This window comes from Candidatus Marithrix sp. Canyon 246, assembly GCF_001723685.1.
Classification (GTDB): domain Bacteria; phylum Pseudomonadota; class Gammaproteobacteria; order Beggiatoales; family Beggiatoaceae; genus Marithrix.
Genome location: NZ_MCBX01000038.1, coordinates 56,720 through 114,390, shown reverse-complemented (window position 1 = coordinate 114,390; position 57,671 = coordinate 56,720). Strand labels below are relative to the sequence as shown.

Annotated in this window: 62 protein-coding genes and 3 pseudogenes (2 of these 65 running past the window's edge); 42 read left to right on the top strand and 23 right to left on the bottom strand. The window is 34.4% G+C overall.

The features are described from left to right. The 10 genes from BHU68_RS13235 to BHU68_RS13195 form a co-directional block, all read left to right on the top strand. Positions 1-1,327, top strand: partial view of a histidine kinase gene (locus BHU68_RS13235; RefSeq protein WP_069472512.1) — the 3' portion only. The gene continues 461 nt to the left of window position 1, outside the view; only the last 1,327 of its 1,788 coding nucleotides appear in the window; its start codon lies beyond the left edge, outside the window; it ends in the stop codon at positions 1,325-1,327. Beyond that, positions 1,320-1,949 carry a two-component system response regulator NarL gene (gene narL / locus BHU68_RS13230; RefSeq protein ID WP_069472511.1) on the top strand — a complete coding sequence of 210 codons (630 nt, stop codon included), beginning with the start codon at positions 1,320-1,322 and terminating at the stop codon, positions 1,947-1,949. Before BHU68_RS13235 ends, narL begins: the two co-directional genes overlap by 8 nt. A gap of 194 nt (positions 1,950-2,143) precedes the next feature. Further along, a complete protein-coding gene (locus BHU68_RS16780) occupies positions 2,144-3,097 on the top strand; it encodes a caspase family protein (protein ID WP_069472510.1) in 954 nt (317 codons plus the stop codon). Then, positions 3,084-3,254 (top strand): formylglycine-generating enzyme family protein, encoded by a 171-nt coding sequence (locus BHU68_RS17780; protein WP_253181008.1) that lies wholly within the window; start codon positions 3,084-3,086, stop codon positions 3,252-3,254. The genes BHU68_RS16780 and BHU68_RS17780 overlap by 14 nt, the downstream gene beginning before the upstream one ends. A gap of 63 nt (positions 3,255-3,317) precedes the next feature. Beyond that, on the top strand, positions 3,318-3,587 hold the full coding sequence (locus tag BHU68_RS13220; RefSeq protein WP_069472509.1) for a hypothetical protein: 270 nt from the start codon (positions 3,318-3,320) through the stop codon (positions 3,585-3,587). Beyond that, positions 3,584-3,997 (top strand): type II toxin-antitoxin system VapC family toxin, encoded by a 414-nt coding sequence (locus BHU68_RS13215; RefSeq protein ID WP_069472508.1) that lies wholly within the window; start codon positions 3,584-3,586, stop codon positions 3,995-3,997. Before BHU68_RS13220 ends, BHU68_RS13215 begins: the two co-directional genes overlap by 4 nt. 464 nt (positions 3,998-4,461) lie before the next feature. Continuing rightward, complete coding sequence (locus BHU68_RS13210) at positions 4,462-4,770, top strand: caspase family protein (protein ID WP_069472507.1); 309 nt, start codon at positions 4,462-4,464, stop codon at positions 4,768-4,770. Between the two features lie 178 nt (positions 4,771-4,948). Further along, on the top strand, positions 4,949-5,407 hold the full coding sequence (locus tag BHU68_RS13205) for a hypothetical protein (RefSeq protein ID WP_069472506.1): 459 nt from the start codon (positions 4,949-4,951) through the stop codon (positions 5,405-5,407). Positions 5,408-5,482: 75 nt separating this feature from the next. Continuing rightward, the gene (locus BHU68_RS13200; protein ID WP_069472505.1) at positions 5,483-5,755 is read left to right on the top strand and encodes a hypothetical protein; all 273 of its coding nucleotides are present in this window, start codon (positions 5,483-5,485) and stop codon (positions 5,753-5,755) included. After that, a complete protein-coding gene (locus BHU68_RS13195) occupies positions 5,748-6,089 on the top strand; it encodes a type II toxin-antitoxin system PemK/MazF family toxin (protein WP_069472504.1) in 342 nt (113 codons plus the stop codon). Before BHU68_RS13200 ends, BHU68_RS13195 begins: the two co-directional genes overlap by 8 nt. Positions 6,090-6,233: 144 nt before the next feature. Here the strand turns inward: BHU68_RS13195 and gshB are convergent, their stop codons facing one another. Next, positions 6,234-7,187, bottom strand: a complete 954-nt coding sequence (gene gshB / locus BHU68_RS13190; RefSeq protein WP_069472503.1) for a glutathione synthase — start codon at positions 7,185-7,187, stop codon at positions 6,234-6,236. Between the two features lie 98 nt (positions 7,188-7,285). Here gshB and BHU68_RS13185 point away from each other — a divergent pair, with 98 nt between their 5' ends. Further along, positions 7,286-8,215 (top strand): hypothetical protein, encoded by a 930-nt coding sequence (locus BHU68_RS13185; RefSeq protein WP_141698867.1) that lies wholly within the window; start codon positions 7,286-7,288, stop codon positions 8,213-8,215. 38 nt (positions 8,216-8,253) lie between these two features. On the opposite strand, the gene BHU68_RS13180 is transcribed toward BHU68_RS13185, so the two are convergent. Both BHU68_RS13180 and BHU68_RS13175 read right to left on the bottom strand, forming a co-directional pair. Continuing rightward, positions 8,254-9,594, bottom strand: a complete 1,341-nt coding sequence (locus BHU68_RS13180) for an alanine/glycine:cation symporter family protein (RefSeq protein WP_069472501.1) — start codon at positions 9,592-9,594, stop codon at positions 8,254-8,256. Positions 9,595-9,600: 6 nt separating this feature from the next. Continuing rightward, complete coding sequence (locus tag BHU68_RS13175) at positions 9,601-9,999, bottom strand: RDD family protein (RefSeq protein ID WP_069472500.1); 399 nt, start codon at positions 9,997-9,999, stop codon at positions 9,601-9,603. A 9-nt stretch (positions 10,000-10,008) separates the two neighbouring features. Between BHU68_RS13175 and clpS the strand changes: the two genes are divergently transcribed. Next, positions 10,009-10,317, top strand: a complete 309-nt coding sequence (gene clpS, locus BHU68_RS13170) for an ATP-dependent Clp protease adapter ClpS (protein WP_069472499.1) — start codon at positions 10,009-10,011, stop codon at positions 10,315-10,317. Positions 10,318-10,319: 2 nt separating this feature from the next. Next, positions 10,320-12,584: an ATP-dependent Clp protease ATP-binding subunit ClpA gene (clpA, locus tag BHU68_RS13165; RefSeq protein WP_069472498.1), complete on the top strand. Its 2,265-nt coding sequence runs from the start codon at positions 10,320-10,322 to the stop codon at positions 12,582-12,584. 201 nt (positions 12,585-12,785) lie between these two features. On the opposite strand, the gene BHU68_RS13160 is transcribed toward clpA, so the two are convergent. From BHU68_RS13160 to BHU68_RS13150, 3 genes are all read right to left on the bottom strand, one after another. Beyond that, positions 12,786-13,250 carry a type II toxin-antitoxin system VapC family toxin gene (locus tag BHU68_RS13160; protein ID WP_069472497.1) on the bottom strand — a complete coding sequence of 155 codons (465 nt, stop codon included), beginning with the start codon at positions 13,248-13,250 and terminating at the stop codon, positions 12,786-12,788. A 3-nt stretch (positions 13,251-13,253) separates the two neighbouring features. After that, positions 13,254-13,535, bottom strand: coding sequence for a hypothetical protein (locus BHU68_RS13155; protein WP_069472496.1), 282 nt, complete (start codon positions 13,533-13,535; stop codon positions 13,254-13,256). A 122-nt stretch (positions 13,536-13,657) separates the two neighbouring features. Then, positions 13,658-13,927: a type II toxin-antitoxin system MqsA family antitoxin gene (locus tag BHU68_RS13150; protein ID WP_069472495.1), complete on the bottom strand. Its 270-nt coding sequence runs from the start codon at positions 13,925-13,927 to the stop codon at positions 13,658-13,660. A 193-nt stretch (positions 13,928-14,120) separates the two neighbouring features. Between BHU68_RS13150 and BHU68_RS16640 the strand changes: the two are divergent. The 3 genes and pseudogenes from BHU68_RS16640 to BHU68_RS13135 all read left to right on the top strand — a co-directional run. Next, positions 14,121-14,803: pseudogene (locus BHU68_RS16640) on the top strand (AAA family ATPase); the annotation flags it as partial. Between the two features lie 266 nt (positions 14,804-15,069). Beyond that, on the top strand, positions 15,070-16,398 hold the full coding sequence (locus BHU68_RS13140) for a M16 family metallopeptidase (RefSeq protein WP_069472493.1): 1,329 nt from the start codon (positions 15,070-15,072) through the stop codon (positions 16,396-16,398). Beyond that, entirely contained in the window at positions 16,395-17,687 is a 1,293-nt protein-coding gene (locus BHU68_RS13135) for a M16 family metallopeptidase (RefSeq protein WP_069472492.1), read from the top strand. The genes BHU68_RS13140 and BHU68_RS13135 overlap by 4 nt, the downstream gene beginning before the upstream one ends. A gap of 43 nt (positions 17,688-17,730) precedes the next feature. Here BHU68_RS13135 and BHU68_RS13130 read toward each other — a convergent pair whose 3' ends face one another. The 4 genes from BHU68_RS13130 to mtnA form a co-directional block, all read right to left on the bottom strand. Beyond that, the gene (locus BHU68_RS13130) at positions 17,731-18,330 is read right to left on the bottom strand and encodes a hypothetical protein (RefSeq protein WP_141698795.1); all 600 of its coding nucleotides are present in this window, start codon (positions 18,328-18,330) and stop codon (positions 17,731-17,733) included. A gap of 82 nt (positions 18,331-18,412) precedes the next feature. Continuing rightward, a complete protein-coding gene (gene folE2 / locus BHU68_RS13125; RefSeq protein ID WP_069472490.1) occupies positions 18,413-19,201 on the bottom strand; it encodes a GTP cyclohydrolase FolE2 in 789 nt (262 codons plus the stop codon). Position 19,202: 1 nt separating this feature from the next. Further along, entirely contained in the window at positions 19,203-21,059 is a 1,857-nt protein-coding gene (gene dxs / locus BHU68_RS13120; RefSeq protein ID WP_069472489.1) for a 1-deoxy-D-xylulose-5-phosphate synthase, read from the bottom strand. After that, positions 21,031-22,035, bottom strand: coding sequence for an S-methyl-5-thioribose-1-phosphate isomerase (mtnA, locus tag BHU68_RS13115; RefSeq protein ID WP_069472488.1), 1,005 nt, complete (start codon positions 22,033-22,035; stop codon positions 21,031-21,033). Before mtnA ends, dxs begins: the two co-directional genes overlap by 29 nt. Before the next feature lie 237 nt (positions 22,036-22,272). Here mtnA and BHU68_RS13110 point away from each other — a divergent pair, with 237 nt between their 5' ends. Beyond that, positions 22,273-23,250, top strand: coding sequence for a porin (locus BHU68_RS13110; RefSeq protein WP_069472487.1), 978 nt, complete (start codon positions 22,273-22,275; stop codon positions 23,248-23,250). 30 nt (positions 23,251-23,280) lie between these two features. Here BHU68_RS13110 and rdgC read toward each other — a convergent pair whose 3' ends face one another. From rdgC to BHU68_RS13095, 3 genes are read right to left on the bottom strand one after another with little or no spacing between them, the layout of a single operon-like run. Then, entirely contained in the window at positions 23,281-24,210 is a 930-nt protein-coding gene (gene rdgC, locus BHU68_RS13105) for a recombination-associated protein RdgC (protein ID WP_069472486.1), read from the bottom strand. An 8-nt stretch (positions 24,211-24,218) separates the two neighbouring features. After that, positions 24,219-24,629, bottom strand: coding sequence for a secondary thiamine-phosphate synthase enzyme YjbQ (locus tag BHU68_RS13100; protein WP_069472485.1), 411 nt, complete (start codon positions 24,627-24,629; stop codon positions 24,219-24,221). Next, positions 24,626-26,479: an ATP-binding cassette domain-containing protein gene (locus BHU68_RS13095; protein ID WP_069472484.1), complete on the bottom strand. Its 1,854-nt coding sequence runs from the start codon at positions 26,477-26,479 to the stop codon at positions 24,626-24,628. The genes BHU68_RS13100 and BHU68_RS13095 overlap by 4 nt, the downstream gene beginning before the upstream one ends. A gap of 58 nt (positions 26,480-26,537) precedes the next feature. On the opposite strand from BHU68_RS13095, the gene ccmA reads away from it, so the two are divergent. The 4 genes and pseudogenes from ccmA to BHU68_RS13075 form a co-directional block, all read left to right on the top strand. Beyond that, positions 26,538-27,152 carry a cytochrome c biogenesis heme-transporting ATPase CcmA gene (gene ccmA, locus BHU68_RS13090; RefSeq protein WP_069472483.1) on the top strand — a complete coding sequence of 205 codons (615 nt, stop codon included), beginning with the start codon at positions 26,538-26,540 and terminating at the stop codon, positions 27,150-27,152. 157 nt (positions 27,153-27,309) lie between these two features. Continuing rightward, complete coding sequence (locus BHU68_RS13085) at positions 27,310-27,687, top strand: caspase family protein (RefSeq protein WP_069472482.1); 378 nt, start codon at positions 27,310-27,312, stop codon at positions 27,685-27,687. Beyond that, positions 27,659-27,988 (top strand): hypothetical protein, encoded by a 330-nt coding sequence (locus tag BHU68_RS13080; protein ID WP_069472481.1) that lies wholly within the window; start codon positions 27,659-27,661, stop codon positions 27,986-27,988. The genes BHU68_RS13085 and BHU68_RS13080 overlap by 29 nt, the downstream gene beginning before the upstream one ends. A 422-nt stretch (positions 27,989-28,410) precedes the next feature. Beyond that, a pseudogene (locus BHU68_RS13075) lies at positions 28,411-28,749 on the top strand (reverse transcriptase N-terminal domain-containing protein); the annotation flags it as partial. Between the two features lie 450 nt (positions 28,750-29,199). Here BHU68_RS13075 and BHU68_RS13070 read toward each other — a convergent pair. Genes BHU68_RS13070 through gatC form a run of 8 tightly spaced genes read right to left on the bottom strand, consistent with a single transcriptional unit; the run spans position 29,200 to position 37,079 of the window. Next, a complete protein-coding gene (locus tag BHU68_RS13070) occupies positions 29,200-30,351 on the bottom strand; it encodes an RNA-binding domain-containing protein (RefSeq protein WP_069472479.1) in 1,152 nt (383 codons plus the stop codon). A 10-nt stretch (positions 30,352-30,361) separates the two neighbouring features. Next, positions 30,362-32,209 carry an HAD family hydrolase gene (locus BHU68_RS13065; RefSeq protein ID WP_069472478.1) on the bottom strand — a complete coding sequence of 616 codons (1,848 nt, stop codon included), beginning with the start codon at positions 32,207-32,209 and terminating at the stop codon, positions 30,362-30,364. Between the two features lie 3 nt (positions 32,210-32,212). Further along, on the bottom strand, positions 32,213-32,551 hold the full coding sequence (locus BHU68_RS13060; RefSeq protein WP_069472477.1) for a DUF2304 domain-containing protein: 339 nt from the start codon (positions 32,549-32,551) through the stop codon (positions 32,213-32,215). Beyond that, positions 32,551-33,237, bottom strand: a complete 687-nt coding sequence (locus tag BHU68_RS13055) for a glycosyltransferase family 2 protein (RefSeq protein WP_253180916.1) — start codon at positions 33,235-33,237, stop codon at positions 32,551-32,553. Before BHU68_RS13055 ends, BHU68_RS13060 begins: the two co-directional genes overlap by 1 nt. Continuing rightward, positions 33,224-33,871 (bottom strand): DUF502 domain-containing protein, encoded by a 648-nt coding sequence (locus BHU68_RS13050; protein ID WP_069472476.1) that lies wholly within the window; start codon positions 33,869-33,871, stop codon positions 33,224-33,226. The genes BHU68_RS13055 and BHU68_RS13050 overlap by 14 nt, the downstream gene beginning before the upstream one ends. Positions 33,872-33,875: 4 nt before the next feature. After that, positions 33,876-35,306 (bottom strand): Asp-tRNA(Asn)/Glu-tRNA(Gln) amidotransferase subunit GatB, encoded by a 1,431-nt coding sequence (gene gatB, locus BHU68_RS13045; protein WP_069472475.1) that lies wholly within the window; start codon positions 35,304-35,306, stop codon positions 33,876-33,878. A gap of 1 nt (position 35,307) precedes the next feature. Next, a complete protein-coding gene (gene gatA, locus BHU68_RS13040; protein ID WP_069472474.1) occupies positions 35,308-36,771 on the bottom strand; it encodes an Asp-tRNA(Asn)/Glu-tRNA(Gln) amidotransferase subunit GatA in 1,464 nt (487 codons plus the stop codon). Positions 36,772-36,791: 20 nt separating this feature from the next. After that, on the bottom strand, positions 36,792-37,079 hold the full coding sequence (gatC, locus tag BHU68_RS13035; protein ID WP_069472473.1) for an Asp-tRNA(Asn)/Glu-tRNA(Gln) amidotransferase subunit GatC: 288 nt from the start codon (positions 37,077-37,079) through the stop codon (positions 36,792-36,794). Positions 37,080-37,193: 114 nt separating this feature from the next. Here gatC and BHU68_RS13030 point away from each other — a divergent pair, with 114 nt between their 5' ends. The 21 genes and pseudogenes from BHU68_RS13030 to BHU68_RS12930 all read left to right on the top strand — a co-directional run bounded on the left by BHU68_RS13030 (position 37,194) and on the right by BHU68_RS12930 (position 54,144). Then, positions 37,194-38,243 (top strand): rod shape-determining protein, encoded by a 1,050-nt coding sequence (locus BHU68_RS13030; RefSeq protein WP_069472472.1) that lies wholly within the window; start codon positions 37,194-37,196, stop codon positions 38,241-38,243. Between the two features lie 45 nt (positions 38,244-38,288). Next, positions 38,289-39,122: a rod shape-determining protein MreC gene (mreC, locus tag BHU68_RS13025; RefSeq protein ID WP_069472471.1), complete on the top strand. Its 834-nt coding sequence runs from the start codon at positions 38,289-38,291 to the stop codon at positions 39,120-39,122. Further along, positions 39,119-39,610: a rod shape-determining protein MreD gene (gene mreD / locus BHU68_RS13020; protein ID WP_069472470.1), complete on the top strand. Its 492-nt coding sequence runs from the start codon at positions 39,119-39,121 to the stop codon at positions 39,608-39,610. Before mreC ends, mreD begins: the two co-directional genes overlap by 4 nt. Beyond that, positions 39,600-41,435, top strand: a complete 1,836-nt coding sequence (mrdA, locus tag BHU68_RS13015; RefSeq protein ID WP_069472469.1) for a penicillin-binding protein 2 — start codon at positions 39,600-39,602, stop codon at positions 41,433-41,435. The genes mreD and mrdA overlap by 11 nt, the downstream gene beginning before the upstream one ends. After that, entirely contained in the window at positions 41,432-42,535 is a 1,104-nt protein-coding gene (rodA, locus tag BHU68_RS13010; RefSeq protein WP_069472468.1) for a rod shape-determining protein RodA, read from the top strand. The genes mrdA and rodA overlap by 4 nt, the downstream gene beginning before the upstream one ends. A 10-nt stretch (positions 42,536-42,545) precedes the next feature. Further along, positions 42,546-43,550 carry a lytic murein transglycosylase B gene (gene mltB, locus BHU68_RS13005; protein ID WP_069472467.1) on the top strand — a complete coding sequence of 335 codons (1,005 nt, stop codon included), beginning with the start codon at positions 42,546-42,548 and terminating at the stop codon, positions 43,548-43,550. Continuing rightward, positions 43,531-44,022, top strand: a complete 492-nt coding sequence (locus BHU68_RS13000; RefSeq protein WP_069472466.1) for a septal ring lytic transglycosylase RlpA family protein — start codon at positions 43,531-43,533, stop codon at positions 44,020-44,022. Before mltB ends, BHU68_RS13000 begins: the two co-directional genes overlap by 20 nt. A 5-nt stretch (positions 44,023-44,027) precedes the next feature. Continuing rightward, complete coding sequence (locus tag BHU68_RS12995) at positions 44,028-45,146, top strand: D-alanyl-D-alanine carboxypeptidase family protein (RefSeq protein ID WP_069472734.1); 1,119 nt, start codon at positions 44,028-44,030, stop codon at positions 45,144-45,146. A gap of 6 nt (positions 45,147-45,152) precedes the next feature. Continuing rightward, positions 45,153-45,959, top strand: coding sequence for a D-amino acid aminotransferase (locus tag BHU68_RS12990; RefSeq protein WP_069472464.1), 807 nt, complete (start codon positions 45,153-45,155; stop codon positions 45,957-45,959). Then, the gene (gene kdsA / locus BHU68_RS12985; protein ID WP_069472463.1) at positions 45,956-46,777 is read left to right on the top strand and encodes a 3-deoxy-8-phosphooctulonate synthase; all 822 of its coding nucleotides are present in this window, start codon (positions 45,956-45,958) and stop codon (positions 46,775-46,777) included. Before BHU68_RS12990 ends, kdsA begins: the two co-directional genes overlap by 4 nt. 1 nt (position 46,778) lies before the next feature. Then, the gene (eno, locus tag BHU68_RS12980) at positions 46,779-48,059 is read left to right on the top strand and encodes a phosphopyruvate hydratase (RefSeq protein ID WP_069472462.1); all 1,281 of its coding nucleotides are present in this window, start codon (positions 46,779-46,781) and stop codon (positions 48,057-48,059) included. After that, positions 48,059-48,484 carry a DUF29 domain-containing protein gene (locus tag BHU68_RS12975; RefSeq protein WP_069472461.1) on the top strand — a complete coding sequence of 142 codons (426 nt, stop codon included), beginning with the start codon at positions 48,059-48,061 and terminating at the stop codon, positions 48,482-48,484. The genes eno (BHU68_RS12980) and BHU68_RS12975 overlap by 1 nt, the downstream gene beginning before the upstream one ends. A 370-nt stretch (positions 48,485-48,854) precedes the next feature. After that, entirely contained in the window at positions 48,855-49,097 is a 243-nt protein-coding gene (locus tag BHU68_RS12965; protein ID WP_069472459.1) for a hypothetical protein, read from the top strand. Between the two features lie 137 nt (positions 49,098-49,234). Further along, positions 49,235-49,420, top strand: a pseudogene (gene eno, locus BHU68_RS18445) (phosphopyruvate hydratase); the annotation flags it as partial. Between the two features lie 266 nt (positions 49,421-49,686). After that, the gene (locus BHU68_RS12955; RefSeq protein ID WP_069472457.1) at positions 49,687-50,328 is read left to right on the top strand and encodes a lytic transglycosylase domain-containing protein; all 642 of its coding nucleotides are present in this window, start codon (positions 49,687-49,689) and stop codon (positions 50,326-50,328) included. 126 nt (positions 50,329-50,454) lie between these two features. Beyond that, the gene (gene ubiE / locus BHU68_RS12950) at positions 50,455-51,198 is read left to right on the top strand and encodes a bifunctional demethylmenaquinone methyltransferase/2-methoxy-6-polyprenyl-1,4-benzoquinol methylase UbiE (protein ID WP_069472456.1); all 744 of its coding nucleotides are present in this window, start codon (positions 50,455-50,457) and stop codon (positions 51,196-51,198) included. After that, the gene (locus tag BHU68_RS12945) at positions 51,195-51,692 is read left to right on the top strand and encodes an RDD family protein (protein ID WP_069472455.1); all 498 of its coding nucleotides are present in this window, start codon (positions 51,195-51,197) and stop codon (positions 51,690-51,692) included. The genes ubiE and BHU68_RS12945 overlap by 4 nt, the downstream gene beginning before the upstream one ends. Next, positions 51,689-52,159: a ubiquinone biosynthesis accessory factor UbiJ gene (locus BHU68_RS12940; RefSeq protein WP_069472454.1), complete on the top strand. Its 471-nt coding sequence runs from the start codon at positions 51,689-51,691 to the stop codon at positions 52,157-52,159. The genes BHU68_RS12945 and BHU68_RS12940 overlap by 4 nt, the downstream gene beginning before the upstream one ends. Beyond that, positions 52,156-53,718: a ubiquinone biosynthesis regulatory protein kinase UbiB gene (ubiB, locus tag BHU68_RS12935; RefSeq protein ID WP_069472453.1), complete on the top strand. Its 1,563-nt coding sequence runs from the start codon at positions 52,156-52,158 to the stop codon at positions 53,716-53,718. Before BHU68_RS12940 ends, ubiB begins: the two co-directional genes overlap by 4 nt. Then, entirely contained in the window at positions 53,715-53,849 is a 135-nt protein-coding gene (locus BHU68_RS18110) for a hypothetical protein (RefSeq protein WP_256359140.1), read from the top strand. The genes ubiB and BHU68_RS18110 overlap by 4 nt, the downstream gene beginning before the upstream one ends. Before the next feature lie 7 nt (positions 53,850-53,856). Continuing rightward, positions 53,857-54,144: a hypothetical protein gene (locus BHU68_RS12930; RefSeq protein ID WP_069472452.1), complete on the top strand. Its 288-nt coding sequence runs from the start codon at positions 53,857-53,859 to the stop codon at positions 54,142-54,144. A 49-nt stretch (positions 54,145-54,193) separates the two neighbouring features. On the opposite strand, the gene BHU68_RS12925 is transcribed toward BHU68_RS12930, so the two are convergent. Then, positions 54,194-56,065 (bottom strand): multicopper oxidase family protein, encoded by a 1,872-nt coding sequence (locus tag BHU68_RS12925; RefSeq protein WP_069472451.1) that lies wholly within the window; start codon positions 56,063-56,065, stop codon positions 54,194-54,196. Positions 56,066-56,110: 45 nt separating this feature from the next. Further along, a protein-coding gene (gene recC, locus BHU68_RS12920; protein ID WP_083234220.1) for an exodeoxyribonuclease V subunit gamma crosses the window boundary here: on the bottom strand, positions 56,111-57,671 show its final stretch. It continues 1,622 nt past the right edge of the window; 1,561 of the gene's 3,183 nt are visible here — the last part of the coding sequence; the start codon falls outside the window, past its right edge; it ends in the stop codon at positions 56,111-56,113.

The window sequence follows — 57,671 nt, the reverse complement described above, 5'->3', positions numbered from 1 at the left end:
AAGCATTCATTTGTTGGGGCTGATACAGATATTTATCCTTTTTTTGACTTTAATTATAGCTATTGTAACTTTGTATCTATTACATACTGATGTTTTACATCCATTACATGAGTTGCTTGATTCTGCTGAACGCGCTAGTCATGGAGATTTTACTGTACGAGTAGCTAATGTTGGTACAGATGAACTAGGGCGACTTGGTTTGGCTTTTAATCATATGGCTGGAGAAATATCCAAAATGTATGATGCTTTAGAGGAACGAGTTGCTAATAAAACTAAAGAATTAACTTTACGTAATAGTTCTTTAGAGCTTCTTTATACTGCTTCACAGTATTTAACTAAAGCTCCAGTATCAGAAAATTCTTATCATGAATTATTGTCTAAAATCAGTCAAATAATGCTTTGTTGTCAAGGAATAAGCTTGTGTCTTATAAATGATAATGACAAAGATACTATTTATAAACTGGCGCGAGTTGGTTCTATTCCTCCTATGTGCAATGAAGAAAAATGTGGAATGTGCTTAGGTGATAAGTTGGAAAGCAATACATTCTCAATTCCTGTAAGTGATCAGGAACAAAATTATGGGGTATTGTTAATTCAACGAGACAATAATATTAAGTTAGAAGATTGGCAAGTTCAGGTATTAGAAACATTAGGCAGACATATAGGTTTATCAATAGGAGTTTCTCGCCGAATTATTCAAAACCGCCGCTTGGCATTATTAGATGAACGCGCTGTTATTGCAAGAGAATTACATGATTCTTTGGCTCAATCACTATCCTATCTGAAAATTCAGGTTACTCGCTTGTTTTTGCTTAAAGATAATAATCAAGTTGATGAAATATTAACTGAATTAAAAGAGGGTTTAGATAGTGCTTATCGACAATTACGAGAACTTCTGACTACTTTTCGGATACAAATGGATGGATGCGGTTTAGCCTCAGCATTATCAGAAACTGTAGAAGAATTTAATAGTCGTTCTAAAGTAGAAATTACACTAGATAATCAAATAAAAAATTATCCTTTTAGCGTAAATGAAGAAATTCATATTCTACAGATAGTGCGCGAAGCATTAAGTAATGTATTGCATCATGCTGATGCAAACCATGCACAAGTCAGAATACAACAACAAGATGAGAATATCATAGTAATTATTGAAGATAATGGCATAGGTATTTCTCAAAAAGTTGAACGTACTCATCACTATGGCTTCACAATCATGCATGAACGAGCTAATTCTTTGAATGCTAACTTACAAATTGAAAATCGTGATAAGGGTGGTACTATGGTTATTCTCAAATTCAAGCAAAAGGTAAAAAGAAATGGCTGATATACAAAAAATTGTGGTTATTGATGATCATCCTTTATTACGTAAAGGTTTGCAGCAATTGATAGATATTTGTCCAGATTTGGAAATGGTCGGAGAAGCAAGTAATGGTTTAGATGGCTTAGAAATTATTGGTGAACTTAAACCAGATTTAATACTGTTAGATTTAAACATGCCTAACATGAATGGACTGGAAACATTGATAAAAATCAAGAAAATGGATCCAGATATACGAGTTATTATGCTGACTGTTTCTGATGAGGAACAAGATGTTGTAGATGCTTTACGTAATGGCGCGGATGGCTATTTATTAAAAGATATGGATCCTGAAGAACTTTTGCTTAAATTTCGTGAAGTCGCAAAAGGTAAACTGGTTTTGTCTTCCTGTATTATTGATTGTCTTGGGCGAGCATTACGCAAACAAGCTAATGTATCAGAATTAACTAATCGCGAACGAGAAATTCTGATACATATTCATGATGGTGAAAGTAATAAAGTAATTGCCCGCAAATTAGGTATCACAGAAGCTACTGTTAAAGTACATGTTAAGCACTTATTGAAAAAATTGAATTTAAAAACTCGTGTTGAAGCTGCGGTTTGGGTAGCTAATAATAACATCCATTAATTGACCTGCACAATGCGTTGGAAATTTTAGTGCTGATTTATCAAAAGAACTACAGAGATTGCATTTTAGCAAGGATAAAAATCCCTGTTTATATGCAAATCCATGTAGTTTTTTTGTGTATGTGGAGGTTTATTCGTTGTACTTCATATTATTATCTGTTAGTTTATAACTTCCAAATTAAAGGAGTTTCATGTATGAAAATACTTAGTCTGTTTTTAACGTTGTTACTTGTAAGCTGTAATAATTCAACTGTTAATACAATGTCATCTGATAAGGGTGGTGGTGCTGTTCATATTACTGATACTAATGGTGCTAATATTTTATCTTATAGTGGTAGTTATGCTTTGCTTATTGGGCAGAGTGATTATACTGCTGGTTGGCAGGATTTAAATAGTATTCCTAGTGAGTTGGATAAGGTGGAGACTGTTCTTGAAGATCAAGGTTTTGTTGTTAAAAGATATAGGAATCTTAATTCTAAAGCTTTAAAACGTACTTTTGAGAAGTTTATTAATAACTATGGATTAGATAAAGATAATCGTTTGTTATTTTTCTATTCTGGGCATGGCGAAAGTCGTAATGTTAATGGTAATATTAAGGATTATATTGTTCCTGTTGATGCACCTGATCCTAATGTTGATGATAAAGGCTTTGTAAAAAAGGCTGTTTCTATGAATCAAGTTGTTACTTGGGCGCGGGATATTGAGTCTAAACATGCTTTATTTTTGTTTGATAGTTGTTTTTCTGGTACGGTTTTTAAGAGTAAAAAAGCTCATAAAATTCCACGGCAAATTACTCAGGCAATGGCTAAGCCTGTACGTCAATTTATTACTGCTGGTAGTGCTAATGAAACTGTTCCAGCTAGAAGTACTTTTACTCCCGCTTTTGTTGACGCTATAGCTGAAGGTGATGGTGATCTTTATAAAGATGGTTATGTTACAGCTAAAGAGTTGGGGCTTTATCTGAAAAATGTTGTATTTAAAGTTGGTGGTGCTAAAAATACACGACAAACTGTTAGCAAAGTCTTTCAAGATCGTTTAAGAGGTGGCGGTTTTTCTGATGAAAAGCCAGATGATAGAAGCTGGGGGCGTGGTAATCGTCCAGTGATTAATGTTTCTTGGCATGATGCTACAGCTTATGCAAACTGGTAAAAATTATCGTCTTCCTACGGAGGCTGAATGGGAATATGCAGCTAGGGCTGGTACAGATACTAAGTATTGGTGGGGAAATGATAACTGGAATCTAAAAATAAATATAATAGTCTTGAAAAACAAATTATGTAATCTCTGTAGTTTTTTGATAAAATGATTAAAAACATCAATAATGCAGACTTATTGATAAATTTTATATGCACCTTAGTGGAGATTAAAAATGACAACTTATCAACAATTTTTTTTAGACGAAGAAGCAGAACAAGCATTACAAGCAATCATGCAAATGGCAAAATTAAGCCAATCTGATGCTTTAAAACAAGGTTTAATCCTTTTACAAAAACATTTAAATATCAATCAAACATCTGCAATTAAACCATTTGATATTTATAAAGAATTAGATTTAGGCGAAGGAGGTTATGCCATTGCACCCTCTTCACAAGCAAAAGAAGGAGTAAAAGCAGCTTTACAAAGGAAATTACAAAGATGATTTTAGTGGATACTGGACCTTTAGTGGCACTTTTTGATCCAAAAGACAATCAGCATCAGCACTGTAAAACTTTATTACAAACGTTTAATGAACCGCTTATAAGTACAACACCAGTTTTGACCGAGGCATTTCATTTATTGACACCTAACAGTAAAGGTGCAGATGCCTTAAGAAATTTTATAGCAAAAGGTGGTTTAAACTTATGGTTTTTGAATAAAGAAACGATGCAAACGGCTTTACAATTGATGGAAATATATCATGATCGTCCGATGGATTTAGCAGATGCTTCTTTGGTTACTGCCGCCCAAACACTAAAAATATCACGGATATTCACAATTGATCGCAATGACTTTACAATTTATCGTATCCGCATTGGTTATCAGTATAAGTATTTTGAAGTTATTAGTTAAAAACAACTACAGGGATTGCATGTAAGCAAGGATAAAAATCCCTGTTTATATGCAAATCAATGTAGTTTTTTGGGTATTATGATATGATAAACTACATCATTAAAAAATTATAATTTTAAGTAATGCAAAAGGTGGATTGCTGATGGAATTCGAGTGGGATAAAAACAAAGCTTGACACCAAAATAGATGACGAACTCCGATAAGAATATGATTTAAAGAGCTTGCGAGTCAGGAAAGTTGGCCCTGAAAGGAAAAGTTTCGGTGGTTCAACTGTGCAGTTAGAACCTGATGTAGCAGCAGTATTTCCAAACTCTGAATCAGTACTTAATTGTCGTTTTTTGGAGTTCAAAGCGCAGCTTTGCTTTGGACTCAAAATTATTAAAAACATCAGGATAATATCATGCTAAAACACAAAATATACTATCTTACGCACTAAATAGACGAGTTGAAATTAGGATAAGATAATGAAAAAATACCTACTAATAACACTAGTATTAATACTACTTCAAGCCTGTGTAAATGAAACACTTTCATCAAGACGAGGCATCTATGTTACAAAAAGCAATCAACACGCCCTAGTAATAGGAATAGATAAATACCAACATTTCACAAATTTAAACGGTGCAGTTAATGACGCTAACTTATTAGCGCAAACTCTACGTAATAAAAATATTAACTTACCAAATAACCGAGTTCTATTAAATGAACAAGCCACTCGTAAAACATTTATGAAAGCGTGGAAAGACATGTTACAAGCGGCGAATCCTGGATAATAAATTACCTAAAAATCTAACTGTAATAACAGCGGTACAGCATGATGGTTTAGAAGTAGAAGAAGTATATATAAATAATCAAGCGCATGGAGCATTAAGCTGGGCATTTGCACAAGCCTTAAAAAGCAATAAAGACTCATTAACTCGTAAACAACTCAATGATTTTTTATTAGAAACAGTGCGCGAGAAAACGGATAATCAGCAATTTCCCAAACTAAAACCAGAAACAGAAGAAGACACAATAGTAATAAATCTAAACAACTCAAATCCAGCACCAAGCAACAAAGTAACAATAAACCTAAAAGAACAAAGAACAATCCACAAACAAGGAGACTTACTACACTTTACAATAGACTCAACAAGCAAACTAACAGACTTAACAGTTTATATAAAAACCAACAATAAAAACATCAACCTAGTATATCCAACCCCACAACATCACAACAAACTAAAAACACTACCCTACTACCTAACAATAGAAATATTGCCACCATATGGAACAGACACATTAGTAGCCATCCTATGCCCAGAAACCCCAACAGAACTACACAAACAACTACAACAATCCATACCCCCAACAGCAGAACAGACAAACAATTGCCAAGTTGGGGAATATAGCTTTGTTAGTAGTTATTGAGAACTATTCTTTGTACTTAACAATAAGGGTGTGTGTTATAATAAATTAATATATAGATAAACATAGGAGCAAGATATGCTTGAAACTAATCATAATAAAGTAACAGACAGAGTAATGCTTTATCAAGCAATTCAAACTTTACCAAATAAATTTTTGCCTGAATTAGCAGAATTCATTGTTTTTTTACAGATGAAATCACAAGAAAAAATCAATATAAAAACAATACTATCAAACAATATTGAAACTAACAATTTAGAACAAGCAGCACAAAGCTTATATAAAGATTATACAGAAAACAAAGAATTAACCGAATTTCTAAATTTAGATGGAGAAGACTTCTATGTATAGAAGCGAAATATGGTTAATTAATCTTGATCCTACAATTGGATCAGAAATAAAAAAAATTCGTCCAGCGGTAATTGTTAGTGAAGATAGTATTGGCATCCTTCCATTACGGGTTGTTGTACCAATTACTAATTGGCAAGAACGTTATGTAATAGCATCATGGATGATAAAAATTGAATCTTCAACACAAAATGGTTTACAAAAACAATCATGTGCTGATACTTTTCAAGTACGTTCTGTTGCTCAACAAAGGTTTATAAGAAAATTAGGAGAATTATCAGAGATTGAAATGAAACCTATTATAAAAGGCTTAGCTACAGTACTAGTAATTAAATGAAAATAATTATAGGACTACTGGTTCCGGCTGGTAAGGATTTAACAATTTTATATTTAAGCCTTTTACCCTTTAAAATTTTTACTATTTTCACTTTAAAAAGGGAGATGCAAGGTAGATGATTTTGGGGTTAAAAGCGCAGCTTTGTTAGTAGTTATTATTTAAAGTAAAAATAACATCCATTAATTGCCCCGCAATATCTAAGTCATATAATTTATCTAATTCACGAATACAAGTTGGGCTAGTGACGTTAATTTCAGTTAAATAATCACCTATTACATCTATACCTACAAATATTAAGCCTTTTTCACGTAATTTTGGTCCAACTTGACGACAAATCCATTTATCACGCTCAGTTAAAGTAACACCTTTGGCTTTGCCACCAGCGGCTAAATTACCTCTAAGTTCTCCATCTGCTGGAATTCGCGCTAAAGCATAGGGTACAGCTTCACCATTTATTAATAATATCCGCTTATCACCTTGTGATATTTCAGGGATAAAATCTTGTGCCATTACAAAGCATTGTTCATCCTGAGTCATAGTTTCAAAAATTACCGAGGCATTTATATCTTTGTTAGAGACTCGGAAAATTGATTTGCCGCCCATACCATCTAAAGGTTTAAGAATAATTTCTTGGTGTTGTTTTAAAAATTCTCGTAATTGTGATATAGAACGTGTTACTAAGTTAGGAGCGCAACATTGTGGAAACCAAGCAGTATATAATTTTTCGTTAGCATCACGCAGACTTTGAGGTTTATTAACAATTAAAGTACCTTTGGCTTCTGCTTGTTCTAATACGTATGTGGCAATTATGTATTCAATATCAAAAGGAGGGTCTTTGCGCATTAAGATAACAGATAAATTATCTAAAGCTGCCACTTGTGGTGGTGCTAAGCTGAACCAATTATCAGCCTCATCACGTACTTGTAATGGGCGCATAGTGGCATAAGCTTCTCCATTTTTTAAGAATAAATCATTAATTTCCATATACCATAAATGCCAGCCGCGTGCTTGTGCTGCTAATAACATTGCAAAACTGCTATCTTTCCTTATATTTATTTTTTCGATGGAATCCATCACAATACCAATATTAATAGTCATAATTGTAACTTATAGTTATAGAAGGGTAATTTATGGGCAAAGGATTACGAACATCCCTTATAGGAATGGGTTTATTTTTTATATGTTTGGGGATTTTTTTGAATTTCCAATTATATACCAGTTTAGCTGGTAATGGTGCTTTATATCAATATAGTTATGGAATTATTGGTATAGGCTTAGATGTATCAAAGATAATTTGTTTAATTTTAGGGGCTTACTTAATAAAACAAGGTGATAGTACTTTTATTATAGCAGGATTTGTCTCATTAGCATTTTATATAATATTATCTCTCATAAGCTGGGCAGCAGGATGGGGTTTTACACTGATTGTGACTCAAAACTATGAAACTAAAGCATTTCAACAAAATTCACAAATTCGTGCATTAGCAGCTGGTGTTGATGATGCTAATAATGAAGTCAAGCGTTTATCTCAACATGCTGATGAAAGTGTTGTACATCAAGCCCAATCTAAAATTGATGCAATTGAATTAGAAGTGAATATGTTATGGGATACAGTGGCAGTGAATAGCATAGGGCAACGTACAGGTAAGACTGTGCGTTCACAGCTAGGTGGAAGATGCCCCGGTGAAACATGGTATCATAAGAAATATTGCTCTGAAATATTAGCGGCTAAAGCTAGGATTAAACCTTATCAACAGATCATAGATAATCATGCTGCTTACCTATCAGCAGTTAAACATAAGAATAATATGGTACAAGGATTAGGTAATCCTGAGTTTGGAGGTATAAATCCTAATTCATATATGCATCCATTATTTATTGGAATGGGAACTCTACTAAATACATCAGCACCGATTGTTAAATATCGTTTATTATTACTGACTTCAGCAATGATTGAATTATTAGGTGGTTTGTTTTTTGTTATAGGATTGATTTTAGAAGGTAAACAAAGTTATTCTATAGAAGAAATGGTAGCTATAGAACAACAAAAAAATAAATTATTAGCTGATTTAGGTGTAAATGTGATTGATTTAGGTAAAAAGGAATATACCAAAAAACTCGAATAAAAAGTTGTCAGGTTTTTAAAACCTGACAGCTTTGATTCTTATTTTGCAGTAGCAAAATAATCACGAGTTAGTTTAAAAATTACAGGGCTGAGTAGCAGTAATGCAATTAAATTAGGAATTGCCATTAAAGCATTCAGCGTATCTGCAACTAACCAGATAAATTCTAATTGACCAACTGCGCCAATTGGTATCACTATGATCCATAATATTCTAAAAACTTTTATAGATTCAAATCCAAATAAGTATTGAACGCATTTTTCACCATAAAAACTCCAACCTAATAAGGTTGTAAAGGCAAATACGGTTAAACCAAATGTTACAATATAGCCTCCAAAATTAGGCAAGGCATGTTCAAACGCAGCGGCAGATAAGGATGCACCAGTAATACCAGTAGTCCAAACACCTGAAATAATAATCACTAAACCAGTAACAGTACATACTATAAGGGTATCAATGAATGTTTCTAACATTGCAATAACACCTTGTTGTACTGGGCTATTAGTTGCGGCTGCTGCTTGAGCAATTGGTGCGCTACCTAAACCTGCTTCATTAGAAAATATACCACGTGCGACACCGAAACGAATCGCAGCCCAAACAGTTGCTCCAACAAATCCGCCAGTAGCGGCTACTGGTGTAAAAGCACTAGTAATAATTAAGTTTAAAGCGGCAGGAATTTCTGCTGAATGGATGAATAAAATGATTAAACTACCGCCTACATAAGCAATAGCCATAAATGGTACCAATTTACCTGCTATGTCTGCAATTCTACGAATCCCACCTATTAATACCGCTCCTACTAATACTGCCAATGTTACACCAGTTAGCCAGTGAGGAATATTAAATGAAGAATGTAAGACATCGGCAACTGAATTAGATTGTACTGTGTTACCAATACCAAAACCTGCGATCATACCAAAAATGGCAAATGTGGTACCCAACCAAGCCCAATGACTCTTTAAGCCATTCTTAATATAATACATTGGACCACCAATATGATTACCAGCTTTATCAGTTTCGCGATAATGTACAGCACATACAGCTTCACCATATTTAGTTGCCATGCCTAAGAAAGCGGTAAACCACATCCAAAATAAGGCTCCCGGTCCACCTAGAAAAATTGCTGTCGCTACACCGGCAATATTACCTGTACCAATAGTTGCGGCTAATGAAGTCATTAAGGCATTAAATGGACTAATATCACCTTTACCAGTATGCTTACGACCACGCCATAGCATTACAAAACCATAAATCAATTTACGAAATGGTATTAATCGTAAACCAAACATTAAATAAATACCGGTACCTAAGATAAGTACCAGCATTGGAGTACCCCAAACAATACCGTTGAGTGCTGCAATATATTCGCTTAAAAATTCCATAAATAATTATTTCTTTTTTTTATGAGGTAATAATACTAATTGTGTATTGGAGACTGAATCATGCCAAGTCAAAATAAATCCAATTACTGTAAACCATGAGATAATTGCCATGAAGAAGCGTATAGTCACTTGTTGCCAAGTCACTGCATCTTCAGTAGTTGATTGTAACTTAATTCGCCAAGATTTCATACCTATAGTTTGTCCCCCGCGTTTCCAAGAGATTGCAAAATAAAGAAAACATACTAAAAATAAATATAATTGATATAAAATGCTGACTTTACCATTGGTAAGTGGTTGCACTAAACCAGCGGCAAAAAATAGTATTGAAAATAATAATAAAGTATCATAAAATATTGCAACCAAACGCCGTAACAAGCTAATTTTAGGAAAATTTTCTACTAACATAATTAAAAAATGATATATTTATCTAATGACGATACTGTCATTGAAAAAGCCAAACCAAAACTTAAACGACCAAAATTATATAAAGTCGTGTTATTAAATGATGACTATACACCAATGGAATTTGTTGTTCATATATTAACAGTGTTTTTTAATATGAATGAAGACAAAGCTACTAATGTCATGTTACAAATACATCATGATGGCAAGGGTATTTGTGGTACTTATAGTCGTGATATTGCTGAAACTAAAGTTGTTCAAATAAATAATTATGCTCGTGAAAATGAGCATCCTCTGATGTCTGTAATGGAAGAGCTTTAAATATGTTAAATAAAGAACTGGAACAAAATTTAAACAGTGTCTATAACATAGCGCGTCAACAACGACATGAATTGATGACGGTTGAACATTTATTATTATCTTTATTAGAAAATAGTTCGGCTGTTGAAATTTTACGTGCGTGTGGCGGGGAGATGAATTTACTTAAAAATGATTTATCTCAATTTTTAGAACAAATGATTCCAAAACTGCCTATAGGGGCACAAGATGAGATACAAACTACATTAGGTTTTCAACGAGTCATGCAAAGGGCTCTTTTTAATATACAATCTGCTGGTAAAACAGAAGTTACTGGTGCCACTGTATTAGTAGCAATATTTGCAGAACGTGAATCTGAAGCGGTATATTTTCTGAATAAACAAGATATTACTCGTTTGGATGTTGTTAGTTTTATATCTCATGGTAGTTCAAATTTCAATGAGAATGAAGACAGAGTTTTTGAAGAAGAAGATGAGGATGTTCAAGAAAGTTCCAAACAAAAGCCTTTAGATGCTTATACAGTGAATCTCAATGAACAGGCTAAAGCTGGAAAGATTGATCCATTAATTGGGCGAGATAAAGAAATTGAACGCACTCTACAAATTTTATGTCGTCGGCGTAAAAATAATCCTTTATTTGTTGGTGAAGCAGGTGTAGGTAAAACGGCGGTTGCTGAGGGTTTGGCAAAATTAATTGTTGATGAGCAAGTTCCTAGTATTTTAGCTGATCATATAATTTATTCTTTAGATGTAGGTGCTTTATTAGCTGGTACTAAATATCGTGGTGATTTTGAAAAGCGTTTAAAGGGTGTTTTGTCTCAATTAAAGGAACAAGAAGGTGCGGTTTTATTTATTGATGAAATTCATACTATAATTGGAGCTGGTTCAGCGTCTGGTAGTGCGGTAGATGCTTCAAATTTAATCAAACCGGGTTTGGCTTCTGGTGAATTGAAGTGTATAGGATCAACTACTTATCAAGAATTTAGGGGTATTTTTGAAAAAGATCGGGCTTTATCACGCCGCTTTCAAAAAATTGATATTAATGAGCCTTCAGTTAATGAAACGATAGAAATTTTAAAGGGCTTAAAATCACGTTATGAAAAGCACCATCATATCAAATATTCCTCAAGTTCCTTATCTGCTGCCGCTGAGTTATCTGCACGATATATAAATGATAAACATTTACCTGATAAGGCGATTGATGTAATTGATGAAGCTGGAGCAACTCAACGTTTAAAGTCAAAACCTAAAAGTGTGATTGGTGTTACTGAAATTGAAGCTCTGATAGCTAAAATTGCTAAAATTCCATCTAAAAATGTATCGTTATCAGATAAAGAAACTCTTAGACATCTGGAACGCGATTTAAAAATGGTGGTGTATGGTCAAGATGATGCAATTAAAAATTTAGCCACTGCGATTAAAATGTCACGTTCAGGCATTGGCAATGAGGATAAGCCAGTGGGTTCATTTTTATTTGCTGGACCTACGGGGGTTGGTAAAACTGAGGTGACACGCCAATTAGCGCGTATGATGGGTATAGAGTTAGTTCGTTTTGATATGTCTGAATATATGGAGCGACATACTGTATCTAGGTTAATTGGTGCGCCTCCGGGTTATGTAGGTTTTGATCAGGGTGGTTTATTGACTGAGGCGATTAATAAAACTCCTCATGCGGTTTTGTTATTAGATGAAATTGAAAAAGCCCATCCTGATGTATTTAATCTATTATTGCAAGTAATGGATCATGGTTCATTAACAGATACCAATGGACGTAAAACGGACTTTCGTCATGTGATTATGATTATGACAACCAATGCTGGGGCAGAACAAGCTAGCCGAGCATCAATAGGATTTAAGTCTCAAGATCATTCAACTGATGCAATGGAAGTAATAAAACGTACATTCTCCCCCGAATTCCGCAACCGTTTAGATACAATTGTACAATTTAAGGCGTTAAATCCAGAAAATATAGCACACGTAGTTGATAAATTCATAATAGAATTAGAAAGCCAATTAGAAGCAAAACAAGTAACGATTGAAATAGACGAAGCAGCGCGACGCTGGTTAGCCAAACGAGGTTATGATCCAAAAATGGGAGCAAGACCAATGGCGCGTATAATCCAAGAACAGATCAAAAAGCCATTAGCCGAAGAGCTATTATTTGGTAAATTGGAAAATGGTGGACATGTGAAAGTGTATGAAACTGATAATAAATTGCATTTTGCTTTTGAAGAAAATGTAAAAGCTGTGCCGTTGTTGGCTAAGAATTAGCAGCTCGGCATCAGGTTTTTAAAACCTGTCAGGTCTATCAGCCAAGGTAATTTTTTTCTGAGCCATATTTGATTTATGTAATATAATTTTTATTTAGTACAACGGATTTACGGAATAAACGGATTTTTATTTTAATTAAATCAAGGAATTAATATTAAACTTTGTAGGGTAGGTTATCACTGACCCTACAGATACAAAAATTTATATATCCTGAATTTTGGGCATTGGTTCAGTCATTGGATTCCATACGAAAAGTCCATTTTCTGAAGCGGCTACATTTAGATCATTATCAGTAGATATGAAAATATCAGTTTCAACTTCAAGAGCACTTGCTAGTTGAAAGGCATCACAACCTTTTATTTTATGATTCAAGCCAATTTCCCCAGAATTATCAATTAAAAAGCTTGTTACTTCTGGAATAAAAAAAGCTTTCCAACGAATTTTAAAATCTGCAACCGCCTTTTCAAATTTTTTTTGACTTAAATGTCTGCCACGCCGTATAGCAGACAATGCAGCCAGAATCTCTGCCTTGGTGACTGCGGATGTTACAAAGATTACAGTTTTTTCTAACTGTGCTACTTCCAATAGAAAATTTCTAATGCTTACTGAGCCGGGTTCTTCAATTAAAGATTTTATCAATGCAGAAGAATCAAAATAGATAATCACTACTTATTCCTCTATTATACGTTTTCTTTGTTCTTGAATTATACTAGAAGCTAGTGGAGCATTTTCTTCTGTTGTAACTGGATCAATATTTTCAAGTAATGTCCTATCTCCAACTTGTACCCATTTTTGAGTTTTTTTATGAGAAGTAAACTGATAGAAATTTTTTACTTGTCTCATCAGATTATCAATCAAATCGTTTTTTATGTCAGGAGAAAGATTAACATTTTTAATGAATTGGAATAGTTTTAACTCATTTTCGTTCAACATCACGGAATATTCTTTCATAAAATTTCCTCAATTATAATAGCAATACTTTAGTAAAAAATACACCAAAAAAATAATATTGTCAAGTCCATTTTAATTGAATTATTGTTTATACCATAAAGATATTTATTCTGTCAATAGTGTTATTTAACTACATATATAGCAGCAGCTTTTTCTTCATGTTGCCAATTGGAAACAGCTACCATCTGGTAATTTATTTTCGCTGCTTCAACTTTTTGTTCAATTTTTTCAGCGATATGATCTTCAATCCAGTCAGAACCACACAGTTGACATACCATTGCTGGTACTTCTCTGATTACCACCACACCAAATTTCAAATCTGCTGTAAAAGTGGTTTTTCCTTGGCTCATTGAACCTTTACACAAAGGACATTGATTACTAATAGGTTTCATTGTAGTCGTCTCGTTTTTAAATCAGTTTCAAAATGATTTAAGTCAGGTTGGTACGCAGTAATTATATAAGTTGCATGATTTGTCTCATTATAAGACAATACTATATGCAATGGTTTTATATCTAATACACCACGTTTTTATATCCATTTCGCGTAGGGTCGGTTATCACTGACCCTACAGATATTATACAATAATGTCACTTTCTGGGATTGGCAATGAGGATAAACCAGTGGGTTCATTTTTATTTGCTGGACCTACGGGGGTTGGTAAAACTGAAGTGACACGCCAATTAGCGCGTATGATGGGTTTACTAACTGAAGCTATTAATAAAACTCCTCATGCCGTTTTGTTATTAGATGAAATTGAAAAAGCCCATCCTGATGTATTTAATCTATTATTGCAAGTAATGGATCATGGTTCATTAACAGATACCAATGGACGTAAAACGGACTTTCGTCATGTGATTATGATTATGACAACCAATGCTGGGGCAGAACAAGCTAGCCGAGCATCAATAGAATTTAAGTGTAATAAAACGTACATTCTCACCAGAATTCCGCAATCGTTTAGATACAATTGTACAATTTAAGGCATTAAATCCAGAAAATATAGCACACGTAGTTGATAAATTCATAATAGAATTAGAGAGCCAATTAGAAGCAAAACAAGTAACGATTGAAATAGACGAAGCAGCGCGACGCTGGTTAGCCAAACGAGGTTATGATCCAAGAACAGATCAAAAAGCCATTAGCCGAAGAGCTATTATTTGGCAAATTGGAAAATGGTGGACATGTGAAAGTGTATGAAACTGATAATAAATTGCATTTTGCTTTTGAAGAAAATGTAAAAGCTGTGCCGTTGTTGGCTAAGAATTAAACATAGCCCTGAAGGGGCGACATAATATAGCCTAGGGCAACGCCCTAGGTGCGGATATTATTTTGATTTAGCCCTGAAGGGGCGTGTTAAAACATAATCTTCATTATTTCGCCCCTTCAGGGCTAAATTAAATAAATCGGAATTTACCTAGGGCGTTGCCCTAGGCTATATTATTTCGCCCCTTCAGGGCTTGTAAATCCATAACATTGATTTTACCTAAAAATACCCCCAAATACCCTAATTTTAAGGCAATTAATGGAAATTTTATGTATAAAAAATTAGGTATTTGTGTATTTTTATTAGGATATTCTACTTCACTTCTCGCTGGTGATGTTCATGAGTTTTCTTTGGAAAATGGTCTTCAGTTAATCGTTAAGCAGGATCATCGCGCACCAGTTGTTGTGAGTCAGGTTTGGTATAAGGTTGGTGCTAGTTATGAGCCTGAAGGTAAAACTGGTATTTCACATATATTAGAGCATATGATGTTTAAGGGTACTAAAAAACATCCGCCCGGTGAATTTTCTCGTATTATGGCTGCTAATGGGGCTAGTGAAAATGCTTTCACTGGTTCTGATTATACCGCTTATTTTCAAACTATAGAAAAAAGTCGTTTGCCACTCAGTTTTGAATTGGAAGCTGATCGAATGCTTAATGTGGTGTTCATTGATGAGGAGTTTCAGAAAGAGCGCAAGGTGGTATTAGAAGAGCGTCGTACTCGTACTGAGGATAAGCCTATTAGTTTAATGTATGAGCATTTTGTGGCAACTGCTTATCAAAATAGCCCTTATCATCATCCTGTAATTGGTTGGATGAGTGATATTAAAAATTACACTGTTGAAGATTTAAAAGTTTGGTATAAGCGTTGGTATGCTCCTAATAATGCTACAGTTGTAGTTGTAGGTGATGTTGATCCTCAAGCAGTCTTTGCCTTGGCTAAGAAGTATTTTGGTCCTCTTAAACCGAGTAAAATTATTCCTCCATATTCACGTCCAGAAGTTAAGCAATTGGGCATGAAGCAAATTATGGTTAAATTACCGGCTAAAATTCCTTATTTAATTCTTGGTTATAAAACTCCAGTGTTAAACACTATCGCGCCTGAAAATCGTTGGGAAGTTTATGCTTTAGATGTTTTAAGTTATATTCTTGATGGTGGTAATAGTTCTCGTTTATCTAAAAATTTAGTGCGTGGGCAACAAATAGCAGCTAGCATTAGCGTTAATTATGATATTTTTGGTCGTTTAACTGAATTATTCACATTCAGCGGCACTCCAACTTCTAAGCATACAATTAGTGATTTACAATCTGCTTTAAATAACCAAATCAAACAGTTAAAAACCACTTTAGTAACAGCAGATGAATTAAAAAGAGTGAAAACTAAAATTCTTTCTTCTAAAATTTATGAATTAGATTCAATATTTTATCAAGGAATGAAAATCGGTTTGTTAGAAACTATAGGTTTAGATTGGCGATTATTTGAGAGTTATTTAGATAATATTACAACGGTGACTGCTGAGCAAGTTCAGACAGTGGCTAAAAAGTATTTAGTTGATCAAAGTTTAACTGTTGGTATTTTAGAACCCAAGGAAAAGAAATGAGATTATTAATTAGTTTATTATTGCTGGTATCTCAAACTGTATTTGCGATTCCTCAAATTCAACATTGGCAAACTAGTAATGGAGCCAATGTATACTTTGTAGCCGCTCCTGATTTACCAATGCTTGATGTTGAAGTGGTATTTGACGCTGGTAGTGCGCGTGATGGTAATAAATCTGGGCTTTCTATGATGACGAATGGTTTATTAAAAGAAGGTGCGGCTAATCTATCAGCAGATCAATTAGCAGAAAAATTAGATGATGTAGGTGCGAAAATTAGTGCATCTGTTGGCAATGATATGGCTAGTGTTAAGTTACGTAGCTTAACTCAGCCCAGCTTATTGGAACCAGCTTTAGATTTGTTTGAGTTAGTTTTAACTGAGCCAAGTTTTGATGCAAATTCATTTGAGCGTCTGCGTCAACAATCTATAATTAGTTTGAAATATCAACAACAATCACCTAGCTCAATTGTAAAAAGGGCATTTTATGGTGCTGTATTTGACAATCATCCATATGCGCAGTTATCCAATGGAACTATTAAAACTATCAATGCTTTAAAATTAAGTGATTTAAAGCAATTTTATAAACGCTACTATTTGGCAAATAATGCAACTATTTCAATAGTAGGAGCTTTGAATAGAAAAGCTGCTGAAAATTTAGCGAATCAAATTGTAAATAAACTACCAAATGGTAATTTACCAGCTCCGTTACCAGAAGTTGCAGCCTTAACTAAAGGTAAAACTATAGAAATTAATCATCCATCAACACAAACTAAGATTTTAATCGGGCAACCGGGTGTTGCACGTGGTGTACATGATTATTTTGCACTTTATGTTGGTAATTATATTTTAGGTGGTAGCGGCTTAGTATCGCATTTAGCAGAAGAAGTACGTGAAAAACGTGGTTTAGCTTATAGTGCTTATAGCTATTTTATCCCACTAAAAGTCGCGGGACCATTTATTGCGGGTGTTGGAACTAGCAATACAACTGTTGATCAAGCTTTAAGTGTGATGAAAAATACCATACGTAAATTCAGAAAAACAGGTCCAACTAAAAAAGAATTAAAAGTAGCGAAACAAGGAATTACAGGAGGATTTCCATTAAAAATTAAGAGTAATAGCGATATTATTGGTTATCTTTCAGTGATTGGTTTCTATAAATTGCCTTTAGATTATTTACATAAGTTTAATCAAAATGTAGATTCTGTGACAGTAGAAATGATAAAAACCGCTTTTCAACAGCGGCTAGATTTAGATAAGATGGTTACTGTTATGGTTGGGAAACGTAGCTAAGTTGAATCAAACCTGACAGGTTTTAAAAACCTGTCAGGTTTAGCTAATTTATACAATACCAAATCACTTTATTAAGTTTCTCAGTATCTGAAAAAAATAAATGAATTTCTTCTTCAAAACCTCCTTCAAATACATTCTGATAAACAAAATAATTATCTACTGATAATAAAGGTTTTAAATGTTGTTTTACTTTATTTAATGATGAACCGATTTTAATATCACCCGGTAATTTATATCGTTTTCCTGTTAAAGTAATATTAATTAATATATCTGAATCTTCTACCACTTCAGAATTTCTAATTATATATGCACTTAAATCAATACCATCAAAAATGATGTGATGTAGTTCATCTGTTTGTGATTTAACATAGGCATTAGTAAATTTTTCCACTCTAATATCTTTAGGATCACCTAAAATTTTAAAAACTGAGTCTAAATTACTTTCGCATTCTACTAATAACTTATTTTTAAAATAAGGGTATATTATACCTTCTTCATTTTCTAATAATGGCATCGAAAAATCTACAATATTTTCTGATGTATCATCTGTGGTTGTTTGATCTTCTTCTGAAGGTTTAGTTGGTGATGATGTGCATGAATTAATAAACATCGTTAGAATAAACAAGAAGGCAAAGTGTTTCATGGCTAATATCCAGTTTGATAAACCTCATTATTATTTAATAATCTGCAAGCAAAACTTGCACATTATTAAAACTTATTAGGTTCTATTGTTTTTTTATCATTGCATAAGCAGAATGATTATGAATAGATTCAAAATTTTCAGATTCAACGACATAAGAAGATATTCGATTTTCACCATTTAATTGGGTGGCAATATCACGTACCATATCCTCTACAAATTTAGGGTGATCATAGGCATATTCTGTGACATACTTCTCATCTGGGCGTTTTAACAAACCATATAATTCACATGATGCTTGTTGTTCAACTACATCAATTATATCTTCTACCCACAAAAAACCATTGGTTTTAGCGGTAATTGTTACATGAGATCGTTGGTTATGGGCACCATAATCAGAAATTTTTTTAGAGCATGGGCATAAACTCATCACAGGTATAACAATTTTCAGCGTAATTGATGGCGAACCATTGCCTATTATATCACCAAGAAAGGTTACATTATAATCTAATAAACTTTTAACACCAGAAACAGGAGCTGATTTTCTGACAAAATAAGGAAAATTCATTTCAATATGCCCAGAGTCTGCTTCTAAACGCTCAATCATTTCTGTAAGCATTTCTTTAAACGATTGCAGGGTAATTTCATGCTCATTTTCATTTAAAATTTCCACAAATCGAGACATATGCGTGCCTTTAAAATTATGTGGTAAATTTACATACATATTGAAATTGGCGATGGTATGTTGATCTCCACCAGCGCGTTCTTTAATGCGCACTGGATATTTAATATCTTTAATACCAACTTTATCAATTGCAAGATGGCGCGTATCAGCACTACCTTGAACATCAGGCATTGTTACAGGTTTATTCATGCTATAAATCCTCTTTAAAAATCTCTTTAATTGAACGTATTATTCCTGCTGCATTTAAACCACATTCTGCTAATAAAGCGTCAGATTGCCCATGATCAATAAAGCGATCAGGTAAACCTAAATTTAATACAGGAATTGAATTTGCTTGTGTTTGTAAATATTCATTTACTGCGCTACCAGCACCGCCCATAATTACATTTTCTTCTATAGTTACTAATAGTTGATGTTGTTGTGTCATTAGCATTAGCATTTCAGTATCTAATGGCTTAACAAAACGCATATTAACAACGCTTGTATCCAATATTTCTGCTACTTCTAATGCAGTTTTTAATAATGTACCAAATACTAATAAGGCAATTTTTTGTCCTTTATGACGTAATTCTGCTTTAGCTATTGGTATAGTTGTTAAGGCTTTGTCAACTGGAATACCAATACCATTGCCACGTGGATAACGTACTGCACTTGGTCCATTATATTTCAATCCTGTTGTGAACATTTGCCGACATTCATTTTCATCAGCAGGTACCATCAGCAAGATATTGGGGATGCAACGTAAATAAGAAAGATCAAAAAGACCAGAATGAGTAGGGCCATCAGCACCAACTAAACCCGCACGATCAATGGCAAATAATACTGGTAAATTTTGTATTGCTACATCATGTATTAATTGATCATAAGCGCGTTGTAAAAATGTTGAATAAATTGCAACAACTGGTTTTAAACCCTCGCAAGCTAAACCAGCGGCTAAAGTAATGCTATGTTGTTCGGCAATACCAACATCAAAATATCTATCTGGATAACGTTTTGAAAATTCAACTAAGCCAGAACCCTCACGCATTGCAGGTGTAATACCAACTAAATGCTGTTCTTCAGCAGCCATATCACATAACCAATCACTAAAAATTTGGGTATAACTTGGTGCGCTAGCAGTTTTGGCTGCCATTTTGCCTGTTTTAGGATCAAAGGCAGTTACACCATGATAACTACATGGATTTTCTTCTGCATTTGGATAGCCTTTACCTTTTTTAGTTGCTATATGTAAAAATTGCGGACCTTTTAGGTGTTTGACATTTTTTAAGGTAGTTACTAGGCTTGATAAATTATGTCCATCAATTGGACCAATATAATTAAAACCTAATTCTTCAAATAAAGTGCCGGGTACAACCATGCCTTTGACATGTTCTTCTGTACGTCTGGCAAATTCTTGTACAGTAGGAAGACGTGTAAGTATATGTTTACTGCCTTCACGCATTGAGGTATATAAAGGGCTTGATAATACTTTAGCTAAATAATTTGATAAGCCACCTACATTTTCTGAGATTGACATATCATTATCATTTAATATAACTAATATATTGGCATCTAAATCACCAGCATGGTTTAAAGCCTCAAAAGCCATACCGGCTGTTAAAGCACCGTCGCCGATTACCGCTACAACTTGATCATTTAAACCTAATTGGCGTTTTGCAATTGCCATCCCTAAGGCGGCACTTATAGATGTGCTTGAATGCCCAACGCCAAAAGCATCATAAATACTTTCACTACGTTTAGGGAATCCAGCAATACCTTTAGCTTGGCGTATGCCAGACATAGCTTCACGTCTGCCGGTTAAAATTTTATGAGGATAACTTTGATGCCCCACATCCCATATTATACGGTCATCAGGAGTATTAAAAACATAATGCAAAGCAATTGTCAATTCTACAACACCTAAATTGGATGCAAAATGTCCGCCAGTACGACTTAAAGTTTCGATTAAAAATTTGCGTAATTCTATAGCTAATTGTAATAATTCCTTTTCTGATAATTCACGTAGTTGAATTGGAGAATCAATTTTTTCTAAAAGAGGATATTGCATTGGGTTTTATAACTCCTTTTTCGGTGACAATGACATCTACTAAATTTGCTGGCGTAACGTCAAATGATGGATTCCATGCCTTTGCACCTTTTAAATTATTTTTTGTCAGAATTTCTTCACTAGGGCGTTGTTCAATAATAATTTGATCACCTGAAGTTAAATTCATATCTATAGTAGATGTAGGTGCTACAACCATGAATTTAATATTATGTTGACGTGCTAAAACAGCTAAACTATAAGTACCAATTTTATTTGCGACATCGCCATTAGCTGTAATACGATCAGCTCCTACAATTATCCAGTCTATTCGTTGTTGTTTCATTAAATTGGCGGCAGCACTGTCAGCTAACAAGGTTACTGGAATATTATCTTGTAATAATTCCCAAGCAGTTAAGCGTGTGCCTTGTAACCAAGGGCGTGTTTCATCAGCATAAACTTGGCTAATTTTGCCGGCTGCATATGCGCTACGAATTACACCTAAAGCGGTGCCATAACCACCAGTTGCTAATGCGCCGGCATTACAATGAGTTAAAACCCTACAATTTTCTGGTAAAACAGCGGCTCCTAAATCACCCATTTGATGATTTGCATCAATATCTTCTTGTTGAATGGCTTGTGCTTCTTCTAGTAAGATTGCTATTGAATTACTGGTGATTTTGGCTTGCATTCGTTGTAATGCCCAAACTAAATTTACGGCAGTAGGGCGTGCTTTAGCCAATGTTTCTATATCACTTTGAATTATTGCTACTGAATTATTAGGGTCATTTTTATAAGCGGCTTTGGCAGCTAAGACAACACCATAAGCGGCAGTTATACCAATTGCCGGTGCGCCACGCACTACCATATCTTTAATTGCTTGCGCTACTTGGGTAGCAGTTTTTAAAACCATAATCTGGTGTTTATTTGGTAATAGACGCTGATCTAATAAATGTAATTGATCTAATTCCCAATAAACTGCGCGTAATTTATCATTCATATCATTAATATAATTGTGTGAAATTTTTACCTAAACCAAAATATTATAATATGACATGAATATGACAGTATAATATATATTAAAATATATATATATTATATTAAAATCAATGATATATATATATTTTATATTGTTATTAGCAATACAAATTCAGAAGAAAAATATTGACTAAGAAATTTGGTCGTTTTAAGATTTATCATTATTACAAATTCAAGTAACAACTAAAAGGTTAATAAGATGAAGAAAATGGTCATAGCCGCTGCATTTGGTAGCGCAATCTGTACAATACCTGCCCTAGCGTTCGATGGAACCATTTATGGTAATTTTCGTGGTTCATTAAATATGGGTGATTTCGGTAATGATGGTAGTGCTGAATTTGTCAACAATGCTTCACGTGTAGGTATTAAAGGAGCGAGTCAGAAGAGTGAAAGTGGATTACAAGGTATTTACCATTTACAAATGGGCGCAAACAATGATGGTGATGGTTCAGCATTAACTAGTCGTTTCTACTTTGCTGGTTTGAAAGGTAGTTTTGGTAAAGCAATATACGGTCGTTTATCTACACCATATAAAATGGCTGGTCTTAAACAAGATCCGTTTTATGATACAAGTGCTGGACCATATAATGGTGGTTCTAACTACGGTTATTCTAGCTTAAACAACGGATTTACAAATAACTCTCTCGCCTATTATTCACCTAAATTTGCTGGTGGTTTAACATTTAATGCCACTGCCAGTATTGATGATACTGCTGAAGATGATCACGATTTTGGTATTGGCGCAGAATACACTACAAAAATGTTCAAAGTTGGTGCATCTCACTTACAACTTGATGATACTCGTGTTATTGCTGCTGCTTATGGTGCTGAAAACGCAACACGTATTTACGGTTCAGTATTTCTTGATCAAATAACTGTTAGTGCATCTTATGAATTAGTTGATTTTGCTGCTAATAGTGATAGTACATCATTTTACCATGTTAATGGATCATACCAATTAAACCCTCAAACCAAATTAGCAGCTTCTTATGGTAAAGTTTCAGAAGGTATATCAAGCAAAGCTTGGAACGCCACTGGTGATGGTTTTACTCTAGGTGGTTTCTATGATGTGTTACCAGCAACAACTTTGACTGTAATATATACTGCTGTAGATTATGATGATGCAGCAGTTACAGATCGTGATGGTTTAGTATTCGGTGTTATTCAAAAATTCTAAGTTAAAATCCCCTCAAAGGGGATTTGTTGATTAAATCATTTTTCCATAAGTCTCTTCATCTTCTCCTCCAAACACTTCAAATAATCTTTTAATAAAAGGCACTAATTCTGAGTTCATTATTATGAAATCAGCATCAAATTGTTGCGCCTTGGTTTCGGCATTATTGTCATCCAGTTGAGTTTGAATTAAGTCTGAAAATTGTAAGCGTCTAATTACTAGTTCGTCATCTAGTATTAAATTAAAACGTTGGTTCCATTCTAAGGCTAGGCGTGTTACTAATTTTCCAGCGGCTAAATGTCCTTGCATTTCTTCGGCGAATAAGTCTTGACGCTTACAATTTACTACTGCTCCTTCTTCTGAAAGATCGGTTAATACACAAGAATCTGCTAATTCAAAATCTGCTGGGCATTGATTTTCTTTTAATAACCATTGCGTCATAGTTTGCGCTGGATTGCTTTGCATTTTTGGAGACACTACTGGCAAACTACCTAGCGTTTGACGTAAAAAACTGGTAAATTCTTCAGCGCGTTTACGACTTGAAGTGTCAATTATTAGCCAAGCATTATCTATATCAATATAGGCAAATTGATAGTTTGAACGTGAAAAAGCGCGTGGTATTAAGTCTAATAACACTTGTTCACGAATATCAGTTTTTTCGGCTTTACGCACTTTTCGCATTTGCTGGTTTTCAATTTCTTCAACTTTATCGTTGACAAAATCGCGAATTACTGACGCTGGTAATATCTTTTCTTCTTTACGTGCAGTCAACATAATACAGTTGTTTGCAATATGTATTAAAGATTGACTATCATTACCTAATGGTGGAACCCAGCCAATACTTTCCATTTCCATGCTGCCGGTTGGATGAAAAGTTGCTTCAGTTAATTTTGCCTCTAATTCTTCTGCTGATAAAGTAAAAGGTTTTAAAAAACGAAAGATATGTATATTTTTGAACCACATTTAAGACATTATCCTTGTAATATATGAATGATTATAGAACGTTGATCTATATCATGACGATGTTCCCATAGAAATATTCCTTGCCAAGTGCCAAGTGCTAATTTGCCATTAACTATAGGAATACTCAGGTTTACTGCGGTTAAGGCGGTTTTTAGATGAGCTGGCATATCATCTAAACCTTCAAGTCTATGCGTATATAACTCATCACCTTCTGGCACTAGACGATTTAACCAATTCTGTAAATCAGTTTGTACTGATGGATCAGCATTTTCTTGAATTAGTAAACTGGCTGAAGTGTGTTTTAAAAACAGTGTACACAACCCTTCGCTAATATTAGCCTGATTAACCACATTGGTAACTTTTGGAGTTATTTCAAATAATTTTTGATGAGCTGTAGTTAGTTTTATTGTTTGAATCATAGGTTCTCTAATTGTTCCCAACGTTTATAACAGTGCTGCAATTCTGATTCTATCTCTTTTAGACGCGCTAAGGTTTTATTTTGTGTTGATTGATCAGCTTGATAAAATTCTGGATCGCTAGTTTGTTGTTGTAATTCAGTCTGTTCGGTTTCTAATCCTTCTATTTGTGCTGGTAATTTGGATAGCTCGTGTTGTTGGTTATAATTTAATTTCTGTGTCTTGTTTTTGGTTTTTTTTGTCGTTTTTTTATTAACTTTTTTCTCTGGTGATTTTTTAGGTATGTCTTTATAACCACCAACGTATTCATTAATTGTCGCGTTACCTTCAAATACGATGCTAGAAGTGACAACATTATCTAAAAAGCGTCTATCATGGCTTACTAGTAGCAAAGTGCCGGGGTAGTTTAGTAATAATTCTTCTAGTAATTCTAATGATTCTACGTCTAAATCATTTGTTGGTTCATCTAATACTAGTACATTGGCGGATTTGGTAAATAAACGGGCTAATAATAGGCGATTACGTTCTCCACCTGAAAGCGATTTTACTGGTGAGCGTGCGCGTGCTGGAGCAAATAAAAAATCACTCAAATAAGACATGATATGTTTTTTTTGATCATTAATCGTAATAAAATCTTGCCCTTGAGCTACTGAATCTACTACGGTTTCTTCAAGATTTAGTTGATCACGCAATTGGTCAAAATAGGCAATACTTAGTTTGGTGCCATGTTTTAGCTTGCCGCTATCTGGTGCAAGTTGATCTAGTAAGATTTTTAATAGGGTGGTTTTACCTACGCCATTACCACCAATTAAGCCTATTTTATCTCCTCGCATAATTACTGTAGAAAAGTCTTTTATTAATGGAGTATCTTGATAAGACTTATTGATATTTTCTGCTTCAATAACAATACGCCCTGATGATTCTCCAGTCTCAACTTTTAATTTGACTTTACCTACTTGTTCACGACGTTGACTACGTTCTTCACGTAATTTTTCTAATGATCTAACTCGCCCTTCATTACGAGTGCGACGCGCTTTTATGCCTTGACGAATCCATATTTCTTCTTGGGCTAATTTTTTGTCAAATTTTGCCGCTTGAATTGCTTCAGCGGCTAAATTTGCCTGTTTTTGACGCAGATAAGTTGCATAATCACCGGGATAACTAGTTAATTGCCCTCTATCTAATTCAATAATGCGAGTCGCAAGACGCTGCATAAATTCTCTATCATGGCTGATAAATAATAATCCACCATTAAATTCTAGTAGAACTTGTTCTAGCCATGCGATTGCTTCAATATCTAAATGGTTTGTTGGTTCATCTAGTAATAATAAATCTGGCTCAGTTACTAAAGCTTGTGCTAAAGCAACACGCCGTTGCCATCCACCAGATAAGTTAGAAATTTTTTGATCGGCGGGTAATTGTAAGCGCGATAATATGGTTTCGACTCGTTGCTCGAAACTCCAACCATCTTCAGCTTCTAGCCGCTGTTGTACAACTTCTAATTTTTTTAAAAAACTATCATCAGTGGCAATAGCTTGTACGATTTCATGATATTCATTAACTAATTCTCCAATTTTACCTAAGCCTTGAGCGACGGCATGAAAAATAGTATCATCAGGATTAAATTCTGGATTTTGATTTAATAAAGCGACTCGACAAGCAGTTTGATATTCAATTTTACCTTTGTCAGGATGTAAATTTTTATTTATTAATTTTAGTAAGGTAGATTTGCCTTCACCATTACGCCCAATTAAACAAACACGTTCAGCTTTTTCTATACGCAAATTTACATTATCTAATAGCGCAACATGCCCAAAGGCGATAGATACATTATCTATATTAATTAATGACATTTTCAATTAAAGTTTTATAATATTATGTCAAGTATATCAATTACTCTAATTCAATTCTATGAAAAACACTTTAAAAATTGAAAATTTACAATGTATCCGCGATGATAGAATTTTATTTGAAAACTTAAATTTCACTCTATCAAATGGACAATTATTACAAATTGAGGGCAATAATGGTTGTGGTAAAACCAGCTTATTGCGTATTTTATGTGGGATAAGTTTATCCGAAGAAGGTTTAGTATTTTGGAATAATGAAAATATTGAAGAAATTAAATCAACTTACTACACTAATTTAATTTATATTGGGCATCACAATGGTGTAAAAAGAGAATTAACACCTTTAGAAAATTTAGCAATCGCACGCGCTTTAGCTAGCAATCCAAGTTCTATAGAATTAGAAGAGGCGTTGGATAAAGTAGGTTTATATGGATTTGAAGATGTTGCTACAGGTACATTATCAGCCGGGCAACAGCGTCGTGTTGCCTTAGCTCGTTTATTCATCAACAAAGCACCACTGTGGATACTTGATGAACCCTTCACTGCGCTTGATAAAACGGCAGTGGCAGATTTAGAAAAATTATTAGATGATCATGCCAAACAGGGTGGTATGGCAATTTTAACTTCACATCATCATATTAAGTGTGAATATCTGAATTCTCTTCATTTGAGCTAATTGCAATTCCACGATTCGTTGGGCTTACTCCGCTACACTCCGTGACTGCCTATCCTTTCGTCAGCCCAACCGACAAATTTATATGTAAATTATTGTAATTGCGATAAACAGGCTAGTACATTATAATTATAAATTCCAAATTAAAGGAGCTTAATTTATGAAAATATTTAGTCTTTTTTTAACGTTGTTACTTGTAAGTTGTAATAATTCCACTGTTAATACAATGTCATCTTATAAGGGTGTTGATGTAGTTAGTATTAGTGATACTAATGGTGCTAAAGCTTTATCTTATAGTGTTAGTTATGCTTTGGATGAAAATAATCGTTTATTATTTTTCTATTCTGGGCATGGGTATAGTCGTTTGAATGGTAGTAAGGGTTATATTGTTCCTGTTGATGCGCCTAATCCTAATTTTGATGATAAAGGCTTTGTAAGAAAAGCTATTGCTATGAATAAAATCGTTGCTTGGGCGGAGGATATTGAGTCTAAACATGCTTTGTTTTTGTTTGATAGTTGTTTTTCAGGCACTGTGTAAGGGTGATCTGTTTAAAGATGGTGCTAAAAATAAAGCAAAAATTTCAGAACAAGTATCTTTACAAAGTTGTTCTAGTCAAGATAAATATTCTAAATTATTGTATAAAATTGCTACACAATTAGGACGTTCTTGTGAAATTGCAAAATATTTTTTATCTTCAGTTGATAACTTTATTTCTGAATTACAAAATAATTTATCTAAACTGGGTTCCACTCAGACACCAGTTGAAAAAAAATCTAAATTAATAACTACTATTCTGAACTATTTTGAAAATCTTAATGGAATGCAATATGTCATGTAATTGAAAGTTAAGTTTCTTTCAGTTAATCAGCCCAAAACATCGGCGTATAGCTAGAGCCTAACCTGTCACAACACATTCTAATCGGAACAAGGGAAAAACTCGTGTAGTATTGCACCTATCACTAGCAGCAACGGTGGTAGTGAGGCTAGTCTTGTCAGCTAGTAGCGCAGCACGAGGGTAGGAGTTAGTGGGAATTACGAAGTCATAACATGGCTGAAGGAAGTAAGATTAACTAACATCATGCTGGTAGTAAATCTTTTGAAAAACAAAGTGAATAGATACCATAGGTAATAATAGTGAATACTTTCGCAGAACAACATAAGACCGTCTCTCAGATGTATAACGAGATGACTGGCAACACCCTCCCAAATTGGCTTGCCAATGATTGGGACTGGGGTCGTATTGTCTGAAAAAAGGTAGAAAGAACTGTATTCAATTTGCAAAAACGTATTTATAAAGCCACGAAGAAAGGTCAAATCAAGCGAGCAAAGGCCCTTAATAAATTACTGTTACGTAGTAGTAGTAACGTAGTTTTAAAGCTAAGTTGCTTGATAAACAGGGCGGAAAATGTGCGTTTTGCGGTACGTCGTTTAAAAACGGTGACAAACTGGAAAGCCATCACATGGTATTTAAACGTGATGGCGGGAGCGATGAGGGCCACATGGGGGGAACCGGATGAAGTGAAAGTCTCACGTCCGAGTTCTGAAGACGAATTCCCTATGGTAAGCATACGGGAGCTTAGTTTAACACATATCGGTTAAATGAATTTGCTAAACCTTTATAAGTTTTATCCCTTTTAAAAGGGAGATGCAAAGCGATTTTTTGATTGTTAAGATATATTCGTTGTACTCAATATTCTCTGCCTGTTATCTGTTAGTACAAGGAATAGTTATAACAACTAATAGATCGTGGTTAAGTACGCTATTGTGCTTTGGGAAAAGTTGCAAATCGTGTGAGAGCCTTGGTATATACCCGTATTAACGGAGGAATTAGATAAATTTATAAAGCCAAAACTTAATCCTGAAATGATAGATGAAGAAAACCCAGAATGGACAGATGAGATGTTTGCTCAAGCTGATCCTGAATTAGTTGAAATGTCAAAGTCTCTGTGTAGCGAAGCTATGTAGCTTCGCATCAATTATAATTGGTATTATTAAACATTGTAGGGTCGGTGATAACCGACCATTTAATTTATAGTTTGCGATTATCTATCAAAATATTATAGGTACAATAACTCTAAATTCTTCACCTAATTCTTTAAATATAACTTCTTTGCCTAATTTTTTGATTTCATAATAAACCATAGGTAAACCTCTACCTAAACGTTCCACATAACCTAGATTATCCATAAATTTAAGCAAAATTGGATTGTTGGAATAAGAAACACCTACTTTTAATTTTTCAATAGTTACAGTATTTGCTAATCTCCCCGGGCTTATAAACTCAATACGATCACCAAACATTAAAATTCGTATTTTTGATCCGACAATCGCATAATTTCTATGTACACAAGCATTAACTATTAATTCTCGAAAAACTTTCATAGGAGGATAAACACGTAAGTTTTCACGTTTTCCACCTTTAATATCCGAGGGAACTGGTAAACTACTTTTAATAATAGCTAAAGTACGATCAACGATAAATGGCAAAGGTCCAGTAACATTTTGTTTATCAATTAATTCACTCTGAATTTCATTGCCAGCAAAACTCGCAAAACTAATACCAGATTGTGGTAAATAGCGTTCAGGATTAATTCCAAACATTAATAAACCACCAACGGTAGCTTGCCCTTCTTCAGTAAGAAGATCAGTATTAATAAGTAAACGTTGTTTATCTATCTCAGACTGTTTAGAAAAATGTATATGATATTCACTAAAATAACGATCAAGTTCGGTAAAATTCAAATCACTAATATCAGTTTTTTCAACTACATTACCATCATAATGAAATATACCAGAAGCTTGAAATAAACGCATTAATTCAGATTGTGAAGCAATTCTATTGGTTGAACCAACACGAATATAGTATTTTCCGGCAGCTTGATAAGGTTTATCCTTACCCTTTGGTATTGTAATGATTCCAAGCGTCTTATCTTCAAAGGTGTATAGTTCAAATTCTGGCTCCAATGCTGGAATAATACTATCTCTAGCAATATTCATAATTCTTTCTTCTAAGTGAGAATCACTGGGAATACCACTTATAATACCACTATCTGTAACACCTAAAATAATCACACCACCTTGACTATTAGCAAAGGCAAGCATTTCTTTAGCTAAAGATTCGTTTTTAACACCATATTCTTTAAATTCAACAGAAGAATTTTCTCCTTGTTGAATAAGATATTGTAATTCAACATGTTCCATTTAAATATCCTTAAGCCAATGTCGCCTTAACTCCCGGCGGCACACCTTTACGGTAAGGATTTAAAGCAAATGCCTCTTTCAAAGATTTGCCCAAATTAGCAAAAATTAATTGCCAAGCATCATTAGCATCAATCAATGTATCTATATGAACTATAATACTACAAGCTAATCCGCCTGATAGCCCATCCAAAAAGTCGTCTAAATCTTCAGAGCGCAATTTACTATATACATTTTGTCCAATTAATAGATTTTTTCTAACGCTATCTTGAGAATCTTTAAATGGTACAAATATCCAGAATTTTCGCCCTTCGACGCTAATACCAGTACGAATTGCTTTAGAATCAAAGCTACTACCAGCACCATTGACTCCCCAATGTTTCATACGTAGAACTAAAATATTCAATAATGCTTTGCCTAATACTAAAGCTGTGTCTTCTAATACTACATGGCTAGAATTAAGTACCGTAGCATTAAATTCTACTTGCATGGTAAATCCAGCTTCTTTAGCTAAGATTTCTAATAAATAATGTAATTCACTAACATCAATATTAGACGCTACATTAAATACAAATTTATTTGCTAATTTTTTAGAAAAGTCTACTGATACGGCTACATGGCTTTCTGCTGTACCTCTAAACACTTTACTATAATATAAGGATTTGTCAAAATCCAAACTTGGAAGATGTTTAGGAGTGAAAATTCTACTTAAACTAATACCAATTGCTCTAAAAACACCTTCCCAAGCATGATGTAAATCTTCGACGCTACAAATTGTGACTTGCATTTTGGCTTGCAAACCTTCAGCTAAACCTTGCATTAATTCTACTAATGGTTTTCCAGTTTCTAACTGTTCACAGCGCGTTGATAAAAACCAGTCTAAATCTAAATTATCAATTGAATTTAATACTAATTCGGGTTCAGCCGCTGTATCTATAGATACTTCCGCGCTGCCATCATCAATCATACCTAATGCCGAGGCTGATGCTTGATGTATTTCAAATTGGCGAATTTTTGTGCCTACAAATTTACCTAATTGCAGCCAATCATTATTATTCCAATTTAAATCAATCTCAACACAAAGCCGCCAAGCAATATGCTCAACCATGTGACTAACAAAATCATTTGGAGTAATAAAATGCTTTTTAGTCACATCTCCAAATTGCATCTCCAAAGACAATTTCTTGAATGTCGAATAAATTTGATCTGTAGATTGATTATTAGCTAAAGCTTGATAATCAGTACCACCAGTGGCGACTGCAATTACATGAAAACCAGCATTAAATCCAGCTTCTGTACCAATAATGGAATCTTCAACTACTACACAGTGCTGGCAGCCTAATTTTTTAGCTGCAAATAAATAAGTATCAGGAGCAGGTTTAGCTTTTAATTGTTCAATATCATTGCCAATCACCAAATCAAAATATTCAAGAATCCCAGCATGTTGCAATATTGTATTTACATCAGCAGTTAAATTATTGGAGACTACTGCCATCTTTAAGGATTTGGATTTAGCATCTTTAAGAATTTCAATAATACCAAGATTAACCTCAAAAACACTTTCACGTCGCGCCTTATCATAAATAGGCAAAATAGTGCCATGTAAATTTAAAGCATCAGCAATATTATATTGCTCAGCCACATGCTGCAAAATCAAATTCCAAAACTCAGGAGGATGATAAGCAAATATAGAACGAATAAACTCATGACTTAATTTGACATGATCACCAAAATATTCAGCCAAAAGCTGATTACAAACAGTTAAATCTAAACCTAAAGAATCTATTAAGACTCCATCCATATCCCAAAGAATGGCTTGGGTGTTTTCGGGTATTAATATACGTTGAGCTATAATGTGCATAAATTATTTTGATCTCTTATTTTCAGCTTCAAAAATCGCTAAACGTTGTGCCAATCTACGTACTTTTCTTTCTAAATCAGATTGATGTATATCAATAGCAATAACTTTGATTAAAATAAACCCCATACCTAAAACAAAAATTAAAGTAGGTGGATAATTTACTCCTAAATGAGTTGCCAACCAATCAATAGTTGTAGGAAATATACCCAACAACATAATTGATAATGCAACAACTAACCACCATGCCGCATGACGAGAATGCAATAAATCACGGCGAATTAACCATAAAATGATACCTGCAATGAAAAAACCTAAAAAGGTAGAAGTGAGTTGATATGACATTATTTAAATAATTTAAAATGAGCTAAACATAAAATACTGGTATATAACATATAACTACTAACTGCCCACCAAGAACTAAAAATACGCGAATGTCCATTAATTCTAGGCGATATAAAAATAGGTGTTTCGACTACACGTAATTTAGCTCTATGTAATAATAATAAGACACCTAAATCTTGATAATCTAACAAACTTGCTGATTTTGAACTTAATAATTCAATCGCCTTATGATTATAAGCGCGTAATCCAGAAGTTAAATCCTCTAAATTCATACCTGACAATTTTCTAAAGAAAGACCATGCTAGATGTCTGGATGGACTTCCACGTTCAACATATGAACCTATAACTACATCAGATTGTTTATCTTCAAGTTTTTCTAATAACTTAGGAATAGAATCAACCTTATGTTGACCATCAGCATCCATAGTAATTGCTATTTTAAATCCATATTGTTCCGCATAACGCAAACCAGTTTGTATCGCACCCCATGCGCCTAATGAAAACGACATAGGCAAGACAATAGCACCAGCATCTAATGCTACTATTGTCGTATCATCACTACTGCCATCATCAATGACAACAACAGTAATGGGAAAAAGCTCTTTAATTTCAGAAACAATTTGACCAATGGTATTGACTTCATTTTTAGCCGGAATCAATACCACCACATCTTTAAGATTTAGCACTTTTACTATAATTAATTTTATCTGGGGCAACTGCACCGCCAGACATAATAAAAGTCATAGCCTCATCCAAACTCCAATTTGTAGAAATGAGTTTATCTAAAGGTATTATTTCTAAATAACCAGAAGTAGGATTTGGCGTAGTAGGAACATAAACAGCGGCTAATTTTTCTCCTGTATCATGATCAGTAAAAACCTGTGTTACCAAACCCACTGTTTTCATTGCTGGAGAAGGAAATTCAATTAACACCACTCGTTGCGCTTCTGTAGGTTTCTGCTGTAATGTTACAACAAGCTTCTTTATTGAACCATAAATTACTTTGACAACCGGTAGTTTATTAATTAAATAATCAAATGCTTCGATTATACGTTTACCAATCACAAAAGTTGCTATTAAACCAAGCAGATATAAAACAACTAAAGTAAATAATACCCCGATGATAGATAAAAACCAAGGATTAGTAATCCAATCAGCAAGAGAAGGAAAAATATCAGCCAATATCTTAATAGCTGGTGTACCAATTTGAGACAATAAATTAAATAGAAATTGAAAAATTACCCAAGTAACTAAAATTGGTATAACTGTAAAAACACCCGTTATCATATAACGAGAGATAGAATATTTATTAGATTCCATAAAATTAACTCAATTTTTTCTTCAACAATTCATTAAGCTGCGCTGGATTGGCTTTACCCTTAGAAATCTTCATCACTTGCCCGACAAAAAAGCCAAATAATTTTTCCTTACCAGCACGATATTGTTCTAACTGTTTAGGATTATTAGCAATTACTTCATCAATCAATTTCTCAATTGCGCCACTATCAGTAACTTGCTTTAAACCTTTTTGTTCAATAATCTTATCAGCGTCACCTTCACCAGCCCACATTGCCTCAAAAACAGTTTTAGCAATTTTGCCTGAAATGGTGTTATCACTAATTCGACGCAACATACCAGCAAGTTGTGGTGCAGTAACTTTAGATTCAGTAATGTCTAAATTTTCTTTATTCAATAAAGCCGATAAATCACCCATTACCCAATTAACACATAATTTAGCATCACTTGCAGATAACTTAACAGTCTGTTCAAAAAATTCAGCTAATTCACGACTACTAGTTAATACAGCGGCATCATACAAAGATAAAGCATATGCTTGCATAAAGCGTTGTTTTTTCTCATCAGGCAATTCTGGTAATTTAGCTTTAACTTGTTCTAAAAATTCAGGCTCAATGACTAGCGGCAACAAATCAGGATCGGGAAAATAACGATAATCATTAGCCTCTTCCTTAGAACGCATGGAACGAGTCTCATTTTTATCAGCATCATATAAACGAGTTTCTTGTACCACCTTACCGCCGCTTTCTAAAATATCAATTTGTCGCTCAACTTCAATATTAATAGCGCGTTCAACAAAGCGAAACGAATTCAAATTCTTCAATTCAGCACGAGTACCTAATTCCTCTTGCCCTACAGGGCGTACAGAAACATTAGCATCACAACGAAACGAACCTTCTTGCATATTGCCATCACAAATATCTAAATAACGTACTAAAGAATGTATCTTCTTCATATAAGCAACAGCTTCTTTAGACGAACGCATATCTGGCTCAGACACAATTTCCAACAATGGTGTACCAGCTCTATTTAAATCAATACCAGTTGAACCCTGAAAATCTTCATGTAAAGATTTACCGGCATCTTCTTCTAAATGAGCGCGAGTAACACCAATAGTTTTTTCTTCACCATCAAGCTCAATATTAAGTTGCCCCTTTCCAACTATTGGCAACTCAAATTGACTAATTTGATAACCTTTAGGTAAATCAGGATAAAAATAATTCTTTCGAGCAAAAACAGAACGCTGTGCAACTTCAGCCCCAATAGCCAAACCTAATTTTGCTGCCATTTCTACCACAGCCATATTAAGAACAGGTAACACCCCGGGCAAAGCTAAATCCACAGCACAAGCCTGTGTATTAGGATCAGCCCCATAAGCGGTAGAAGCACCAGAAAAAATCTTACTTTTAGTAGCTAATTGCGCGTGAATTTCTAAACCAATTACGACTTCCCATGCCATATTATAAAACCTCTTTAAAATCTTGTGGTACAGCCTGATGCCAATCAGTAACTTGTTGATACTGATGAGCCACATTCAATAACTGCGCTTCTTTTAAATAATTACCTATTAATTGTAAGCCAACTGGACGCTGTTCAACCAAACCAGCCGGTATTGACATTGCTGGTAAACCTGCCATATTGACCGCAATTGTATAAATATCAGATAAATACATAGTAACAGGATCATCCGATTTTTCACCAATTTTAAAAGCCGTTGTTGGTGAAGTTGGTCCTAAAATCACATCAACTTGTTTAAACGCATCTGAAAAATCTTGACTAATTAAGCGGCGGATTTGTTGAGCTTTTAAATAATAAGCATCATAATAACCAGCAGAAAGCGCGTAAGCACCAATCATAATACGACGTTTAACCTCAGCACCAAAACCCTCACCACGTGAACGTGTATATAAATCATCTAAATCTGTTGGGTTTTCGCAACGATATCCAAAACGCACTCCATCAAAACGAGATAAATTAGAAGAACATTCTGCTGGAGCTATTATGTAATAAATAGGTACCGCTAAATGTGTGTTAGGCAAACTAATTTCATGCAGAGTTGCACCAGCCTGTTCAAACTCTTTAATGGCAGATTCCAAGGCTTTAGCAACATTAGAATCTAAACCTTCCGCAAAATATTCTTTAGGTAAACCAATTTTTAATCCTGCTAACTTATCATTTAAGTTAGCAGTATAATCATCACTAGGCACATCTAAAGAAGTTGAATCGCGCTCATCAAAACCGCTGATAACATTTAACAAATGTGCCACATCCTCAGCACTACGCCCCATTGGACCAGCTTGATCCAAACTAGAAGCAAACGCTATCATGCCATAACGCGAAACTCGACCATAAGTTGGTTTTAAACCAGTTATACCACATAAAGCCGCAGGTTGACGAATTGAACCACCAGTATCAGTGCCAGTAGCAATTGGTGCCAAACGAGCAGCCACAGCAGCCGCTGATCCTCCTGATGAACCACCGGGCACCGATTTTATATCCCAAGGATTTTTTACCGGTCCATAAAAACTAGTTTCATTAGAAGAACCCATAGCAAATTCATCCATATTGGTTTTACCCAACATCACCATGCCAGCCGCCTGACATTTTTCAACAACTGTGGCATTATAAGGAGCAATAAAGTTATCTAGCATTTTTGAACCACATGAAGTTTTAACTCCATGAGTACAAAATATATCCTTATGAGCTAAAGGGATACCGGTTAAGAAACCGGCATCACCATTAGCAATAATTTGATCAGCAGCCTGAGCTGCTTTTAATGCTTCATCAGTTGTTATAGTAATAAAACTATTAATCTGTGAATCATAATTTTTAATTCTATCTAAAAAATGTTGAGTCAACTCAACACTAGAGTATTCACCTTTATGTAACGCTTTAGATAATTCGACAAGAGTTTTATTGTGCATAGTAGTTATTAATTGTTAATTCACTCAATTACTTTAGGGACTAAATATAAACCAGCTTCAACTTGTGGTGCAATTGATTGAAAATTATCGCGCTGATTGGTTTCTGATACTATATCTGCACGTAAACGTGCTGTAGCATCAAGCGGATGTGCCATTGGCACTATATCAGCCGTATTGACATTATTCATTTGCTCAACAAAAGCTAATATATCAGATAAATTGCGTGTATAAACTGGAATATCTTGTTCATTTAAAGAAATTCGAGCTAGATGAGCAATTTTTTCAACTTCTTCTTTTAATAAGGACATTTTACTACTCTAAGGTTAAAAAAAAATCATTTCAGACTTGCTTAAACTTAAATCGCTTGGTAAAGTAATATTTTTACTATTATAATTTATTCACCATAGGATTGACTCAATTCCATGTTCAAACGTTTGCGCGGACTTTTCTCAAACGATCTGTCGATTGATTTAGGCACAGCAAATACGCTCATTTATGTTAGAGGACAAGGCATTGTTCTTGATGAACCATCTGTGGTAGCTATTCGACGTGATGGTAGTGGTAGTAATCGATCCATAGCAGCGGTTGGCTTAGATGCCAAACGTATGTTAGGACGTACTCCCGGTCATATTACCGCAATAAGACCAATGAAAGAAGGTGTTATTGCAGACTTTACTATCACGGAAAAAATGTTGCAGTATTTTATTCATAAAGTTCATGATAATAAAATCTGGCAGCCTTCTCCACGAGTACTTATATGTGTACCATGTGGTTCAACTCAAGTTGAGCGTCGTGCTATTCGTGAATCAGCCGCTGGTGCTGGCGCACGAGAAGTTTATTTAATAGAAGAACCTATGGCAGCCGCTATAGGTGCAGGTATGCCTGTTGGTGAAGCTACAGGCTCAATGGTACTTGATATAGGAGGTGGCACCACAGAAATAGGGATTTTATCTCTAAACGGTATTGTATATTCTGAATCTATTCGTACCGGTGGTGATCGCTTTGATGAAGCCATTATAGCCTATGTACGTCGTCATTATAGCACCTTAATTGGTGAAGTAACCGCTGAACGTATCAAGCAGGAAATAGGTTCAGCTTATTCAGGTAAAGATTTATTAGAAATTGATGTCAGAGGGCGTAATTTAGCAGAAGGAATTCCTCGTAGCATTAAACTGAATAGTAATGAGATTTTAGAGGCATTACAAGAACCGTTAGCAAATATTACTGGTACAGTAAAAACTGCCTTAGAAAAAATTCCACCTGAATTAGGCTCTGATATTGCTGAAAAAGGGATTGTATTAACAGGTGGTGGAGCCTTATTAACGGACATTGATCGTTTAATTATGGAAGAAACTGGATTACCAGTTATTATAGCCGATGACCCATTGACTTGCGTAGCACGTGGTGGTGGTCGTGCATTAGAAATAATTGAAGAACATGGACCTGACGTGTTTGCGTTAGAAAGTATGTAATAATTTAGGGCAGACATCTAAGGTCAGCCCTAACAGAATAATCACATGAAATCTTCAGTTACAGAAGAACGAACTTTAAATATAAGAGTAATGCTATTTATCTTAGCATCACTCATTCTAATGATAACTGATCATCGTTTCGGATATTTGCAAACGGTGCGAACTCATTTATTAACTTTAGTCTATCCAATTCAATATTTAGTTAATTTACCATTAAAGACTGGTCAATGGCTATCTATGAGTGCCAATAGGCGTGTCAAATTATTGGAAGAAAATGCGCAATTATATGAAGAAAATCTACGTTTAAAAGTTGGCTTGCAAAAGTATCAACATCTAAACAAAGAAAATAAACGTCTTCGACAAGTATTGCGTAGTTCAACCAGACTAGGCGAACGAGTTATGCTTGCTGAAATATTAGCAGTAGAATTAGATTCTGCTAAACGGGATATTACAATTAATAAAGGCAGTAAACATGGTGTATTTATAAATCAACCAGTAATAGATGCCCAAGGAGTTATAGGTCAAATCACGCAAGTTGGAATGTTTTCTAGTATCGTAATGTTAATTACAGATTATAATCATCAATTACCAGTTCAAATAGAACGCACTGGTTTACGTACAGTTGCTAAAGGTATGGGTACAGTAAATCGTTTATCTTTATTATATATATCTAATATTGGTTTAAATGATGGAATCAAAATAGGTGATTTACTTGTAACTTCTGGTTTTGGCGATAAATTTCCCAAAGGTTATCCAGTTGCAATAGTGATTGATGTTACTCCTGATATAGGTAAGCCATATGCACAAGTACAAGCATCACCACTAGCAAGATTAGAACAAAATAGTGAAGTTTTATTAGTATGGAAAACCAATAAATGAGTGTAGAAAAACATCATGGTGGTTGGGTTATCATTCTGAGTTTTATTGTTAGTTTTATGTTAGCAATAATACCATTACCAATATGGGCAACAATATGGCGACCAGATTGGGTTGAAATGGTTTTAATTTATTGGTGTTTAGCTATTCCTCAACGTATCGGTATTATAACTGCTTGGAATATTGGAATTATTTATGATGTATTACATAATAGTCTGTTAGGGCAACATGCCTTATTCTTCTCTTTCATTGCTTATATTAGTATAAAATTACATCGTCAAATACGTTTATTTCCTTTATGGCAACAAGCAATAGTAATATTTGGATTAATAACAATCACCCACTTACTCAACATAATAATTAACAGCATATTAGGTCATCCACCACTGGTTCTCATATCGTTTATATATGAGGGATTAAGCAGTATGTTATTATGGCCTTGGTTATTTATAATCTTACGTGATATGCGGCGTACTTATAATGTATATTAAAAATTCCACTCAAGAAAATAAAATTTTCCATAACCGTGCTATTATTGCTTGGTTCCTAATGTTGTTATTTCTATCGCTTATATTTGCACGTATGTATTATTTACAAGTTATACAGCATCAGGATTACATTACTAAATCAGAAGAAAATAGCATTAAGATTTTACCATTACCCCCGACAAGGGGATTAATTTATGATCGTAATGGAGTGTTACTAGCTGAAAATCGCATATCATATAGTTTAGAAATAATTCCTGAAAAACTTACCGAAAAACTTGATCATATATTAGATAAATTGAAAAACATTATAGTAATAGAAGAATCTGATATTACTCGCTTTAAAAAACAATCAAGACAAAAACGTCAATTTAACAGTATTCCATTACGCCACCGTTTGACTGAAGGTGAGGTAGCGCGTTTTTCGGTACAAAGACATCATTTTGCTGGTGTAGAAATCCAGAGTAATCAAAGTCGTTATTATCCCCTTGGGGCTACAGGAGTTCATGCCATTGGTTATGTTGGAAGAATTAATGAACGAGAATTAAAAAGGATTGATAAATCTAATTATTTGGGTAGTAACTATATTGGTAAGTTGGGTATAGAAAAATATTATGAAAAACAGTTACATGGACAAACAGGATTTCAAAAAGTAGAAACTAATGTTAAAGGGCATATTATTCGAGTTTTAGAAAGAACCTCTCCCATAGCAGGTAAGAACTTATATTTAAATTTGGATATTGAATTACAAAAATATACTGAAGAAATTCTTTCTAAACATCGTTCTGCACTAGTAGTAATAGATCCTAAAACAAGTGGAGTATTAGTGTTAGCAAGTATGCCTTATTATGATCCAAATTTGTTTGTAAATGGTATAAGTTATAAAGATTATAATGCCTTACGTGATTCTCCAGAGCGTCCATTATATAATCGTGCAATACGTGGTCAATATCCTCCCGGTTCCACTATAAAAGCCTTTGTTGGCTTAGCAGGGCTTGAGCATGGAGTAAGAACGAAATATAGTCGTACTTGGTGTCGAGGTTGGTATAGTCTAAAGGGTCAAAGCCATCGTTATCGTGATTGGAAAAAAAGAGGTCATGGTAGTGTGAATTTTCATTCATCATTAGAACAATCTTGTGATGTCTATTACTATGATTTAGCTCATGATCTTGGTATTGATCGCCTAAATAAATTCATGAAACGCTTTAGTTTTGGGAAAAAAACTGGAATTGATATTACTGGTGAATTAGGAGGATTAATGCCCTCCAGAGAATGGAAGCGTCGCAGATATAATAAACATTGGTATCCCGGTGAAACTGTAATTACAGGGATAGGACAAGGTTATATGTTAGCAACACCTTTACAATTAGCGGTAGCTACTACTACATTAAGTAATCATGGCAAATTTAAACAACCACGTATGGTCTTTGCAATGGATGATCCTAAATCTAATGAAATGAGCATCATATCTCCTATAATTCAAAAGACTATTCATTTAAAAAGACAAGATTTTTGGAAGACAGCAATTGGTGGGATGAGAGCAGTAGTACATAGTCGCAGAGGAACTGCAAATAAAGTTGGAAGAGGTTCGCGTTATCGTTTTGCAGGTAAAACTGGTACTGCACAAGTAATCACAATTAAACAATCAGAAACTTATAATGCAAGGAGGCTAAAGAAAAAATTTCATGATCATGCTTTGTTTGTAGCATTTGCACCTTTAAAAAACCCACGTCTTGCAATATCAGTCATAGTAGAAAATGGCGGTGGTGGTAGTTCGACTGCTGCGCCTATAGCTAAAAAAGTCATGGATCATTATTTGTTACGAAAATGAATATGCAAACCCGTTGGACTAATAAGCATTTTTTACATTTAGACACTACTTTATTATTTGGCTTATTAACATTATTAACTTTAGGTTTAATAATCTTATATAGTGCAGGAGGTCAAAATATTGACCTTATGATCCGTCAATTAATAAGAATTGCAGCTGGATTAGGAATAATGCTGCTACTTGCTCAAATACCGATTCAAAAAGTATTTAGATGGGTACCGTGGATTTATCTTATCGGCGTATTATTATTAGTATTAGTATTGCTTATAGGAACTACAAGTAAAGGTTCGCAACGCTGGATAAATCTTGGATTTATGGTATTTCAACCTTCTGAAATAATGAAAATCATTATGCCTATGATGATTACATGGTATTTAGCTGATCGACCTTTGCCACCTAGTTATGGACGCATAGTTGTAGCTCTAATATTGATTGTCTTCCCTGTATTGTTGGTGGCTAAACAACCTGATTTAGGTACATCATTATTAATTGCATCTTCTGGTATATTTGTATTATTATTTGCAGGAATTGCTTGGAAACTAATATTGGGATTTCTGAGTTTGGTAGGGGCATTTATACCAATTTTATGGTTTTACATAATGCATCCATATCAACAACAACGAGTCAAAACCCTTTTTAATCCTGAAGCTGATCCATTAGGTACTGGTTATCATATTATTCAATCAAAAATTGCTATTGGCTCAGGAGGAATTGAAGGCAAAGGCTGGTTAAATGGAACTCAATCTCAATTACACTTTTTACCAGAACGCACCACAGATTTTATCTATGCTGTATATAATGAAGAATTTGGTTTAATTGGTGCTGGAATATTATTATTAATTTATCTTTTCATTTTATCCAGAGGCATGTATATTGCTGCTCAAGCTCAAGATACTTATGGTCGTCTGCTTGCTGCGAGCTTAGTTTCAACTTTTTTTGTATATATATTTGTTAATATGGGTATGGTAACAGGTTTATTACCTGTTGTCGGTGTTCCCCTACCCTTAATTAGTTATGGAGGTACTTCTTTAGTCACATTAATGGCAGGTTTTGGATTTATTATGGCAATACATACACACAAACGTTTCTTATCACAATAAGGTATAATCAATGAGTAAAATAAATAAATATATTTTTTTAGGATTATTAGTATTTAGTATCAATGCAAATGCTGATAAATTTGTCAGTATTGGTGATTTTGCCGATCAAATGGTTGTAAAACATGGATTTGAGAAATCACAAATAATTTCTTGGATTAGTCAAGCCAAGAGAAAACAAAATATTATTCGTTTAATGACTCCTCCTCGTCGCACTCCGGGTAAAAAAAGAAGAGGCAGACCATGGTATAAATATCAAGGCAAATTTATTACTCGTAATCATATTGATAATGGAGTTAGATATTGGCGTAGAAATAGACATATTTTAAAACGCGCTGAAAAAAAATATGGTGTACCCGCTGAAATCATCATAGCTATTATAGGAGTAGAAACCCGTTATGGTAGAAATAAAGGTGGTTTTAGAATCATTGATGCTCTTAAAACTCTAAGTTTTGATTATTTAAGACGAGCTGACTTTTTTCGTCAAGAGTTAGAACATTTTTTCTTATTGGCACGCGAAGAAGGTTCAAACCCACTTAGACTTAAAGGTTCTTATGCTGGAGCATTTGGTATTGGGCAATTTATGCCAAGTAGCTATAGAAATTATGCGGTTGATTTTAATGGTGATGGCAGACGTGATATTTGGAATAATCATGCTGATGCGATTGGCAGTGTAGCTAATTATTTTAAGGAATATGGTTGGCAAAAGGGTGAACCAGTAATGAAAGCTACTCAAGTACGTTCTTCTAATGCCGCTGAAACCTTATTAGGATTAAAATTTGAACCTAGATATACTTTAGCTCAATTGAAACGGATGGGAGCTAGATACAATGGTAATGAATCAGATGATACCAAAGTCATGTTTGTAGATTTAAGAACCAGAATGGGTACTGCCTATTGGATAGGTTTTAAAAATTATTATGTTATAACTCGTTATAATCATAGTAAGCATTATGCGATGGCAGTTTATCAATTATCTCAAGAAATTGCGAGGATTTATGAAGAAAGATATAATTAGTTTAGTACTTATAGCAGTTAGTATAACTGCTTGTAGTTCAAATGAAATAAAACCAACAGTTAAAGCTAAACCTGTTGTGAAAAAAATAGTAAAAAAAGCAACTCCTAAAGTAGTTGTTAAAAAACCTACTATTAAACAACAACCATTTGTTGTTAGAAACAAACCAAAGAAAAGAGTAGTACGTAATTATATGGCACAAGGCTCTGCTTCTAGGTACAGATTAATACATAATGGAATGAAAACTGCTAGCGGTGAAATTTATGATCTATATGGTATGACAGCAGCACATGCCAGCTTACCTTTTTTAAGCAAAGTTAGAGTGAAAAATTTACGCAATGGTCGTAGTGTTGTAGTTACTATTACTGATCGTTTATATGATAACAGTAAATTAATTAAATTATCTTATTGGGCTGCACGTAAATTGGATTTAATTAAACATCCTTCACGTCGTGTATTAGTTAAAACTTTTTAAGAAAGATGAATAAATTATTATTTAGTTTAATTTTACTACATCCCATTTGTGCTATTTCAGCTTCTTCTCCACCAGATATAGAAGCTCGTTCTTATATATTACAAGATTTTCATAGTGGTGAAGTTCTGGTAGAAAAAGATGCTGATAAAGCAGTTGAACCAGCAAGTCTCACTAAATTAATGACTGCCTATATAGTATTTAATCAATTACAAGTAGGTAAAATTAAATTAACTGATAAAGTTAAAATTAGTGAAGAAGCTTGGCGTATGGGAGGATCAAAAATGTATCTTGAAGTAAATTCTATGGTAACAATCAAAGATTTGCTAAAAGGAATGATTATCCAATCAGGTAATGATGCAAGTATTGCTTTATCTGAACATATTGCAGGTAATGAAGAAGAATTTGCCAGTTTAATGAATAAAACAGCAGAACGTTTAGGTTTAACTAATACTCATTATACTAACTCTACTGGTTTAAATGATCCACAACACTATAGTTCTGCACGCGATGTTGCCAAACTTGCATATTTTTTAATTCGTGATTTTCCTGAATATTATCGTTGGTATTCACAAAAGCAATTTACCTATAATAATATTACCCAACATAATCGTAATCTTTTATTACGGCGTGATCCCAGTGTTGATGGTATGAAAACTGGTTTTACTAAAGCGGCTGGTTATTGTTTAGCAGCTTCTGCTAAACGTAAGAATATGCGTTTAATTTCAGTGGTTTTAGGTACAGCAAATCAAAAGGCTAGGGCTACAATGAGCAAAAAATTGCTTGATTATGGATTTCGCGCTTTTAAAACTTATGCTTTATATCCAGCATATCATGCACTTAGTTCAGAAAGAGTGTGGCAAGGTGATATTACACAATTAAAATTAGGCTTAAAAGAAGCATTTTATATCACAGTACCTAGAGGGCAATATTCTAAATTACGTGCGACTTTATATATTGATAAATATATAACAGCACCAGTTACCGCTTTAAAATCTTATGGTAGCTTAAAAATTCGTTTAGATGATAAAATCATTTTAAAACGCCCTTTAGTTGCTCTTTCAAGCGTTGAAAAAGGCTCTTTTGGAAAACGTATGATAGATTCTTTTTTATTACTGTTTCATTAAATATATATGATAGTTTATCTTAATGGTGAATTTTTACCTTTAGAAGAAGCACGGGTACCAGTTTTAGATCGAGGTTTTATTTTCGGTGATGGTGTCTATGAAGTTATTCCAGTTTATAATGGGTTAATTTTTAAATTAGCAGAACATTTGCAACGTTTAGAAAATAGTCTTAGTGGCATTAAGTTAGCTAATCCATTCACTACCGAGGAATGGACTGGGATTTTAAATTCTGTCATAACTCGTAATGATGGCGGTGATCGTTCCATTTATTTACAAGTTACTCGTGGTATTGCAAAACGCGATCATCAGTTTCCTCAAGTGGTTAATCCAACTGTTTTAGTTATGAGTAATCCTCTTAATAGAGTCGCTGTACCAGCTCCTATTACAGCGATTACTTGTGAAGATACACGTTGGAAGCGTTGTGATATTAAGTCTATTGCTTTATTGCCTAATATATTATTGCGTCAAGCTGCTGTCGAGGCTGGTGCAAATGAGGCAATTTTAATTCGGGATGGTTTTGTTACTGAGGGTGCCGCTAGCAATGTTTTTATTGTAGAAAATGGTGTGGTTATTACTCCTCCTAAAAGTAATTTTATCTTGCCCGGTATTACTCGTGATATTGTGCTTGAAATTATGCCGTCAGCTAAAGAACAGAATATTTCTGAAGCACAATTACGTTCTGCCGATGAAATTTGGGTCACAAGTTCTACTCGTGAAATTTTGCCAGTTATTAGTCTTGATAATCAGCCTGTTGGAACGGGTGAAGTTGGAGCAGTGTGGTCACAAGTGTTAGAACTATATAAACAGTTATGAAACTATGTGGCTTTGAAGTGGGTTTAGATAAACCCTTGTTTCTTATAGCTGGTCCATGTGTTATTGAGTCAGAACAATTGGCTTTAGATACAGCGGCTCAGTTAAAAGAAATAACTAGCAAGTTAAATATTCCTTTTATTTATAAATCCTCGTTTGATAAAGCCAATCGTTCATCACACAGCAGTTTTCGTGGGATGGGTATCGAACAGGGATTGAAAATCCTTGAAACAGTCAAACAGCAATGTCAAGTACCAGTGCTTACTGATGTGCATGAAGACACTCCTTTAGCAGAAGTAGCAAGCGTAGTTGACATATTACAAACACCAGCGTTTTTATGTCGTCAAACCAATTTTATTCAACAGGTTGCTAAACAAGGATTACCAGTTAATATCAAAAAAGGTCAATTTCTTGCACCTTGGGATATGATCAATGTAGTCAAAAAAGCTAAGGCTGTTGGAAATGATGAGATTATGGTGTGTGAACGCGGGGTTTCATTTGGATATAATAATCTAGTGTCAGATATGCGATCATTGGCTGTCATGCGTCAGACACATTGTCCTGTTATATTTGATGCCACACATTCAGTACAATTGCCCGGTGGGCAAGGTAGCAGTTCTGGTGGACAACGAGAATTTGTGCCAGTTTTAGCTCGTGCTGCGGTTGCAGTAGGAATTGCTGGTATATTTATAGAAACCCATCCTGAACCTGATAAGGCTTTAAGTGATGGTCCTAATTCATGGCCTTTAGATCAAATGGCTGTATTATTAGAAAAATTAAAATTAATTGATAGCATCATAAAAAACATAGATGGAGAATAAAATGTCAGAGATTGCCGATATACATGCTCGTGAAATTCTTGATTCACGCGGTAATCCCACCGTTGAAGCAGAAGTTATAACAGAGTTAGGGGCTATAGGACGTGCAGCAGTACCATCTGGTGCTTCTACTGGTGCCAGAGAAGCAGTTGAGTTACGCGATGGTGATCCTACTAGGTATCTTGGTAAAGGTGTTCTTAAAGCTGTTGAGTCTGTTAATAGCGAAATTTGTGACGCTTTAATTGGTGTGGATGTAACGGCACAGACAGAAATTGATTCTAGGATGATTGCCTTGGATGGCACTGAGAATAAAGGACGTTTAGGTGCAAATGCATTATTAGCAGTTTCTATGGCAGCGGCAAAAGCGGCTGCTAATGAGTTACAAATACCATTGTATAGATATTTAGGTGGTGCTGGTGCAATGCAAATGCCGGTGCCAATGATGAATATTATTAATGGTGGTGCCCATGCTGATAATAATGTTGATATACAAGAATTTATGATTATTCCTGTAGGTGCTAGTTCTTTAACAGAAGCAGTGCGCTATGGGGCAGAGGTATTTCATGCTTTAAAAACTGTGTTAAAGATACAAGGCATGAATACAGCAGTTGGTGATGAAGGTGGTTTTGCACCAAATTTATCTTCTAATGAAGCTGCAATAGAGGTTATATTAGAAGCAATTGATAAGGCTGGATTTAAAGCTGGTAACGATATTATGATAGGTATCGATGCCGCTAGTTCAGAATTTTATAAAAATGGTACATATAATTTAACTTCAGAAGGTAAAAAATTAGATTCTGTACAATTTGCTGATTATTTAAGCGCGTGGGTAGATCAATATCCGATATTATCAATTGAAGATGGTATGGCAGAAGATGATTGGGACGGTTGGCAAATTTTAACTGACAAATTAGATAACAAGATCCAATTAGTTGGTGATGATTTATTTGTTACTAATACCAAGATTTTACAAGAAGGTATTGAGAAAGGAATTGCTAATTCGATTTTAATTAAATTGAATCAAATTGGTACCGTAACAGAAACTCTTGCTGCTATTGAAATGGCGAAACGCGCTAGTTATACAGCTGTAATTTCTCATCGTTCTGGTGAAACTGAAGATAGTACTATTGCAGATTTGGCAGTTGCAACATCAGCAGGGCAAATCAAAACTGGTTCATTATCACGTTCAGATCGTGTTGCTAAGTATAACCAATTGATTCGTATTGAAGAAGAATTGGGCGATCAAGTTACTTATCCCGGTAAGGCTGCGTTTTATAATTTATAATGCATTATGAACAAGACTTTTACGGATGGTTATTAGAAAGTGCCCAACTATTAAGGGAAAAAAAATTTTCACAATTAGATATTGCAAATATAGCTGAAGAACTTGAAGCAATCGCAAGAAGCGATAAGCGTCAATTAATCAATAGATTGGCAGTGTTATTAGCACATTTATTAAAATGGCAATTTCAATCACATATACGTTCTAAAAGTTGGCAAAGAACTATAAAAGAACAAAGAAAACGAATTAAGCTATTATTGAAAGATAGCCCAAGTTTAAAATATGAAATTGAACAAAAAATAGCATCTGCTTATGAGATTGCCATACTTTCAGCAGCTAATGAAACATTATTAGATGAAGATACCTTTCCAGAAACTTGTGAATATTCATTAGATGAAATTTTAAATCAGGAATTTTATCCTGATTAACTATTGTGAGGCTAAAGCCTCACTTCCTATTCTTATTTTTCAGCAAATCAATTACCTGTTGTTTTAAAAAATTATGAAAAAGATTATCATTATAACAGTAGTTGCTGCCACTCTATCCATCAGTTCTGCTTCCTTTGCTAAGGATAAAATCCAGATTCAAAAAGCCAAATTCTATTCTTTTCAGGATAGGCAACAAGAGAGGGAAATCCAAGCCCAGTAGCCAAGTAGGGTGGGTAAACGTCTTTTTGTTTGCCCACTGTCATTTCGACTAGCAGGAGAAATCTTGGAGCTACTATAAGTTCACTTGCTATAAGCACAAACATAAAGTGGTCTTAAAATTCTTTAGATTGTATTGAGTACAACGAATTACGTGGATAAACGAATTTTCTATTTAAATACAGGCGAACTCAAAGAAATTCATACCCTAGCTACCCCAACAGGACTATTTCATCCCTTGGTTTTGGATCAAGAACGCATTTTTGCTTATCAATTTACCAACCAAGGCTTACAACATTTGCCGACTCTTATGATGAATTTTTTCTTTATATTAAACTGTTTAGGAATTGAGCCTTGTGCTGGATTAACAAATCCTCATATTCAGTGGCGGGAATGATATAAGCAGAATAATAATGCAAAATGTGTTTGATAATAATTAATATTATATCATAATTATTTTGAAGTTATTAACCCAATAATCTTGACTTAAATAATTGATTTAGCATATAATGAAAAAATATTATAAGTAGATTCAATAATGTTGATATACAAGAATTTATGATTATTCCTGTAGGTGCTAGTTCTTTAACAGAAGCAGTGCGCTATGGGGCAGAAGTATTTCATGCTTTAAAAATTATGATAGGTATCGATGCCGCTAGTTCAGAATTTTACAAAAATGGTACATATAATTTAACTTCAGAAGGTAAAAAATTAGATTCCGATTTTAATAACTATAATAATTTAATTAAAGTTGTTACCTTAAATTCAGTTCACATCCACATATTTATTAAGATAAAAGCTAAAGGTTTAACTCAAAAAACATTATTTAAACATACGCATTACTGGTATTAATATTGCATAAATTACATTTAACTTCATAGCGAATCATCACTGTTTAATAATTATTATAAATTACTAATTATTGCTTAGTTGAGATGAAGTTATAAACTATAAAAAATCTTTCATTCTAACATTTAGAGGATCACATGGTAAAATCATGGTTAATGGCTATTGTCATTACTTGTTTATCTTTTTTTTCACATCACTTATATGCAACCAAAAATGATTTTGTAAATCAAAACATTATAAATGATAGTCAACAAATTGTGATAGCTAAGCTCCAATTGTCATCTAAAAGATATAAAAAGCGTAGATGGACTAAAAAGCGTAGATGGACTAAAAAGCGTAGATGGACTAAAAAGCGTAGATGGGCTAAAAAGCGCAGAATACGTAAAAGATATCTAAAGCATAGTCGTTATAAAAAACTAATAAACCGAGCTGCTAGAAAAACAGGAGTTGATGCCAGACTAATACGTTCTATAATAAAAGCGGAATCCGGATTCAATCCTAGAGCTAGATCAAATCATGGTGCTGTTGGTTTAATGCAATTAATGCCAAGAACTGCAAGACAGTTTGGAGTCAAAAATCGCATGAATCCCGCTTCCAATGTAATGGGTGGTGCTCGCTACTTACGTTATTTATTAAGGAAATATAGAGGAAATAAAAGGTTAGCTGTTGCTGCTTACAATGCTGGTCCGGGTGCGGTTAAACGCTATGGTAACAGAGTTCCGCCTTATAGAGAAACAAGACGCTATGTTAGAAAAGTCTTGAGATATTATAGAAGATAATTTCACATCTTGTGAGGCGAAAGCCTCACTTCCTTATCATCCCTTCTTATTTCTTTCATTTATGTATTTTTTTTAAAAATCCGCTATACTTAACTGCATTCTTAAATATAAATATATAAACATATCATGACATCTGAAAAACTCACCCATTTTGGCTTTACCCAAGTGCCGCTTGAAGAAAAAGTTCAACACGTTACTGATGTTTTTGATTCGGTTGCATCAAAATATGATCTCATGAATGACTTAATGTCTGGTGGCATACATCGTATCTGGAAACGCTTTACTATAGAATTAGCAGGTGTAAAACGTGGGCAAAAAATCCTTGATTTAGCTGGGGGTACTGGCGATTTAGCCGCTAAATTTGCAACAATTGTAGGCTCACAAGGGCAAGTTGTACTAGCTGATATTAATGATAAAATGTTAGAAGTAGGGCGTGAACGTTTATTAAATAAAGGCATATTAGTTGACTATGCTCAAGTCAACGCAGAATTTTTACCGTTTGCCGATAATAGTTTTGATCTTATAACTATCGCCTTTGGTTTACGTAATGTCACCAATAAAGACGCTGCACTTGAATCCATGTTACGAGTATTAAAACCCGGTGGCAAATTATTGATATTAGAATTTTCCGAACTAAAAATAAGCCCCTTAAAACCTATTTATGATACCTATTCTTTTAAAATTTTACCATTTATAGGCAAAATAATTGCTAATGATTCAGAAAGTTATAAATATCTTGCCGAATCAATTCGTATGCACCCCAATCAAGATAATTTATTAGAAATGATGGAAGACGCTGGTTTTGAACGTTGTGATTATCACAATTTAAGCGGTGGTATTGCCGCTGTGCATAGAGGATATAAATTATGATCACCTCATTAACAGAATATGCAGGATTTTGGCGACGCTTGTTTGCCGCTTGTATTGATATTTTATGGATAGTAGGATTAATAACATACCTATCAACTTATGTTGACAATACTGATTATTTAGTATTACCAGATCAGGTGTTAGCTACATTACCGATGCTAGAAAACTTTCCATGGCAAAAGTTTTTAGTTCAAGGTATGTTACCAATATTTTTAATACTAGGATTATGGGTAAAATACGCCGCCACACCGGGAAAATTAATAGTTGATAGTGAAATAGTTGATGCAGATACAGGCAAACCTATAGATTTACAACAAGCAATGCTACGTTCTATAGCCTATATCATCTCCCTAATTCCATTAGGCTTAGGATTTTTATGGATTCTATGGGATAAACGCAAACAAGGTTGGCATGACAAAATTGCAGGCACCGTAGTGATTATACATGACGAAGCCACTATTCCTTTAGAACAATTGAAGAGATATTACCATTGAACTTAGCAATAGAAACCTTAATAAATCAAGCAATACCTTTATTAGATAAAGATAGTTTAGAAGCCCTCAAAAAATTATCAGGTAAAATTATTCGCTTTGAATTAAATAGTATTAATATCAATAAATATATATTTATTGATAATCAAAATGTTATGCTATTGAATCAATATGAAGGAGAAGCAGATGTTTACATTTCTACAACTCCATTTACTTTATTACGTCTATTATTAGAAACCGAAACTTCTGCAAATGATCCTGATATGAAAATAACAGGTGATATTAGTATTGCTCAAGATATGTTTTATATCATAAAAAATCTTGATTGGCAATGGAAACAAAAGCTCAAACTGCAATTATTACCAACAGCAATTGTTAAACGCGCAGAAATGGAAAACTTTCTCAATCAAGTAGATACCCTACGCGATGATTTTGAACGTTTAGAACAACGAGTACAAAAATTAACATGAGACTTATTCGTCAGCTTATACGTTTAGTGAGTATTTATCGCATAATTGTGCGTTATGGCTTAGATGAATTATTACTATCAACTAAAATATTTCGCCCATTACGCCTTTTATCCTACTTGACTCTGGATTACTGGTTACGTCCAAAAAAACTTACACGGGCAATGCGAATACGTCTAGCCCTAGAAGAATTGGGACCAATTTTTATTAAATTTGGTCAAATTCTATCCACACGGCGTGACTTATTACCTGATGATATTGCTCTGGAATTAGCTAAATTACAAGATAATGTACCGCCCTTTCATGGCGAACAAGCACGTAAAATAATTGAACAAGCTTATGAACGCCCTGTAGAAGAAGTATTTGCTCACTTTGATAGCACACCACTAGCAGCAGCTTCGATTGCACAAGTACATGTAGCGCGTCTTCACAATGGGCGTGAAGTAGTAGTTAAAATATTACGCCCCGGAATTGAAGCAAATATTCATAAAGATATAGAACTACTTTACTTTTTAGCCAATATAGCCAATCGCTATTGGGCTGATGGGCGCAGATTACGCCCCATGGAAGTAGTAGCTGAATTTGAAAAAAACCTGCAAGACGAACTAGACTTAGTCAAAGAAGCCGCTAATGCAACCTTACTAAGACGTAACTTTAAAGACTCAGACTTAATATATATACCAGAAGTAGAATGGGATTACACATTGCAAAATGTAATGGTAATAGAACGCATAAAAGGTATTCCAGTTAGCAACATTGAAACCTTAAAACAGCAAGGCATGAACTTAAAGCATCTAGCAGAAGCAGGAGTAGAAATATTTTTCACCCAAGTATTCAGAGATAACTTCTTTCATGCCGACATGCACCCCGGTAACATTTTTGTTGATCCAAGCAAACCTAATAGCCCCTCCTACATTGCAGTTGACTTTGGTATCATGGGCACCCTAAGTACAGAAGATCAACACTACTTAGCCGCCAACTTTCTAGCATTTTTCCGCCGTGACTACCACCGCGTTGCCGAATTACATGTACATTCAGAATGGGTACCGGAAGGAACCAAAATCGAAGAATTTGAAGGAGCAATTCGCAGCGTCTGCGAACCGATATTTGACAAACCATTAAAAGATATATCCTTTGGACTAGTACTGTTAAGACTATTTCAAACAGCGCGACGCTTCAACATGGAAGTACAACCACAACTAGTACTGCTACAAAAAACCCTACTAAACATAGAAGGATTAGGCAGACAACTCTATCCAGATTTAGACTTATGGCAAACAGCCAAACCCTTTTTAGAACGTTGGATGGATGAACGAGTAGGAATGCGAGCATTTATAAAAGGCATACGTAACAACCTACCCCTATGGATAGAAAAAATGCCAGAAATGCCACTACTAATTCACGAATCCCTAAGCCAAGATCAAATTAAATCACAGCAACTAAAACACCTAAATAATGAATTAATTCAAATGCGTAAGGACATGCAACAATTTCATCAACGTTTAATATTGATATTGGTTACTAGTGTTATTGCTGCGGGTTTTGGGATTGTATTTTTATGAAGATAAAACATATATCAACAACTGCCTTATCAAAAAAGCTAGGAATAACACCTAAAGAACTATTTGCAAAATTTCTAAATCTTGGTTGGGTAGAAAGAAAGGATGATACATGGACACTTCACACGATCTAAGGCAGAAATGCTTATTGATAACTGGCTATATATGTTTGAAGTGGTTCACGCTTATGAAAGAAAACTCCCTATTGAAGAAGATGTTTATTCTGATTTCTATCTTCCAACAGGTAAAGTCTATATTGAGTATTGGGGATATGAAAATGATTCAAAGTACCTAGAAAGAAAGCAAATAAAGCAAAATATTTATAAAAAATACAATCTTAAGCTCATAGAATTAGAAGATAAAGATGTACAAAACCTTGACGATATTCTACCAAGGTTATTACTAAAATATGGAATACAAACATACTAATCCAGTATCTGTAGGGTCGGTGATAACCGACCTTACAAGGCTTAATTAATCATTTAATAACCAGAAACTGTCCCATCATACCCGCATCTTCATGCTCTAAAATATGACAATGGTACATATAAGGTATATCTGGATCTGCGAAATCCTCAAAGCGGCTTATAACCCGCACTGTCTCATGGGGTAATACTAACACCGTATCTTTCCAGCCTGCTTCTCCGGCACTAGGTGCTTGCCCATCTCGATCCAGAATCTGGAATTGAATGTCATGAATATGGAAAGGATGCGCCATCACATTATTATTCCTGATCGTCCAAATTTCAGTATCGCCTAAACGCACAGTTTCATCAATCCTATTCATGTCCATCACTTTGTCATTAATGGTAAACATTTTGCGATTGCTTAAGTTCTCAAAGGTTTCCGCATTATTAGCAGCTATTAAACCGTTCATGCCCATACCTCCTCCGCCTCCACCCATCATGCCTCTTACTTTGAGCATGAAGGAGCGGGTGACTACAGCATCTTCTGGACGCAAACGTTCAATTGTGGTCAATTTGGTCGGAATAGATAAGCCATTATCACCTGTTTCACCTACACGAATACTCATTACATCAAAAGTTTGCATATCCAATGTATCACGCATCATACTGTTTGTGATCGTCATGGGAGTAATTTCTGCTGAATAACTTTTTAATAACAGAGATTTACCGCTATCAGCACGTAAATCCAATAAAATTTCAGCACGTTCACCCGATGAAAGACGTAAGCGTTGCATAGTCACAGGGGCTTCCAATAGACCACCACCGCTGGCAATTTGATAAAATTCACGATTATCTGCAAAGCCAAAGTTATAAATCCGCGCATTAGAACCGTTAAGCAAGCGCAGACGGATCACCTGAGCGCGAGTATTCAGCGTGGGAGTAATGGCACCATTGACCAAAATGTATTCTCCACGCAAACCCATCATATCAATCTCATTTCTGATTTGGCTAGTCATCTCACCGTTTGCAGCAATACGACGATCCTGCACCACCACAGGAATATCATCCACACCATAGTTGCGAGGCAAAGCTAGTTTATCGCTAACAGCATCATCTATAATGAACATTCCAGCCAATCCTTTATAAACATGTTCTGCCGTCTTGCCTTTTAAATGCGAGTGATACCATATTGTTGCAGCCAATTGTTTTATTTCAAAAAAAGGCCGCCAAGTCGCATTATTTTTGATCTTCTGATGGGGACCACCATCCATCTTGGGGGGAACATGTGCGCCATGCCAGTGAATTGTGGTTGTTTCGCCTATCGTATTATGTATGTTAAATAATACATTATCTCCATTGGAAACTCGAATAGTAGGTCCTAAATAATCGCCGTTAATACCTAAAGTAGCAGTCTTAGTACCCGGTAAAAAGCTTTTCTCAGCTTGTTGTAAGTTTAAATTAAAAACTTTTTGTCCTTTATCATTAAGGCTGCCTGTCAACAGTGGTGGAATAGGGAAACTATTATTGATGAAAAAGAAACCCTTGTGTGCTAAGGGGCTAAGCCATTGGCTTTGATCAAATACATCTACCCCAATTTTAGTTGCCACAGCATAGATATTATATTTACCCGCTTGTGAATCTTGCGGCAATTGCGTAGTGATATTAAAAGCAGTGTTGTTTGGTGCTTGCTTGCTAGCATAAGCGGCAACTTTGGTGGTTAAATTATTCTGTGTTTGTAAAAACAATAATTTTGTATCAGGTAACTGTAATGCTAAATAAATATCTGCATTTTGGCTATTTGTTACCTGAATGTTTAATTGCAAATTTAAATCTTCATTGAGCTTTTTTGGGGAATCTCCCGAAATGCCAATATCCAGTTGCCAATTAGCTTGTAGAACTAGTGGGTTAAATACTAGTAAAAGTAATATTAATATTTTACTCATTATACTGTTTTTCCATAATTGATAAAATTAAAACTCTATTATACATTAATTCTGTTGAAAAGTAGCATGTTCCAACAAAGGTTGAAAAAATTGCATAGCAAAGTTTTCAAATTCCTTGTTATCTAGTGGCATCTCGCCTTTGCCAAAGCATAGATTATGGTATTCATCTTTGGCTTCGCCTCGTTTGAAGTCGCTGCCTAACCATTGCTTTTTGGCTTCTTCAAGGGCTTTTTCTGCATTTTTTTCTTCTTTCTTTATATAATAAGCATATTTAAAGGAGCTTTCTGGGAAAAAATGTAAAACTTCGCTTAAACCTTGCCAATAGCTTTGACTTAATTCATTTAAAATTTTTAGAGCGGTTTTTGTATGTATTTTTTCATAATCCCATCTTCCATTTTTGCCTATTAATATACTATTACGCGGTAAATTCTTATGGTTGATCGCGTTTAATATTAAATGATGTATCCATATTTGAATATGGTCTTTTGCTTTTAGTTCTCCATAACGATAATGTATTAAATTATAACGCCAAAGTTTGCCTAAATATCCTGTCAATTCTAAATGGCTTAGTTTTAAATTTAGTTTTACAGCCTCTATTTTGTCTTGATTTAATGCATCTTGTACAGATTTCACAAAGGGTTTTATTTGTTCTGTTACTTGATTATAAACATGTTCTCCAATTTTTCCATGTGGTAATTGCCCACTAGCTTTGGCTATTATTTTATATTCTTCTAAATCTATTCCCGCTAAACTTTTTTCTACCAATATATTACTGAGCTGGTAATGATCTAAACCTTGCATTTCAAATGGTTCAGTTTCGTTTAGGATATTTTTGTGGTTTTTTAAGCTAATTCCTAAGCGTTGTTTTAATAAAAATTCAGTTGGATGTCTGAAGAAACGGGTAAAGCGTTCTAAAGTAATGCTTTTACATGCCGCTGTTTCAGGTTCTGGTAAATCGTGGGTTATGAATTTTTCATAGCTTTGAGCTTGTTGCATTAATGCTTTACTAGCGTCGCAATATGATGTGGAAAAACTAAATAATTTGCTGTCGCTTTTATTGAAATAACGCGGGCTAAAAGCTTGTAATGGATGTTCTGTTACTAATTTTTCCCCATTTTCGATACTTTCTAATAATTCACTTACTAATACTGATGGCGGCATCATCGCATCATCATGAATGCTTTTACCAATATAGCTAATATAAAAATAATCACGGGCTGATAATAATGCTTCTAAAAATAAATAACGATCATTTTGACGGCGTGAACGATCTCCTTTACTCGGATATTTTGCTATTAAATCAAAACCTAAACGCGAATTCGGGCGTGGATAAGCTTGATCATCCATTCCTAATAAACAAACAACTTTAAATGGTATGCGTTGATTATGTGATAAAGTACAAAACGACACCCCTCCCGTCATAAAATATATTGGTTGAGCTTCATTGGTTAAATAGTATTGTAAATAAGATTGTATTACATCAAAATTGATTGCTTGTTCAAATTGTGCCAGCTTGGAATTTGCCAGTAATTTACTGAATATATTGCGTATATATTGTGCTTGATCCTCATTATCCCCTGTAATATGAAGAAATTGTTCTAACATT

What these genes read in the sequence shown, in the direction of transcription:
- narL (WP_069472511.1), top strand. Translation starts at nt 1,320, where the DNA reads ATGGCTGATATACAAAAAATTGTGGTTATTGATGATCATCCTTTATTA.
- BHU68_RS16780 (WP_069472510.1), top strand. Translation starts at nt 2,144, where the DNA reads ATGAAAATACTTAGTCTGTTTTTAACGTTGTTACTTGTAAGCTGTAAT.
- BHU68_RS17780 (WP_253181008.1), top strand. Translation starts at nt 3,084, where the DNA reads ATGCAAACTGGTAAAAATTATCGTCTTCCTACGGAGGCTGAATGGGAA.
- BHU68_RS13220 (WP_069472509.1), top strand. Translation starts at nt 3,318, where the DNA reads ATGACAACTTATCAACAATTTTTTTTAGACGAAGAAGCAGAACAAGCA.
- BHU68_RS13215 (WP_069472508.1), top strand. Translation starts at nt 3,584, where the DNA reads ATGATTTTAGTGGATACTGGACCTTTAGTGGCACTTTTTGATCCAAAA.
- BHU68_RS13210 (WP_069472507.1), top strand. Translation starts at nt 4,462, where the DNA reads ATGAAAAAATACCTACTAATAACACTAGTATTAATACTACTTCAAGCC.
- BHU68_RS13200 (WP_069472505.1), top strand. Translation starts at nt 5,483, where the DNA reads ATGCTTGAAACTAATCATAATAAAGTAACAGACAGAGTAATGCTTTAT.
- BHU68_RS13195 (WP_069472504.1), top strand. Translation starts at nt 5,748, where the DNA reads ATGTATAGAAGCGAAATATGGTTAATTAATCTTGATCCTACAATTGGA.
- gshB (WP_069472503.1), bottom strand. Translation starts at nt 7,187, where the DNA reads ATGACTATTAATATTGGTATTGTGATGGATTCCATCGAAAAAATAAAT.
- BHU68_RS13180 (WP_069472501.1), bottom strand. Translation starts at nt 9,594, where the DNA reads ATGGAATTTTTAAGCGAATATATTGCAGCACTCAACGGTATTGTTTGG.
- BHU68_RS13175 (WP_069472500.1), bottom strand. Translation starts at nt 9,999, where the DNA reads ATGTTAGTAGAAAATTTTCCTAAAATTAGCTTGTTACGGCGTTTGGTT.
- clpS (WP_069472499.1), top strand. Translation starts at nt 10,009, where the DNA reads ATGATATATTTATCTAATGACGATACTGTCATTGAAAAAGCCAAACCA.
- clpA (WP_069472498.1), top strand. Translation starts at nt 10,320, where the DNA reads ATGTTAAATAAAGAACTGGAACAAAATTTAAACAGTGTCTATAACATA.
- BHU68_RS13155 (WP_069472496.1), bottom strand. Translation starts at nt 13,535, where the DNA reads ATGAAAGAATATTCCGTGATGTTGAACGAAAATGAGTTAAAACTATTC.
- BHU68_RS13150 (WP_069472495.1), bottom strand. Translation starts at nt 13,927, where the DNA reads ATGAAACCTATTAGTAATCAATGTCCTTTGTGTAAAGGTTCAATGAGC.
- BHU68_RS13140 (WP_069472493.1), top strand. Translation starts at nt 15,070, where the DNA reads ATGTATAAAAAATTAGGTATTTGTGTATTTTTATTAGGATATTCTACT.
- BHU68_RS13135 (WP_069472492.1), top strand. Translation starts at nt 16,395, where the DNA reads ATGAGATTATTAATTAGTTTATTATTGCTGGTATCTCAAACTGTATTT.
- BHU68_RS13130 (WP_141698795.1), bottom strand. Translation starts at nt 18,330, where the DNA reads ATGAAACACTTTGCCTTCTTGTTTATTCTAACGATGTTTATTAATTCA.
- folE2 (WP_069472490.1), bottom strand. Translation starts at nt 19,201, where the DNA reads ATGAATAAACCTGTAACAATGCCTGATGTTCAAGGTAGTGCTGATACG.
- dxs (WP_069472489.1), bottom strand. Translation starts at nt 21,059, where the DNA reads ATGCAATATCCTCTTTTAGAAAAAATTGATTCTCCAATTCAACTACGT.
- mtnA (WP_069472488.1), bottom strand. Translation starts at nt 22,035, where the DNA reads ATGAATGATAAATTACGCGCAGTTTATTGGGAATTAGATCAATTACAT.
- BHU68_RS13110 (WP_069472487.1), top strand. Translation starts at nt 22,273, where the DNA reads ATGAAGAAAATGGTCATAGCCGCTGCATTTGGTAGCGCAATCTGTACA.
- rdgC (WP_069472486.1), bottom strand. Translation starts at nt 24,210, where the DNA reads ATGTGGTTCAAAAATATACATATCTTTCGTTTTTTAAAACCTTTTACT.
- BHU68_RS13100 (WP_069472485.1), bottom strand. Translation starts at nt 24,629, where the DNA reads ATGATTCAAACAATAAAACTAACTACAGCTCATCAAAAATTATTTGAA.
- BHU68_RS13095 (WP_069472484.1), bottom strand. Translation starts at nt 26,479, where the DNA reads ATGTCATTAATTAATATAGATAATGTATCTATCGCCTTTGGGCATGTT.
- ccmA (WP_069472483.1), top strand. Translation starts at nt 26,538, where the DNA reads ATGAAAAACACTTTAAAAATTGAAAATTTACAATGTATCCGCGATGAT.
- BHU68_RS13085 (WP_069472482.1), top strand. Translation starts at nt 27,310, where the DNA reads ATGAAAATATTTAGTCTTTTTTTAACGTTGTTACTTGTAAGTTGTAAT.
- BHU68_RS13070 (WP_069472479.1), bottom strand. Translation starts at nt 30,351, where the DNA reads ATGGAACATGTTGAATTACAATATCTTATTCAACAAGGAGAAAATTCT.
- BHU68_RS13065 (WP_069472478.1), bottom strand. Translation starts at nt 32,209, where the DNA reads ATGCACATTATAGCTCAACGTATATTAATACCCGAAAACACCCAAGCC.
- BHU68_RS13060 (WP_069472477.1), bottom strand. Translation starts at nt 32,551, where the DNA reads ATGTCATATCAACTCACTTCTACCTTTTTAGGTTTTTTCATTGCAGGT.
- BHU68_RS13050 (WP_069472476.1), bottom strand. Translation starts at nt 33,871, where the DNA reads ATGGAATCTAATAAATATTCTATCTCTCGTTATATGATAACGGGTGTT.
- gatB (WP_069472475.1), bottom strand. Translation starts at nt 35,306, where the DNA reads ATGGCATGGGAAGTCGTAATTGGTTTAGAAATTCACGCGCAATTAGCT.
- gatA (WP_069472474.1), bottom strand. Translation starts at nt 36,771, where the DNA reads ATGCACAATAAAACTCTTGTCGAATTATCTAAAGCGTTACATAAAGGT.
- gatC (WP_069472473.1), bottom strand. Translation starts at nt 37,079, where the DNA reads ATGTCCTTATTAAAAGAAGAAGTTGAAAAAATTGCTCATCTAGCTCGA.
- BHU68_RS13030 (WP_069472472.1), top strand. Translation starts at nt 37,194, where the DNA reads ATGTTCAAACGTTTGCGCGGACTTTTCTCAAACGATCTGTCGATTGAT.
- mreC (WP_069472471.1), top strand. Translation starts at nt 38,289, where the DNA reads ATGAAATCTTCAGTTACAGAAGAACGAACTTTAAATATAAGAGTAATG.
- mreD (WP_069472470.1), top strand. Translation starts at nt 39,119, where the DNA reads ATGAGTGTAGAAAAACATCATGGTGGTTGGGTTATCATTCTGAGTTTT.
- mrdA (WP_069472469.1), top strand. Translation starts at nt 39,600, where the DNA reads ATGTATATTAAAAATTCCACTCAAGAAAATAAAATTTTCCATAACCGT.
- rodA (WP_069472468.1), top strand. Translation starts at nt 41,432, where the DNA reads ATGAATATGCAAACCCGTTGGACTAATAAGCATTTTTTACATTTAGAC.
- mltB (WP_069472467.1), top strand. Translation starts at nt 42,546, where the DNA reads ATGAGTAAAATAAATAAATATATTTTTTTAGGATTATTAGTATTTAGT.
- BHU68_RS13000 (WP_069472466.1), top strand. Translation starts at nt 43,531, where the DNA reads ATGAAGAAAGATATAATTAGTTTAGTACTTATAGCAGTTAGTATAACT.
- BHU68_RS12995 (WP_069472734.1), top strand. Translation starts at nt 44,028, where the DNA reads ATGAATAAATTATTATTTAGTTTAATTTTACTACATCCCATTTGTGCT.
- BHU68_RS12990 (WP_069472464.1), top strand. Translation starts at nt 45,153, where the DNA reads ATGATAGTTTATCTTAATGGTGAATTTTTACCTTTAGAAGAAGCACGG.
- kdsA (WP_069472463.1), top strand. Translation starts at nt 45,956, where the DNA reads ATGAAACTATGTGGCTTTGAAGTGGGTTTAGATAAACCCTTGTTTCTT.
- eno (WP_069472462.1), top strand. Translation starts at nt 46,779, where the DNA reads ATGTCAGAGATTGCCGATATACATGCTCGTGAAATTCTTGATTCACGC.
- BHU68_RS12975 (WP_069472461.1), top strand. Translation starts at nt 48,059, where the DNA reads ATGCATTATGAACAAGACTTTTACGGATGGTTATTAGAAAGTGCCCAA.
- BHU68_RS12955 (WP_069472457.1), top strand. Translation starts at nt 49,687, where the DNA reads ATGGTAAAATCATGGTTAATGGCTATTGTCATTACTTGTTTATCTTTT.
- ubiE (WP_069472456.1), top strand. Translation starts at nt 50,455, where the DNA reads ATGACATCTGAAAAACTCACCCATTTTGGCTTTACCCAAGTGCCGCTT.
- BHU68_RS12945 (WP_069472455.1), top strand. Translation starts at nt 51,195, where the DNA reads ATGATCACCTCATTAACAGAATATGCAGGATTTTGGCGACGCTTGTTT.
- ubiB (WP_069472453.1), top strand. Translation starts at nt 52,156, where the DNA reads ATGAGACTTATTCGTCAGCTTATACGTTTAGTGAGTATTTATCGCATA.
- BHU68_RS18110 (WP_256359140.1), top strand. Translation starts at nt 53,715, where the DNA reads ATGAAGATAAAACATATATCAACAACTGCCTTATCAAAAAAGCTAGGA.
- BHU68_RS12930 (WP_069472452.1), top strand. Translation starts at nt 53,857, where the DNA reads ATGCTTATTGATAACTGGCTATATATGTTTGAAGTGGTTCACGCTTAT.
- BHU68_RS12925 (WP_069472451.1), bottom strand. Translation starts at nt 56,065, where the DNA reads ATGAGTAAAATATTAATATTACTTTTACTAGTATTTAACCCACTAGTT.